Here is a 56,430-nt window from a genome sequence, read left to right as displayed (position 1 = left end):
CAGGGCTACGAGGCGCTGAGCGAGGTGACGAACGCCTTCATGGCCAAGGCCATGGCGGCGCCGGAACTTACCGGCCAGTTCACCACCTTCCAGATCAACGTGCCGCAGATCTTCGCCGACGTGGACCGCACCAAGGCGCGCCAGCTCGGCGTGCCGATCCAGGCGGTGTTCGAGACGCTGCAGGTCTATCTCGGCTCGCTCTACGTGAACGACTTCAACAAATTCGGCCGCACCTACTCGGTGCGCGTGCAGGCCGACGCCCCCTACCGGGCGCGCCAGGAGGACATCGGCAAGCTGAAGGTCCGCTCCAACAGCGGCGAGATGATCCCGCTCGCCGCGCTCTTGAAGGTCGAGGCGACGGCGGGACCGGAACGCGCCCAGCGCTACAACGGCTTCCTCACCGCCGACGTCAACGCCGCGCCCGCGCCGGGCTTCTCGTCGGGGCAGGCGCAGGACGCGGCCGCGCGCATCGCCGCCGAGGTGCTGCCGCCGGGCTTCGACTTCGAATGGACCGACCTGACCTATCAGGAAATCCTGGCGGGCAGCTCGGCGGGGCTCGTCTTCCCGCTGGCCCTGCTGCTCGTCTTCCTGGTGCTGGCCGCCCAGTACGAAAGCCTGACGCTGCCCATCGCGATCATCCTGATCGTGCCCATGGGCCTGCTGGCGGCGCTGTTCGGCGTCTGGCTGGGCGGGGGTGACAACAACATCTTCACCCAGATCGGCCTCGTGGTGCTGGTGGGCCTCTCCGCCAAGAACGCGATCCTGATCGTCGAATTCGCCCGCGAGCTGGAGTTCCTCGGCCGCAACCCGGTCGAGGCGGCGATCGAGGCGAGCCGGCTGCGCCTGCGGCCGATCCTGATGACGTCCTTCGCCTTCATCATGGGCGTGCTGCCGCTGGTGCTCTCCACCGGCGCCGGCGCCGAGATGCGGCACGCGATGGGCGTCGCGGTCTTTGCCGGCATGATCGGCGTCACCTTCTTCGGGCTGTTCCTGACGCCCGTCTTCTATGTGCTGCTGCGCCGCCTGACGGGCAACCGCCCGCTGCGCCAGCACGGCGAGGCCCTCCCCGCACCCGCAGCGGCGGAGTGAGCGACCGGCCGGGAAGCCGGAAATCCAGGCGTCGTCTGCCCCCTCGACGCCCGGACCACGGCTTCCCGGTCGACTTGCCCGATCAGCCCGGACCACCAGCCTCATCGACAACGCGCCTCATCGACAACGTGCTCCGGCGATGCCACATGCAGCGCAGGAGAAGGCGCGATGAAGCCGATCAAATCCGACTGGACGGACGTCGTGCTGATCTGCCGCAAGTGCGCGAGGAAGCTCGACGGTGGCTTCGGGCCGCATGGCGACCAGCCGCTGCCGAAGGCCCTGCGGGCGGAGATCGCCCGGCGCGAGGGCGGCAAGCCGATGAAGAAGCCGCGCCGCAAGGGCGCGCATGTCGCCGTGATCGAGGTGGACTGCCTTGACATCTGCCCCAAGGGCGCGGCCATGCTGGTGCCGGCAGGCCATCCCGGCCGCTGGCGCGCGGTGCCGCGCGGCGCCGATCTCGGCGCGCTGCTCGACGAGATCGCCCCCGAGCGCGGGGACGACTGATCAGGCCACCTTTTCCGCCGGCCGCACCGGATTGAGCGCCCACACCAGCACGGTCATGATGCTGACGCCGATGACGATGCCGACGAGGCGGTCGATCGGCGGCTCCAGCGTGGTGGGCGGCCCGGCGCTCACCAGCGTCACCAGATAGGCGATGGCCGACTGGGTGCCGATATAGGCCTGCGCCGACTTGCCGAGATGGATATGGGCGAAGGAGAACACGCCCAGAAACAGCATCGCCGCCCACCACCACGGATCGGTCGCATCGATGGCGATGACGAGCAGCCCCGCCGTGCCGCCGATGACGCAGCCGAAGATGCGCTGCGCGCCGCGATGACGTGTCGCCAGCGGATCGCTGTCGACGACGATCAGGCTGGAGATCAGCACCTGCGGCAGCTGCGGCAGGTCGAACAGCGCCCAGGTGACGACGATCACCAGCGCCCCGAGCGCCGCCACCATGGACTGGCGCTCGGCATTGATCCCGGTGGTGGCGCTCGGCTGGGCGACGAGACGGGCGTGCAACTCCCCCGCGCGGGGCCCGAGCGCCCAGCTCGCCAGCGTGCCGCACACCACGCCGATGACGATCTCGTAGCAGCGATAATGGGCGAAGTCGTAGAGCTGGCCCGGCTCCGTCATGGTGTAGAGCATGACGAGGGCGAAGGTCAGCGCGCCGTAGAACCAGACGTAGCCATAGGCGCTGCGCTGGCGGCCATAGGTTCCCACGGCGGCGGCGATGACGACGAAGGTGATCTGCAGGAAGGGCAGCCCCTCCACCCACTGGCCGATGTAGTAGCCGCCGAGGACGCCGACGAAGGTGCCGGCGATGCGCAGCACGCCCTTGGTGAACAGCGCGTCGCGATCGACATTCGCGATGATCATCACGCTGAGCGCCGCCCAGTAGGGCTGCTGAAGTCCCATCCAGAGCGCGATGAAGACCGCCGCGAGCACGCCGCAGGCGGTCGCGAAGGCCTGCCGGGTGACGTCCCGGTCGATCGCGTCCTGGCGGGCGGCCTCGTCCATCGCTCAGAACCAGATCAGCACGCGGGCATCGGCACCGTGGAACAGGCCGACGCCGGGCGGCCAGCCGTCGAGCGTGACCTCGACGGGGAAGCGCCGCGGCAGCCGCACCCAGTCGGTCGTCGGCTCGACATAGGGGATCACGCGCGGATTGTGCGGCGAGCGGGCGACGCCGGCGGCGATGCCGCTCACCCGCCCCCAGTGCAGCACCCACGGGTCGCTGCCGAGGGTGAGCAGCACGCGCTGGCCGAGCCGGATGCGGGCGAGATGGCGCTCGCCCATGTTCGCCACCACGCGGCGGCGGCGCTCGGTCACGAGGGCCAGCACCTCGCTGCCGGCGGAAAGATAGTCGCCGAGCCTTGTGGTGAAGGGCGCGATGCGGCCGGGCTCCGGCGCGGTCACGACGGTCTTGGAGAGATCGTACTGCGCCTTGGCGAGCGCCGCCTGAGCGGAGCCGATGGCGGCGGTGGCCACCGCCACGCGCTGGCTCGCCACGGCGAGCTGGGCCTGTGCCGCCAGCACATTGGCGCCGGCCGTGGCGACGTCGCGGGTCGCGACGTCCAGCGACGCTTCTGGCGAGTAGCCTTCGCCCGACAGGGTGCGCACCCGCGCGAGCTGAGACTGCGCGTTCGTCTGCACCGCCTGCGTGGCGGTGATGTTGGCCGTCGCCGCCCTCACCTCGTCCTGGGCGAGACCGAGATCCGCCTGCGCCTGGGTCAGCGTCGCCTGCGCCTCCTGCACCTTCAGCGCGAAGGGCGTGCGCTCGATCTCGAACAGCAGATCGCCGGCGGCGACCGGCTGGTTGTTCTGGACAGCGAGACGGGAGACCGGCCCCTCGATCTGCGAGGAGATGACGACGATGTCGCTCATCACATAGGCATCCGCCGTATAGGCGAGGAAGCGGACGCTGATCTCGTAAAGGGCGAACAGCGCCGCCACGACGCCGATGATGAGCGCCACCGGATGGCGCAGCAGACGGCTCAACATGGAAATGCGGAACTCCCACCCCCTCCGGCGCCTTTCCGGCGCGCGGCTGCCCCATATTCGCGGCTTTGCCGCCGGGGCTCAATGCTCCGGCGGGGGCGGCGATCAGCGCATATAGGTGCGGATGACGTCGACCAGTTCGGCGACGCCCTCCTCGCGCGCACCTTCCTCCGCCTTCGCGACGTGCTCGCGGATGTGATCCTCGATCAGTTCCGCGGTGAGCCCGTTGACCGCGCCGCGCACCGAGGCGACCTGGTTGAGGATGTCGGCACAGGGGACCTCGCTCTCGAGCGCGCGCTCGATCGCCTCCATCTGCCCCTTCAGCCGGCGGACACGGGCGATAAGCCGCGTCTTATTCCTGACGGTATGACTCATATCTCAAGCTATACCCGATCCGGGCGGCCATGCCACGGCGCCCCGCGACGATTAGCGCGCGGCCCGTGCACACGTATCGGCGAGCGGGCCTTGCTCCGGTCATGTTCGTCTTCACATTGGGCGGGGAAATTTCGGGGGCGGGCTTCTCCCGCCATGTGAGGATATGGAAGCATTCACCGCCGACGTGGCCGCCTTTCTGCACGCCCATGAGTATCTGGTCCCTCTCGTCATCGGGATCATCGCCTTCGGCGAGTCCCTGGTGCTCGTCGGCATCATCATTCCCGCCACCGCCCTGATGCTCGCCATTGGCGGGCTGGTCGGCACCGGCGTGGTGTCGCCCGTGCCGGTGATCGTCGGCGCCATCGTCGGCGCCGTGCTGGGCGATGTCGTCTCCTACTGGCTCGGCCGCTGGCTCGGCCCGCGTGTCGTGCATCGCCGCCCGCTGCTGGGCTATCGCGAGCAGGTGGCGCAGGCGCGGCTGTTCTTCCGCCGCTTCGGCTTCGCCTCGATATTCGTCGGCCGCTTCTTCGGCCCGGTGCGGGCCACCATGCCGCTGGTCGCCGGCATGATGCGGATGGACCAGCGCCGCTTCCAGTTCGCCAACGTCTCCTCGGCCATCGTCTGGGCGCCGGTCATGCTCGCCCCCGGCTGGCTTGCCGGCAAGAGCGCGGACCAGCTCGGCGCCACCGAGCAGGGAGACTGGCTGCTGCTGATGGTCGGGGTGACCCTGGTGATGCTGGTGCTGACGGTCGTCGCGCTCAAGATGATCAAGGCCCGGATCGCCAAGCGCCCGCGCAACCGCCGGCGCCAGCAGCGCGCGCCGGCAGCCTGACGGCGCCGGCATTTTCACTCTCCGCCTCACGGAGCCGCTGGCTGGGTGAGGGCCGACGGCGCGGCCTGCGCCGACAGACCCGCCCAGCCGTGCCAGCCCACATAGAGGCCAACCACGATCAGCAGCACGCCCGAGACATAGGGTGCCCGGCGGGCCACGCGACCGAACCAGGGCAACCGTGACGAGGCGTGCCGGACGCCGAGCGCGGCGGCGACGCCGACCGCCACGAGGGTGACGGCGAGGCCGACCGAGAAGCCCAGCACCAGGGTGAAGCCGAGGGCGAACTCCCGCAGCTGCAGGCAGAGCAGCAGCACGGTGATCGCCGCCGGGCATGGAATGAGCCCGCCGGTAAGCCCGAACAGCGCGATCTGCCAGCTCGTCACCGAACGGCCGGTGAAGCGACGGCGGATGTCATCGGCATGCGCCAGCTCGTGCGCGTCCTGATAGCCTTCGACCTCCAGAACGATCTCGCGCATCCGCTCGCCGTCGCTGTCGTCATCGGCGTGATGATGATGATGATCGTGATCGTGATCGTCATCATGATCATGATCGTGGTGGTGATGATTGTGGTCATGTTCCGCCACCGCCAGCCGCGTGTCCTCGCGGGTGCGCCAGATCATCCAGACCGCCATCGCCACGATGATCGCGGCCGAGGCGAGCTGGAGATACGGCTCGAAGGTCTCCGGCGCGACGCCCTGCCAGAGATAGACGCCGCCGAGGGCGATCGCCCACACGACCAGCGTGTGCGAGACCGTGGCCGCGAGGCCAAGCAGCACGGCCTGCCACACCGTTCCCCGTATGGCGATGATGAAGGCGGCCATCAGCGTCTTGGAATGGCCCGGCTCCAACCCGTGCAGCGCGCCGAGAAGGATCGCGCTGGGAATGAAAAGCCAGCCATGGGCGGCGCCCTGCTGGAGAAGCTCGGCGAAGGCGGGCATGGGAGCCTCGATCTGTCTGGACCGGCGCGAGAAATCGTCGGGAGCGCCGCCCCTGCCTGTCGGCGGGACGAACGGCGGGCGTCCACGCAAACGGGAAGCTAGCCCTCCGCTCCGCCAAACACAATAGAATAGGGGGCATACCTATATGTCGTGAAAGCCATACGACGGGCGCGGCCGGCGCCGATGCACGGGCGCGGCATAATTCTGGAACTTTCCTGCGCGATGCTGGCGCTCGCTCCGCCGCTTAACCACATCGGCGGGGAAAGATCGGCGCGACGCGCCCGTTGCGGTAGATTGCAGCGCGGCGGGCGCCCCGAACCGGGCAGAACGATCGGCGCGACGATGTCGGCGTCGGGCAGGAGTGAGAGATGACGGACAAGCGCGAACCCTCGCTGGAGTCACCCAAGCCACACCCGAACAACGGGGATTCCGCCGCCACCACAACGACGCCGCCGAACCGCAGCAAGGGTCCGCCGAGCGACCCCGAGGCTTTCCGGCGCTGGCTCGGCATCGAGCAGCTCAAGGTCGACATGCGCCGGCTCGAACTGGAGACCAAGAAGGCGGAGGCCCCGCCGCCGCGTACCGGCCATCCGGCCCTGCCGGTGCTGTACGGCCTGATCCTGGTCGCGCTACTGGCGCTGGCGGCCTTCCTCACCTCGCAGGTGATCACCCTGCGCGAGGAGATCGGCGCGCTGCGCACCGCCCAGACCGAGATCGCCGCCCGTCTCACCGCGGCTCCGGCGGCAACGCCGCCTTCCGCCGGCGCAGCAGATGCCGCTCCGGCCGAAGCACCGGCATCGCCGCCGCCGGTACCCCCTACCCCTATGAACACACCATCCGACGCAGCGCCCGGAGACGGCGCCGCCGCGCCATCAGCACCGGCCTCGCCCACGGCGGAGGCCGAGCCGGCGACACCCGCCCTGCCGGGCGCCGGCTATACGGTGCGCATCTTCGCGCCGGTGAACAGCGTGCCGAAGGCGAAGATCGACAATTTCACCAGCCCGCTGAAGGCCGCCGGGTTCGATGTCGTGGTGTCGGATACGGGCGTCGTGCAGACGACCAACAACACGCTGTCCTACCACTCCACCACGCAGGACATGGCGAACCAGGTGGCCGGCATCATCCAGAGGAAGCGGCCCGGGCTCGACATGGAGCTGCGCGCCTCGCCGTCCATCCCGCCCAATGCGCGGCAGGTCCTCATCCTCAACCTGACCGAGGACGCGCTGAACTGAGCGCGCCTCAGGCGGCGGCGCGCGGCCCGCGCGCCTGCCGGCCAGCCTCGCGGATGGCGGCGATGTTGCCGCGATAGCCTTCCACGCCGCCCTTGAACACGGCGGAGCCGGCCACCAGCACATTCGCGCCGGCCGCGGCGCAGAGGGCGGCGGTCTCCGGCGTGACGCCGCCATCGACCTCGAGATGGATCGGCCGCTCGCCGATCATCGCGCGCAGACGATAGATCTTCGGCAGCACGTCAGAGATGAAGGCCTGACCCCCAAAGCCGGGATTGACGGTCATGGCGAGGATCAGGTCCACCTTGTCCAGGACATAGGCGAGAGCGCTCTCATGCGTGGCCGGATTCAGCGCCACGCCGGCCTTCTTGCCGAGCGAGCGTATGTGCTGGAGGCAACGGTCGAGATGGTGCGTCGCCTCCGCCTGCACGGTGATGATGTCCGCACCGGCCTTGGCGAAGGCCTCGATATAGGGCTCCACCGGCTCGATCATCAGATGCACGTCGAACGGCTTGTCGGTATGCGGACGCATCGCCTTGATGACATCCGGACCGAAGGTGATGTTGGGCACGAAATGCCCGTCCATCACATCGAGATGGATCCAGTCGGCGCCGGCGCTCGCGACATCGCGCACCTCCTCGCCGAAGCGCGAGAAGTCCGACGCCAGCATGGAAGGGGCGATGAGGGGCATGGGGTTCTCCTGACGTATGGACCTGGCGCGACGTCACCCCCGCGCCAGGCCCGGCCATGACGTTCAGTTGGATGGATGGAGCGGCGGGTAGCTGTCGATGCCGCCGGAGAATACCCGGCTGGCGAGGACGTCCTCGGCGGTGAGCGTCACCAGATCGTCGGCCGTCACCGGCCGCTCGGCGTTGAACAGGCGGTTGGCCTGCCGCAGCCGGGCACGGTCGAGCGCGTTGCGGATCGAGCGGCCATTGGCGAAATGCGGCTGCAGCATGCGCAGGTCGATATAGCGCCGGAAGGCTTCCTGCGCGCCCGCATCCATGCGGTAGTTCATCGTTTCCAGAATGCGCCCGCCGATGGCGTCGAGCTCGCCGGCCGAATAGTCGGGGAAGTCGACATGATGGGCGACACGCGAGCGGAAGCCGGGATTGGCGGTGAAGAAACGCTCCATCCGGTCGGCATAGCCGGCGAGGATGACGACGAGATCGTCGCGCTGGTTCTCCATCACCTGCAGCAGGATCTCGATCGCCTCCTGCCCGTAGTCGCGCTCGTTCTCCGGGCGATAGAGGTAATAGGCCTCGTCGATGAACAGCACGCCGCCCATCGCCTTCTTGAGGATTTCCTTCGTCTTCGGCGCGGTGTGACCGATGTACTGGCCGACCAGATCGTCGCGCGTCACGGTGACGAGGTGGCCTTTGCGGACATAGCCGAGCCGGTGGAGGATCTCCGCCATGCGCAGCGCCACCGTCGTCTTGCCGGTGCCGGGATTGCCGGTGAAGCTCATGTGCAGCGTCGGGCTCACGGCTTCGAGGCCGAAGCGCTTGCGGGCGCTGTCGACGAGCAGGAGCGCGCCGATCTCGCGCAGGCGCTGCTTCACCGGCACCAGGCCGACGAGTTCGCGGTCGAGCTGGTCGAACACCTCGGCAAGGCCGCTGGACGAAAACTCGGCACGCAGGTCGATGGCGCCCGGCACGGGGGCCTTCGCGTCCGGGACAATGTTCGGATCGTCGATCACGGCATCCATGATCCGCTCTCCGCCGCGTCGGGCCGGCTCTCGCCGGGAAAGAGAAAAGGGGGACCGGTTCCGGGCGCGGCATTCCGGAACCGGTCCCTCGCGGTCGGGGAGGAAACCGGGCGACCGCGATAACCGTCGGGGGAGTTAGGGAGACCGACGGATCAGTAGCGCGCGCCCTCCGGGCGGTTGGCCGCATAGGCGCGCGTCGTGTAGCGGATGGACCGGCCGTCGACTTCCTGGCGCTCCAGCGCGAAGCCGGGCTCCTCCTCGGGGCGGTCGGTGATGAAGGACAGGCGCAGCGATTCCCACGTGTGGGTGGAATCGAAGGCGCTGACGCGGATGTAATGCCGGCCCTTGTAGGTCTTGCGGCACTCGTTCAGCTCGAACATGACGCCGGCGGCGTCGCGCACGTCGAACATCGGCTGGCCCCACAGCTCCCAATAGGTGTTGCGCGGGTGGGGGTCGTCGGTGAACTCGATGTTCACCGCCCAGCCATTGTCGATGCAGTACTGGACCTGCTTGCCGATCTGCTCGTCGGTCAGGTCGGGCAGGAAGGAGAAGGCTCCCTGGGTCAGGCGCATGGTCTTGTCTCGCTCTGTTAGCTGTGACGGGCTCCGCCTTCCGCCGTCATCGCCGGGCTTGGCCCGGGGATCCACGCCTGTGACCTCCGGCAAGCGGGAAGTCGTGGATAGCCGGGCCAAGCCCGGCCATGACGTCGTGAGGCGGCACAGATCAATCACTCCGCCGCGGTGGCCTGCGGCACGAAGTCGGGCGTGTCGGTGGAGGAGTAGTTGAAGGTCACGTCCTTCCACGTCTCCAGCGCCTGCTTGAGCGGCAGGCAGTGCCTGGCCGCCGCCTTGAGGATTTCCGGCCCCTCGCCGAGCAGGTCGCGGCCCTCGTTGCGGGCGAGGATCATCGCCTCCAGCGCCACGCGGTTGGCGGTCGCGCCGGCCTGGATGCCCATCGGGTGGCCGATGGTGCCGCCGCCGAACTGCAGCACGACGTCCTCGCCGAGCAGGTCGATGAGCTGGTGCATCTGGCCGGCATGGATGCCGCCGGAGGCGACCGGCATCAGCTTGCGGGTCGAGGCCCAGGGCTGGTCGAAGAAGATGCCGTGGGCGAGGTTCTGCGGCACGAAGTCCTCACGGCAGAGGTCGTAGTAGCCCTTGGTGGTGTGGGGGTCGCCCTCCAGCTTGCCGACGACCGTGCCCGCGTGGATGTGGTCGACGCCCGCGAGGCGCATCCACTTGGTGATGACGCGGAACGACACGCCGTGCGACTTCTGCCGCGTATAGGTGGAGTGGCCGGCGCGGTGCAGGTGCAGGATCATGTCGTTGCGCCGCGCCCACTTCGCCATGGACTGGATCGCGGTGTAGCCGATCACCAGGTCGATCATGATGATGCTGGAGCCGAGGCTCTTGGCGAAATCGGCGCGCTCGTACATGTCCTCCATGGTGGCGGCGGTCACGTTGAGATAGGTGCCCTTGATCTCGCCGGTCGAGGCCTGCGCCTTGTTGACCGCCTCCATGCAGTAGAGGAAGCGCTCACGCCAGTGCATGAAGGGCTGCGAGTTGATGTTCTCGTCGTCCTTGGTGAAGTCGAGGCCGCCCTTGAGCGCCTCGTAGACCACGCGGCCATAGTTGCGGCCGGACAGGCCGAGCTTGGGCTTCACCGTCGCGCCGAGCAGCGGGCGGCCGAACTTGTCGAGGCGCTCGCGCTCCACGACGATGCCGGTGGCCGGGCCGTCGAAGGTCTTCACATAGGCGACCGGCAGGCGCATGTCCTCGAGGCGCAGCGCCTTGAGCGGCTTGAAGCCGAACACGTTGCCGATGATCGACGCCGACAGGTTGGCGATCGAGCCCGGCTCGAACAGGTCGAGATCATAGGCGATGTAGGCGAACCACGAGCCCGGCGAATTCGGCACCGGATCGACGCGGTAGCACTTGGCCCGGTACTTGTCGCAGGCGGTCAGGCGGTCCGTCCACACCACGGTCCAGGTGGCGGTGGAGCTTTCGCCGGCCACCGCCGCCGAAGCCTCGATCTCGTCGACGCCGTCCTGCGGGGTGATGCGGAACACGGCGATGACGTCCGTGTCCTTCGGCTCGTAATCGGGCTGCCAGTAGCCCATCTTGCGGTATTCCATCACGCCGGCGCTGTAGCGGCTGCGCTTCTCCTCGGCGGGCTTGGTCTTGTCGATCGCGTTCATCGATCTTCTCCTGTGCGTTCCCGTCGGCGCGGCGCCGAAAGCGCGCGCCCCCTGGTCTGGTTGAGGTCATCCCCGCGAGGGGGGAGATTCATTCCGCCGCGGCGCGTGCGCCGCCGATCACCGGATCGAGCGCCCCGCTGGCGTAGCGCTTGGCCATGGCGGCAAGCGGCAGCACCTTGATCTTCGAGGCGTGGCCCGCCGTGCCGAACTGCTCGAAGCGCTCGCGGCAGAGGTCGCGCATCGCGTCCATGGCGGGCTTGAGGAATTTGCGGGGGTCGAACTCCGACCGGTTCGCCTGTCCGACCTTGCGGAACTGCGCGGTCATGGCGAGGCGGCAGTCGGTGTCGATGTTGACCTTGCGCACGCCATGCCTGATGCCGCGTACGATCTCCTCCACCGGCACGCCCCAGGTCTGGGGCATCTCGCCGCCGGACGCGTTGAACAGATCCTGCAGCGCCTGCGGCACCGAGGAGGAGCCGTGCATGACGAGGTGGACGCTGGGCAGCCGGCGGTGGATCTCCTCGATCACGTGCATGGCGAGGATGTCGCCGTCGGGCTTGCGCGAGAACTTGTAGGCGCCGTGCGAGGTGCCCATGGCGATGGCGAGCGCGTCGACCTTTGTGCGGGCGACGAAATCCACCGCCTGATCGGGATCGGTGAGCAACTGGTCATGGCTCAGCACGCCTTCCGCGCCGTGGCCGTCCTCCTGCTCACCCGCCCCGCTCTCGAGCGAGCCGAGCACGCCGAGCTCGCCCTCGACCGAGGCACCGACCCAGTGGGCCGCATCGACCACGCGCCGGGTGATGGCAACGTTGTAGTCGTAGTCCGCCGGGGTCTTGGCGTCCTCCTTCAGCGAGCCATCCATCATGACGGAGGTGAAGCCGTGCTGGATGGCGGACAGGCAGGTCGCCTCGTTGTTCCCGTGGTCCTGGTGCATGCAGATCGGGATCGACGGGTACATCTCGACGAGGGCGTCGATCATGCGCGAGAGCATGATGTCGCCGGCATAGGAGCGGGCGCCGCGGCTCGCCTGCATGATGACGGGCGCGTCGACGGCCTGCGCCGCCTCCATGATCGCGATGCCCTGCTCCATGTTGTTGATGTTGAAGGCGGGCACGCCGTAGCCGTGCTCGGCGGCGTGGTCGAGAAGCTGACGAAGGGTGATGCGGGCCATTGGCGTTTCCCCCGGTTCAGGCGCAGGTCAGAAGGTCGCAGGTCGCGTCGACCACCGCCTCCGGCGTGATGTTGAAATGCTGGTAGAGATCGCCCGCCGGAGCGGAGGCGCCGAAGCCCTCCATGCCGACGAAGCGGCCGCGCTCGCCGATCCAGCGGTCCCAGCCGAGCCGGCCGGCCGCCTCGATGCCGACGCGCGGGGCAGTGCCCAGCACCGCGCGGCGATAGTCGGCGCTCTGGCGCTCGAACAGCTCCCAGCAGGGCAGCGAAACGACGGCGGCGTCGACCTCGCGCTCGGCGAGCAGGTCCGCCGCCTTGAAGGCGAGCTCGACCTCCGAGCCGGTGGCGATGAGAGTCACATCGCGCCGGCGCCTGGGCTTGCGGACGACATAGCCGCCATAGCCGGTGAGGTTTTCCTCGCTGTGCGTGGTGCGGAAGGTCGGCAGGTTCTGGCGCGAGAGCGCCAGCACCGAGGGGGTGCCTTCGGCATGCAGGGCGAGCTGCCAGGCTTCCAGCGTCTCCACCGCGTCGGCGGGACGGAACACGTAGAGGTTCGGCGTCGCCCGCAGCATGGCCAGATGCTCGACCGGCTGATGCGTCGGCCCGTCCTCGCCGAGGCCGATGGAGTCGTGCGTCAGCACATAGACGACGCGCTGGCCCATCAGCGCCGAGAGCCGCATGGCCCCCTTCGCGTAATCGGAGAAGACGAGGAACGTCCCGCCATAGGGAATGGAGCCGCGATGCAGCGCGAGGCCGTTCATCACCGCCGCCATGGCGTGCTCGCGGATGCCGTAGTGCAGGTAGCGGCCGCCATACGCACCCGGCGCCACCGGCACGAGGCCCTTGGTGTAGGTGAGGTTCGAGTGGGTGAGGTCGGCCGAGCCGCCAACCGTGAGGTCGGTCGCCGCGTTGATGACGCCGAGCGCCATCTCCGACGCCTTGCGCGTCGCCACCTTCGGCGCGCTCTCGGACAGCTCACGCTTATAGGCGGCGAGCTTCTCGTCGAAATCGGCCGGCAGCTCGCCTTCCATCGCCGCCTCGAAGGCGGCGCGCTGGCCGGAGGCGGCAAGCCGCTTCTCCCATGCCTCGCGGGCATGGCGGCCGCGCTCGGCGATGCCGGCCCAGGCGGTACGCACGCCCTCCGGCACCTCGAAGGGCGGATGGTTCCAGCCGAGCCTGGCGCGGGCACCCTCGATCTCAGCGGCTCCCAGCGGCGCGCCGTGCACCGCCTCGGTACCCGCCTTGGTGGGCGCGCCGAAGCCGATGGTGGTGCGGCAGGCGATCAGCGTCGGCCGCTCGGTGGAGCGCGCCTCGGCGATGGCGTCGACCAGCGCGTGATGGGCGTGGCCGTCGACCCGCATCACGTCCCAGCCGGCGGCCTTGAAACGGGCGAGCTGGTCGGTCGAGGTCGAGAGCGTGGTGCGTCCGTCGATGGAGATGCCGTTGTCGTCCCACAGCACGATCAGCTTGCCGAGCTTCAGGTGCCCGGCGAGGTCGATGGCCTCGTGGGAGATGCCCTCCATCAGGCAGCCGTCGCCGGCGATGACGTAGGTGTGGTGATCGACCAGTTCGTCGCCGAAGCGGGCGTTGAGCATGCGCTCGGCGAGCGCCATACCCACGGCCGTGGCGAGCCCCTGCCCGAGCGGGCCGGTGGTGGTCTCCACCCCCAGCGTATGGCCGTGCTCGGGATGGCCGGCAGTGATCGCGCCGAGCTGGCGGAATCGCTTGAGCTGGTCGACGCCCATGTCGGCATAGCCGAGCAGATGGTTGATGCCATAGAGCAGCATCGAGCCGTGGCCGGCGGAGAGGATGAAGCGGTCGCGGTCCGGCCAGTCGGGCCGGCCCGGATCGAGCGTCACGAAGCGGGCGAACAGGGCGGTGGCGACATCCGCCATGCCCATCGGCATGCCGGGATGGCCGGACTTGGCCTGCTCCACCGCGTCCATGGCAAGTGCGCGCAGGGCGTTGGCCATGTCGTCGTGGGGGATGTCGGCGGGGTCCTGGTGCGGACGCAGCGCCGTGGTGTTGCTGGTCAACATGCTGTCCTCCCGGCTCATGCGGCGCGCCGCTTCTTCTCGACGATGTTCAGGATCATCGGGGTGAGGATGAGCTGCATCGCGATGTCGAGCTTGCCGCCCGGGATCACGATGGAATTGGCGCGGCTCATCCACGAGCCCTGGATCATCGAGAGCAGGTAGGGGAAATCGATCCCGCGCGGGCTCTTGAAGCGGATGACGACGATCGACTCGTCCGCCGTGGGGATCCAGCGGGCGACGAAGGGGTTCGAGGTGTCGACCGTCGGGACGCGCTGGAAGTTGATGTCGGTGTGGGTGAACTGCGGGCAGATGTAGTTCACGTAGTCCGGCATGCGACGCAGGATCGTGTCGGTGACGGCCTCGGTCGAGTAGCCGCGATGCGAGCGGTCGCGATGGATCTTCTGGATCCACTCGAGGTTGATGACTGGCACGACGCCGATCTTCAGGTCGGCATAGCGGGCGACGTCGATGTTGCCGCTCACCACCGCACCGTGCAGCCCCTCGTAGAAGAGCAGGTCGGTCGGCGTCGGGATCGGCTCCCACTGCGTGAAGGTGCCGGGCGCGCCGCCATACTCTGCGGCCTCCTTGTCGTCATGCACATAGTGGCGGAACTTGCCGGTGCCGGTCTGCGAATAGGAACGGAAGGTCTCCTCCAGTTCCTCGAACAGGTTCGAATCCGGGCCGAAATGGCTGTAGTGGTGGTTGCCGCGTGCGGCCTCCTCGGCCATGACGCGCTTCATCTCGGCGCGGTCGTAGCGGTGATAGGCATCGCCCTCGATATAGGCGGCGGAAACCTCCTCGCGGCGGAAGATCTGCTCGAAGATGCGCCGCACCGAGGTGGTGCCCGCGCCCGACGAACCGGTGACGGAAATGATGGGATGGTGGATCGACATCGCCCTCTCCCTCACGCGCGCAGAAGGCCGCGCCGGCCGAAGAGCGGGGAGCGCTCGGGCATGGCGGTAGCATCGATGTGGTAGCGGGCGATGCGTTCGACCTCGCCGCGCGAGCCGAAGACCAGCGGCACGCGCTGGTGCAGATGGGCGGGGCGCAGTTCGAGGATCGGCCGCTGGCCGTCGGTCGCGGCGCCCTGCGCCTGCTCCATCAGGAAGGCGACCGGATTCGCCTCGTAGACCAGCCGCAGGCGGCCCTGCGTGTAGCCCCGGCGGGCGTCGCCCGGATAGAGATAGACGCCGCCACGCACCAGGATGCGGAAGACGTCCGCCACCATGGAGGCGACCCAGCGGGTGTTGAAATCCTTGCCGCGCGGCCCGTCGACGCCCGCCTGGCAATCCTCGACATAGCAGCGGATCGCCGTATCCCAGTGGCGCAGGTTGGAGCCGTTGACGGCGTATTCGGCGGTCTCGGGAGCGACCACCGCCCGCTCCTCGACGAGCAGGAAATCGCCGCTCGCCCGGTCGAGGATGAAGATCTGCGTGCCGGCGCCGACGGTGAGCACCAGCGCGAGCTGGGGGCCGTAGATCAGGAAGCCGGCGGCGAGCTGCGCCGAGCCCGGCTGCAGCAGCGATTCCGCGCCGACGAAGGGTAGGATCGAGAAGATCGTACCGACCGTCATGTTGCTGTCGATGTTGGACGAGCCGTCGAGCGGATCGACCGCGACGGCCAACGTGCCGGCCGGGTCGAGCGCGACCGGCTCGTCCGCCTCTTCCGAGCCGAGAAGGGTGACGGGCGCGGCGATCAGCGCCTCGCGGACCAGATCGTCGGCGATGACGTCGAGTTCCTTCTGGCTGTCGCCGTCCGCGTGATGGCCGCGGACCTCGGCGAGCGCGCCGGCCAGCGGCCCGGCGGCCAGAAGCTCGGAAATCTTGATACCGGCACCGGCAAGCGCGAGCACGGTGCTCGCGACGTCGCGGCGCACGTCATCGGCTTGCGACCACCTGGACAGGTGGTCCTGCAAAGTCGGGCGTGTCATGGCGTTTCCCCAGTTAGGTCGTGGGCTTGTGCCCATTGGCGTGTCGTTTCCGTAAGACCTTCGAGCGGGGAACCCGAAGCGGCGGACGCCTCTTGTTGATGGCAGACTGCACGAATTGCGGGCGTAAGGAAATTCGAATATTCTTTCCTGAGAATTCAGTTTAGCTGAAATGTAATGCCATATGCGTAATGCCACGCTGAAGCAGCTGCGCGCCGTCGCCGCCATCGTCGAAACCGGCAGCGTCACCGCTGCCGCGAAAAAGCTGAACGTCACGCCGCCGGCGGTGACGATGCAGGTGCAATTGCTCGAACAGCATCTCGGCCTGCCGCTGCTCGACCGCGCCGGGGACCGCTTCCAGCCCAGCGCCGCGGGGCGGGAAGTGCTTTCCGCCGCCGCCCGCATCGAACAGGCGCTGGCCGATTGCGGCGCCGCCCTCGACGCCATGAAGGGCCTGCGCTCCGGCCGCGTCTCGGTGGGCCTCGTCTCCACCGCGAAGTACTTCGTGCCGGCCGCGCTCGGCGCCTTCACCCGCGCCCATCCCGGCATCGACGTGGTGCTGACGGTGGGCAACCGCGAGGCGATCATCGCCGGGCTGCGCGGCGACACGATCGACGTCGCCATCATGGGGCGGCCGCCGCTCGACATGGAGGTCGACAAGACGCTGATCGGCGATCATCCGCATGTGCTGATCGCCCCGGCCGACCACCCGCTGCTCGGCCGGCGCATCCCGGCCGCGGCGCTGGCGGGAGCGACCTTCATGTCGCGCGAGCCGGGCTCGGGCACGCGCGGATTGATGGAACGGTTCTTTCAGCAGTCCGGCATCGATCCGCGGATCGGCATGGAGATCGATTCGAACGAGACCATCAAGCAGGCGGTGATGGCGGGGCTCGGCCTCGCCTTCATCTCCGCCCACACCATCGCGGCGGAAGTCGCGGACGGGCGGCTCGCCGTGCTCGATGTCGAGGGGCTGCCGGAAGTGCGGCAATGGTTCGTGGTGAAGCGCACCGCCAAGCGCCTGACGCCTCCGGCGGCGGCGCTCACCGAGTTCCTGTCGCGGCGCGGGCCGGAATTCTTGCCGGACACGCTGCATTTGCCGGGCGTGGCGCGGGCGATGGCTCCCGCCGACGACCGGCCGGACTGAGCGCGCCGGGCGCGATCAGTCCGAACACAGGTCGGCGGCGCGCGTCAGTCGCGCTTGCCGGTGAGCCAGGAGAGCAGCGGGTTGAGCGGCTTGGACGACCCCGGCATGGCCTCGACCACCACCAGTTCCTCCACATCGCCCTTCTTGAAGGCGGCAAGGAAGGCGTCGTAGTCGCGCACAGAGACGCAGCCATTGGAATCGCCGCGCTCTCCCAGCAGATAGGGGTGCAGGAGGAAGCCGTTGCGCCCATACATGGGCTGGTCGCCGACCGGCGTCATGCGCACCGCCTCGGTGCCATGGAACAGCGCCTCGCGCATGCGCAGCTTGTAGCGGTTCGGCGGGGTCGGGCCGAGCATCTTCACGCGGACGTGGCGGATGTCGTCGAACTTGTCGCCATAGCCCGAATGCGCCTCGAGCTTCTTGCCGTTCGGCAGATAGAGCTTCTTGGCGCGGATATCGTAGACGGCGAACTTGTCGCCCGAGGTGGGATAGCGCAGCCCGTCCTTGGGGGCGGCTTGCTCGGTCGCCGGGGGCGCGGCCGGCGCGGCGGCGGGCGCCTCCTCCGGCGTGACGTCCTCTTCCATGGGCGGCGGCAGCGAGGCGACCTCGGTCGGCGCGGCCGGCTTCCTCGGCGGAAGCGGCGCGAGGGTCAGCGTGTCCTCGGGCTCGTCGCCCGCCATGACGCGGCCGGCGAAGAGCGGGTTCGCCATGGGCAGCGGCACAGCGCTCACCGTCTCGACCGTCGGTTCGGAGGTCGGCGCCGGCACCGGAATGGCGGCCACGGTGGCCGGCCGGATCGGCATGACCGCCGGGTTGAACAGCCAGCTGGCCGGCTGCGCGATCTGACCGGCGGGCCGAAAATTGCGGACGTCGTTCACGCTCATCGCGAACGGAGCCGAGGGCTCGTCCACCACGGCGCTCGCCACCTCGGGCGCCGCCGGAGCAAGCCGCAGCGCAGGATCGACCCGTGCCGCATCGGCCGGGGTCGGAACGGAGGCGTTCGACACCCAAGCCACGGCAACCGCCACGCCGACGAAGCTGGCTGAGCCGATGAGGAACGATCCAATAAGCCGCATTAGGCGTCTCTGCACAGGTGACGGGCGGGCACGGCAAGGCGGCGCGATGAAGCGCCGTGCGTCAGTCTTCGGTTGCGATCAGGAACCCCAACGCCCAAGCCATAATCCGCCGATGGCCCCCAAGCCAGATCGGTTAGTATTACAGCTTACGTAATATTTCATTAATGCCAACCGGACAACCCGAGCCCGGCGCGTGCGGCGCATATTCGCACACAAAGCCATGCGCGGAGAGCTCCGCCCGCGAAATTCGCGGCCTTTGTCGTGGCACCCCGTTATTTTTAGAATAGATTTAAACAAGAGTCGCCACGACGCCGGGCGGCCGATTCGGGTTCATTGTCAGGTTCGTTCGTGGCGGCCTCTCCTTCTTCCACCCATCCTGAAGCAGACCGGCTGCGCGCCGCGTGGACGGCCCTGCGCCGCGCGATGTTGCCGGCGCTCGTGCTGGTTCTGACGATCAGCGCAGCCGCGTGGTTCGCCGGCCAGCACGATATCGCCGATGCGCTCTGGATCGCCGCCACCGGCGCCGTGCTCGCCGTCCTCTCGGTCGAGATCATCGGCAGTCTGCGGCGGGGCGAGTTCGGCCTCGACCTGATCGCGGCACTGGCCATGGCCGGCGCGCTGGCCTTCGGCGAAAACCTCGCCGGCGCCATCGTCGCCCTGATGTTCACCGGCGGCGAGGCGTTGGAAGCCTATGCCCAGCGCCGGGCGGCACGCGAGATGACCGCCCTGCTCGGCCGCCTGCCGCGCACCGCCACCCGCTACGAGGACGGGCGGCTGTGCGAGGTGCCGCTGGACGACCTCGCGCCCGGCGACCGCCTTCTCGTGCGCCGGGGCGAGGTGGTGCCGGTGGACGGTACGGTCGATAGCCCCTCCGCCGCGCTCGACCAGTCCGCGCTGACCGGCGAGCCGCTGCCGGTGCGGCGGGCCCATGGCGAGCCCGTGCTCAGCGGCTCGACCAATGCCGGCGACGCCTTCGACCTCGTCGCCACCCATGCGGCGGCGGACAGCACCTATGCCGGCATCGTCCGGCTGGTCACGGCCGCGCAGCAGTCCAAAGCGCCGATGGCGCGGCTCGCCGACCGCTTCGCGCTCGGCTTCCTCGCGCTGACGCTGCTCATCGCCAGCGCCGCATGGGCGTTCAGCGGCGAGGCGGTGCGCGCGCTCGCCGTGCTGGTGATCGCCACCCCCTGCCCGCTCATCCTCGCCGTGCCGGTCGCCATCATCTCCGGCATCTCGCGCTGCGCCGGCAGGGGCGTGCTGGTGAAGGACGGCGGCGCGCTGGAGGGGCTCGCCAAGGTGCGCACCGTCCTGCTCGACAAGACCGGCACGCTGACCGGCGGACGCCCCCGTCTCGTCGCCGTGCGCACCCGCGACGGGCTGACGCCGGACGAATTGCTGCGCCTCGCCGCTTCGCTCGACCAGGGCTCGGCCCATGTGGTCGCCGAGGCGCTGGTGGCCGCCGCGCAGGAGAAAGGCCTCGCGCTCGAACCGCCGGAGGAGGTGCGCGAGGATCCCGGCGCCGGCATTGTCGGCCGGGTGGGCGGACGGCGCATCGCGCTCGGCGGATGGGATTTCGTCGCCCGGCAAACCGGCACCGGGTCGTTCGACGCCGAGATCGCCGACTGGACGCAGCGGCCCGGGACGGTGGCGGTCGCCGTCACCGTGGACGGCGATCTGGCGGGAGCGCTGATGCTCGCCGACGAGGTGCGCGGCGAGGCCGGCGGCGTGCTGCGCCAGCTCCGGCGGCTCGGTGTCTCCCGTATTCTGCTCGCCACCGGCGACGAGACCCGGCGGGCCAATGCCATCGCCCAAGGCCTCGGCTTCGACGCGGTCGTCAGCGAGATGATGCCGCAGGACAAGACCCGCGCCGTCGTCGCCGAGCACGCCAACGGCCCGGTGATGATGGTCGGCGACGGGGTGAACGACGCGCCCGCCCTTGCCGCCGCTGATATCGGCGTGGCCATGGGCGCGCGCGGCTCGGCGGCGTCCTCCGAGGCGGCGAACGTCGTCATCCTCGTCGACCGGCTGGACCGGCTGACCGATGCCATGCGCATCGCCCGGCGTTCGCGCGCCATCGCCCTGCAGAGCGTCTATGCCGGCATCGGCCTGTCGGTGCTCGGCATGATCGCCGCTGCCTTCGGCTGGCTGGCGCCGGTCGAGGGCGCGCTGCTGCAGGAACTGATCGACGTGGCCGTGATCCTCAACGCGCTGCGCGCCATCGCCGACCCGCCGCAGGACGCCGCGGGCTAGCAGCGGGGGTGCCCGTTGCCGAAGCGCCCGGAGAGGCGTCGTGGCTCCCTAGCGCGGTGGGGACCGCTCACCCATATGAGCGACGCGGGCCCCAGGGACACGTCCCACCGGCCTGCCCAGGAGATCCTCATGAAGAAGACTGACCCCCGCCTCTGGATGTGGTCGGAAGCCATCGACATGCTGAACCGCGCGGAGCGCATGCACCGGCAGATGTTCCAGCCGGCGCAGCGCGCCGAGACGACGGCGCGCCATCGCGTGCCGTGCTGGGAGCCGCCGGTCGACATGCTGGAGACCGAGCGCGAGCTGCTCGTGCTCGCCGCGCTGCCCGGCGTCGACCCCGACCGCATAAACGTCGCGATCCATGGCGGCACGCTCACCATCGCCGGCGAGCGCATGCTGCCGCCGGAACTGCACCGCGCGACCATCCACCGGATGGAGCTGCCGCAGGGCCGCTTCGAGCGCCAGCTCGCCCTGCCGCCCGGCCGCTACGAGGTGGCGCATCCGCGCGTGGTGAATGGCTGCCTCGCCATCGTGCTGCGCAAGGTTTGAGGAAGGGGGACAGAAACCATGACACACCCCGATTTCGACAGATATGCCCCGTTGCGCATGGCGGATGCCGGCGCGAGCGGCGGTGCTTCGGGCGGCGCGTCCGCTGCCTCCAACGGCAACGTGCCGGATGATCAGCTGATCATCCTGCCGGTGCGCAGCTTCGTGCTGTTTCCCGGCGTCGTCATGCCGGTCGCCATCGCGCGTCCGGCCTCGATCGCCGCGGCCCAGCAGGCGGTGCGCGAGGGTCGGCCGGTCGGCATCCTCATGCAGCGCGACAGCAGTGTGGAGGAGCCGAACCCGACCGACCTGCACCGGATGGGCGTGATCGCCAACATCCTGCGCTACGTCACCGCGCCGGACGGCACGCACCACCTCGTCTGCCAGGGCGAGCAGCGCTTCCGCGTGAACGAGTTCGTGCGCGAGAAGCCCTTCATCACCGCCCGCGTGACCCGGATCGAGGAGAGCGATGATCTCTCGTCCGATATCGAGGCGCGCTTCGTTCACCTGCAGAACCAGGCGAACGAGGTGATGGAGCTGCTGCCGCAGGTGCCGGCCGAGCTGGTCGCCGCCGTGCGCGGCGCCAACTCGCCCGCGGGGCTCACCGACCTCGTGTCCGCCTATGTCGACATCGCGCCGGACGAGAAGCAGGAGCTTCTCGAGACGGTCGATATCGCCGCGCGGATGAACAAGGTCTCGCGGCTGCTGGCACACCGCATCGAGGTGCTGCGCCTGTCGCAGGAGATCAGCAAGCAGACCAAGGCGTCGCTGGACGAGCGCCAGCGCGAGGTGCTGCTGCGCGAGCAGATGGCGGCGATCCAGAAGCAGCTCGGCGAGGACGACGGCAACAGCGCGGAGATCGCCGAGCTGGAGAAGGCGATCGCCGACGCCGGCATGCCCGAGGATGTGGAGCAGATGGCTCGCAAGGAGCTGGGCCGGCTGCGCCGCATGCAGGACGCCAGCGCCGAATACGGCATGATCCGCACCTATCTGGACTGGCTGATCGCGCTGCCGTGGAAGCTGCCGGAGGAGAAGGCGATCGACATCGCCGAGGCGCGCCGGATTCTCGACGAGGACCATTTCGGCCTCGACAAGATCAAGCGCCGCATCGTCGAGTACCTCGCCGTGCGCAAGCTCGCGCCGAACGGCAAGGCGCCGATCCTGTGCTTCGCCGGCCCGCCCGGCGTCGGCAAGACCTCGCTCGGCCAGTCCATCGCCCGCGCCATGGGCCGCAAGTTCGTGCGCGTGTCGCTCGGCGGCGTCCATGACGAGGCGGAGATCCGCGGCCACCGGCGCACCTATGTCGGCGCGCTGCCCGGCAACATCATCCAGGGCATCCGCAAGGCGGGCACCCGCGACTGCGTGATGATGCTGGACGAGATCGACAAGATGGGCTCCGGCATCCAGGGCGACCCGTCGGCGGCGATGCTGGAGGTGCTCGACCCCGAGCAGAACGGGACGTTCCGGGACAATTATCTCGGCGTGACGTTCGACCTGTCGCGCGTGGTGTTCATCGCCACCGCGAACATGCTCGACACCATACCGGGCCCGCTGCGCGACCGCATGGAGATCATCTCGCTGTCCGGCTACACGGATTCCGAGAAGCTCCAGATCGCCAAGCGCTACCTGGTCCGCCGCCAGATGGAGGCGAACGGCGTCAGGCCGGAGCAGGTCGAGGTCGAGGACGAGGCGCTGAGCGCCATCATCCGCGCCTATACCCGCGAGGCGGGCGTGCGCAATCTCGAACGCGAGATCGGGCGCGCCATCCGCCACGTCGCGGTCGGCATCGCCGACGGCAGCGTCGCCCATGCGCGCATCGCCGTCGACACGCTGCCGGAACTGCTCGGCCCGCCGATCTTCGAGGACGAGGTCGCCTTGCGCGTCTCGGTGCCGGGCGTCGCCACGGGCCTTGCCTGGACGCCGGTCGGCGGCGACATCCTCTTCATCGAGGCGACCAAGGTGCCCGGCCGTGGCGGGCTGATCCTCACCGGGCAGCTCGGCGACGTGATGAAAGAGAGCGCGCAGGCGGCGATGAGCCTCGTCAAGAGCCGCGCCGCCGAGTTCGGCATCGATCCGGCGGTGTTTGCGTCCAACGACGTGCATGTGCACGTTCCGGCGGGTGCGACGCCCAAGGACGGGCCGAGCGCGGGCGTCGCCATGTTCACCGCCCTGGTCTCGCTGCTCAGCGGGCGCACGGTGCGCAAGGACACGGCGATGACCGGCGAGATCTCGCTGCGCGGCCTGGTGCTGCCCGTCGGCGGCATCAAGGAGAAGGTGGTCGCGGCGGCACGGGCGGGCCTCACCCGCGTGATGCTGCCGGCACGCAACCGGCGCGACTATGAGGACATTCCTCAGGACGCGCGGGACCGGCTGGAATTCGTCTGGCTGGAACGGGTGGACGAGGCCATCGCCAATGCGCTGGAGCCGGCCGCCGACGCCGACGAGCCCCTGCTGCCGTTGAAGGCGGCGAGCTGATCCGCACCTCACGGCCGTCCCGGAGCACTTCCGGGGCGGCCTCTCCCTTTTCGATCTCCACCATTACCAAAGGCACTGACGCAAGGGCATGTCCTGCGGCAGCGGGGATGACGCGGCGCCGATTACCGGCTAGAGCATGATGGTGGTCGGGTGGAATCGTCCGGTCGCGGAGGAAATGCTCCAGTCTGTTGAATCGAGAGCACTTTCCTGTCGTCCGGGCGCTGACCCGGACGCGGAGGGCCCTCGGGCGATGGGTCCATCGAGCCGGCATCATGCTCAGTTTCTGGTTGACCTACTGGCCGCACATCACGCTCGTCGCCAGCACGGCCATCGGCATCGTCGCGGCGATCCACGCCGCGATGACCAAGGACGACGTGCGTGCCGCCATCGGTTGGGTCGGCGTCATCCTGCTCTCGCCCTTCGTGGGCGCCTTCCTCTATCTCGTCGCCGGCATCAACCGCATCCGCCAGACCGCCGCAGGCCGGCGGCGCGCCAGCCAGGACCGGCGGCGCCACCATGAGCGCCCGCCCATCGCCGTCGCGCTCTCTCCCAGCCTCTCGGCGATGAAGCGGCTCGGCGACCGCGTGGCTGCGTTCCCCCTGACCAGCGGCAACGCCGTCGAACTGCTCGACAGCGGCGATGCCGCCTACCCCGCCATGCTCGCCGCCATTCGCGGGGCGAAGCGGCATGTGGCGCTTTCCAGCTACATCTTCGACAATGACCCCGTCGGGGCCGAATTCGCCGACGCGCTGATCGAGGCGCACCGGCGCGGCGTCGCCGTGCGCGTGCTGATCGACGCCATCGGCGCGCGCTATTCGCGCCCCTCCATCGTCGGGCGGCTGGTGGAAGGCGGGGTCACGGTCGACCTGTTCATGGGCAACCTCATCGGCCTGCGCCTGCCCTATGCCAATCTGCGCAGCCACCGGAAGATGCTGATCGTCGATGGAACGCTCGGCTTCACCGGCGGCATGAACATCCGCGCGCAGTTCACCAGCCGCTACGGCGGCGACGATCCCGCGCGCGACACGCATTTCCGCGTCGAGGGGCCGGCGGTGGAACAACTGCTCACCGTGTTCAGCCAGGACTGGTCCTTCACCACCGACGAATTCCTCGACGGCCCGGCCTGGGAGGAAGCGCCGGCCAGCGAGCCGCGCGGGTCGGTGGCGGTACGGGTCGTGCCCTCCGGCCCCGACCGCAACCTCGCCAGCGCGCACAACATGATCATGGGCGCGCTCGCCATGGCGCAGAGCCGGGTGCGCATCTGCTCACCCTATTTCCTGCCCGACCAGCAGCTCATCGGCGCCCTCGGCGTGGCCGGCCGGCGGGGCATCGACATCGACGTCGTCATCCCCTCGGCCAACAACCTGAAGCTCGTCGACTACGCCATGACCGCCCAGCTCGACCAGGTGCTGGAAGGCGACTGCGCGGTGTGGCGGGCGGGCGGCATGTTCGACCATTCCAAGCTGATGGCGGTGGATGGGTGCTGGGCCTATGTCGGCTCGTCCAATCTCGATCCGCGCAGCCTGCGGCTCAACTTCGAGCTGGACCTCGAACTCTACGATCCCGCCATCGCCGGCGCGATCGAGGCGCGCATCGGGGCGATGATGGATGCGGGCAAGCCCGAGACGCTGGAGACGCTCGCCGCGCGCCCCTTCCTGAAGCGCCTGCGGAACCGCGCCATCTGGCTGGCCTCGCCCTATCTGTGAACGGCCGGGCCGCGAGGTTCCGCAGAACCGGACCTCCTCGACGACCATACCCGCGTCAACGCCGTCATGGCCGGGCTCGGTTCGGTCATCCACGTCCTCGGTATCCATGCGCCCGGCCCACATCGTGGATCCCCGGGTCAAGCCCGGGGATGACCTCGCGCAGGCGCGCCATGGACCGGGACGGGCTTACCCGGCACAAAAACAAAAGCCAGCCCCGTTACCGGGACTGGCTTGAAGGAGACGGAAGGTCCGTCTCAGGAGGTTCGGGCAACGGGGCAAAGCGCACCAGCGCCCCACCCCGCCGCGCAATTCCTCACGCCGCAGCGGCGGACTTGGCGGGGACTTCCGAGATCGTCTTCAGGACCTGGGAAGCGATCTGGTAGGGGTCGCCCTGGGAATTCGGGCGGCGATCCTCGAGATAGCCCTTGTAGTCGTTGCGGATGAACGAGTGCGGGACGCGGATGGAAGCGCCGCGGTCGGCCACGCCGTAGGAGAACTTGTTCCACGGCGCCGTCTCGTGCTTGCCGGTCAGACGCATGTGGTTGTCCGGACCGTAGACGGCGATGTGGTCGTCGAGGTTCTTGGCGAAAGCCGCCATCAGGGCCTCGAAGTAATCCTTGCCGCCCACTTCACGCATGAACTTCGTGGAGAAGTTGCAGTGCATGCCCGAACCGTTCCAGTCGGTGTCGCCGAGCGGCTTGCAGTGGAACTCGATGTCCACGCCATACTTCTCGGTCAGGCGGAGCAGCAGGTAGCGGGCCATCCACACTTCGTCGGCGGCCTTCTTGGAGCCCTTGCCGAAGATCTGGAATTCCCACTGGCCCTTCGCGACTTCCGCATTGATGCCTTCGTGGTTGATCCCGGCCTCGAGGCAGAGCTCGAGGTGCTCTTCGACGATCTCGCGGGCGACGTCGCCGACGTTCTTGAAGCCGACGCCGGTGTAGTACGGGCCCTGCGGAGCCGGATAGCCATGCTCGGGGAAGCCGAGCGGACGGCCGTCCTTGTAGAAGAAGTATTCCTGCTCGAAGCCGAACCAGGCGCCTTCGTCATCCAGGATGGTCGCACGGGCGTTGGACGGGTGCGGGGTGACGCCGTCCGGCATCATCACTTCGCACATCACCAGGGCGCCGTTCTTGCGGGCCGGGTCGGGATAGACCGCGACGGGCTTCAGCACGCAGTCGGAGCTGCGGCCCTCGGCCTGCTCCGTGGACGAACCGTCGAACCCCCAGAGCGGCAGCTCTTCGAGCGAGGGGAAGTGGTCGAATTCCTTGATCTGCGTCTTGCCGCGCAGGTTCGGGGTCGGCTTGTAACCGTCGAGCCAAATGTACTCGAGTTTGTACTTCGTCATTGCGTGTCTCTCATAGCTAATGACCCGGTGCAGCACCCCAGGTCGCTTTGCCGGCCGCGCGAGAAGGATCGACCGCCAACGGCTGACGTTCTTAGAAGCATTAACCGTGCCAAGTGGGGAGAGACCGCGTGCGCACAGGGACTTTCCCGGGGCGGGAGGCACGCGACGGGCCGGATCAGCCGATCGAGCAGCGGTATGATTCGCCTGAATCCAGCGGGAGTTGACGCCCCGCCCCGCGATCGGTGTTGCCGCTGCGCCGCACCCGGACACGCAACCGGAAGGGCGGAAGCCGCGTTATCCCGCAGACCCTTAGGGCCGGCTTTGGCGGTGCACAATTTCTACGCTCATTGTGAACGTAAAATAAGCATATTGCGTAAACGCCATGCAAAAGGTGTTATATAGATCCAAAGCGCTGACGCGGGAACGCGCAGCGGGAAAGGAGAAACGTGCAATGAGTACCCACATCCAGCGCGAAAGCGCCCAGATCGTTCAGTTCCCGACCGGTGGTCGTGCCGGTCTCGCTGCCCGTCGCGCCGAACAGCGTGCTTCCGAGGACCTCAAGGTATCGCCCCGTGTGAATTTCGGGAGCTGGTACCACGAAGAGGCCATCCAGGAAGACACCGGCCGCAAGAACTGACGTCATCGGCGGACGATGACGATGTTTCGCGCACAGTGCCTTCGATATACCTCCGCAAGAGGGCCGCGACCGACCGTCCGGCCCTCTTGTCATATCCGGCGGATGGCGAGCGCCCGCTAGCCGAAGATCGACCAGCCGAGCCGCTGGGTCAGCGCTTCCAGCGCGATGCGGCCGAGATGGGAATTGCCGCTGGCGTCGAGCCCCGGCGACCAGACCGCGATCGAGGCCTTGCCCGGCGCGATGGCCAGGATGCCACCCCCTACCCCGCTCTTTCCCGGCAGACCGACGCGATAGGCGAACTCGCCCGAGCCGTCATAATGGCCGCAGGTCAGCATGATGGCGTTGATGCGCCGCGCCCGCTCCGGCGACACCACCGAGAACCCCGTCGCCGGATTGCGCCCGCCATGGGCCAGGAAGCGCCCGGCCATGGCAAGCTGGCGGCAGCTCATGGCGATGGCGCAGTGGTGGAAATAGACGCCGAGCGTGAAGTCGACCGGATTCTCCAGCACCTCGAACGACTTCATGTAGTTCGCCAGCGCCCGGTTGCGGAAGCCGGTGCGCTGTTCGGAGGCGGCGACCGCCTCGTCGATGCCGATGCCGCCATCCTCGGCGAGGAAGTGCATGAAGCGCAGGATCTCGCCCAGCGCCTCGCGCGGCTGGTGGCCGGAGAGGATGACGTCGGTGACGGCGATGGCGCCGGCATTGATGAAGGGGTTGCGCGGAATGCCGTGCTCCGCCTCCAGCTGCACGATGGAGTTGAACGGGCTGCCCGACGGTTCGCGCCCCACCCGCCGCCACAGCCGGTCGCCGATCTTGCCGAGCGCCAAAGTGAGGGTGAACACCTTCGAGATGCTCTGGATGGAGAAGGGCACGTCGGCATCGCCGCCGACGGCCACCTGCCCGTCGCCGCTGACCACGGCGATGCCGAAGGCGTTCGGATCGACGCCGGCCAGCTCGGGAATATAGCTCGCCACCTCGCCGCGATCCGGGCGGGCGCGCATCTCTTCGGCGATTTCGCGGACGATGAGGTCGAGATCGGGCACGGTGTTCTGTCACCTTCGGCTGGCCGCCGGCAAGGCCGGCACGCTGCGGGATAGCGCAGACGCCCCGTGCAATGCCAGTGCCGTTCGCCGTCTGGCGCCACCGATGCCCGCGAGGCGGGGACGCATGCCCCCGCCTCGCGGCGGCCTCAGAACGGGCTGTCGGGGAAGTAGTACTGCGCCGCGTTGTCCGGCGTGATCAGCGTCGAGCCGATGATGAAACGCCCATAGACCGGCGTGTTGGAGACGAAGCGCAGCGCCGTGATCTCCAGCGCGGTGGAGATCAGCGCCGGCGGATAGGTGACGTCGACCGGCAGCTGCGGGTCCTTGTCCATGATCCGCTTCACGATCTCCTTCATGCCAGCGCCGCCGACGACCCACATCTCCTTCTGGCGGCTGGCCTGCGCGATGGCCTCCAGCACGCCGATGGCCATGTCGTCGTCGGCCGCCCACACCGCGTCGATCTGCTTGTGCTTGGACAGGTAGTCCTGCATCACCGAGAAAGCCTTGTCCCGGTTCCAGTTGCCGTGCTGCATGTCGAGGATCTCGATCCCCGATCCGTCGACGGCCGCCTTGAAGGCGTCGACGCGCTCATTGTCGAGCGTGGTGGGGATGCCCCGCAGGACCACGATCTTGGCGCCGGGCTTGAGGTTCGCCTTGAAGTACTCGCCCGCTACCCGGCCGAAGGCAGTGTTGTCGCCGGCGACATAGAGATCCTCGATCCCCGCCTGGGCGAGGCCGCGGTCGACCACCGTCACCCACTTGCCCGCGTCCTTCACCGCCTTGACGGGGCTCGTCAGCGGCTCGGATTCGAAGGGCAGCACCACCAGCGCGTCGATGTTGCGGGTCGCCATCATGTCCTCGATGTCGTTCACCTGCTTGCCGACCGCCCCGGCGGTGGCGAGCACGAAGTCGAGGTTGGGATAGGTCGCCTTGAGCCGCTTGATGGTCTCCTGCGCGTGCCAGTTCAGCCCGCCCATGAAGCCGTGCGTGGCGGAGGGGATCGAGACGCCGATCACCGCCTTCTTGTCCTGCGCCATCGCCGGCGTGGCGAGGCCGGCGGCCGCGACCGCCGCTGCGGTCGAGACGAGGAAAGTCCTGCGTTCCATTGTTGTTTCCTCCCGTTTCTCCGCTCTCAGGCGGATGATGATTTCCCGCGCTGGAGAACCACCGCGAGCACGATGATGACGCCCTGTATCGCGCCGTTGAGATAGGGCGAGACGAGGTCGGCAAGGTTCAGGATGTTGTCGATCAGGCTGAGGATCAGCACGCCCACCACCGTGCCCCAGACGCGGCCATGGCCGCCCTTGAGCGCGGTGCCGCCGATGATGACGGCGGCGATGGCCTCCAGCTCCCACAGCATGCCGGTCGAGCCCGAGGCGGAGCCGAGGCGCGGCACGTACATGATGGTGGCGAGACCGACGAGCAGGCCGAGCAGCACGTAGGTCATCAGCCGCACCCCCTCGACCCCGACGGCCGAGTAGCGCGCCACCTTGTCGTTGGAGCCGATGGCCTCGCAATAGCGGCCGAAGCGCGTATGGCGCATGGCGACCTGCCCGGCGACGGCGACGGCCGCGAAGACGAGGATCGGCCAGGCGACACCGAACAGCCCGGAGTAGTAGACCGGCCGGTAGAGCTGGCGCACCGCGAAGTCGAGGCTGATCGTTCCGCCATCGGCCAGCCACGTCACCAGCGAGCGGAAGATGCCCATGGTGCCGAGCGTGACGATGAACGGCTCGATGCCGGCGCGTGTGACCAGCAGCCCGTTGGCCAGCCCCGCCAGCAGCCCCACCGCCAGCGCGATGGCCATGCCGACCAGGATCAACGGCACGCCGACGCCCATCGACGGCAGCAGCGCGTTCATGGCGAGGATCATCACCCCGGCGATGAAGGCGGCCATCGAGCCCACCGACAGGTCGAGCCCGCCGGAGGTGATGACGAAGGTCATGCCCACCGCGATCATGCCGATGAAGGCCGAACGGGCCAGCACGTTGGTGATGTTGCCGGCGGAAAGGAAATTGTCGTTCAGCACGGCGCCGAGGATCACCAGCAGGATCAGCGCCAGCAGCGGGCCGAGGGCCGAGAGGGCCGGCAGGCGCGAGGCGCCGGCGGGGCGGGAAAGGGCGGTGTCAGACATCGGCGCGTTCCTCGCTTGTGCCCATCACCAGCCGGACCACATCGGTCTCGCTGATGCGCTCGCCCGCCAGCTCGCCGGCGATCGCACCCTGCCGCATGACCAGCACGCGGTCGGACAGGCCGAGAATCTCGGGCATGTCCGACGAAATCACGATGACGCTCCGCCCCTCGCGGGCGAGGCGGTCGATGAAGGCATAGATCTGGCTTCGCGTACCCACGTCGATGCCGCGCGTGGGCTCGTCGATGATGACGATCTCCGGGTCCGACAGCAGCGTCTTGGCGAGCAGCAGCTTCTGCTGGTTGCCGCCCGACAGGTTGCCCACCGCCATGTCGCGGCGGGGCGCGCGAATATCGAAATCGCCGATCGCCCGGGTGAGCGCGGCCTCTTCCCGCGCGGCGGAGATGAAGGGGCTGCCGAAGCGCGGCAGGGTGGAAAGGGTCAGGTTCTCGCGCAGGTTCTTGTCGAGCAGCAGGCCGCGCTCCTTCCGGTCCTCGGTGAGATAGGCCATGCCCTGTGCTGCCGCCTCCCGCACCGAGGCGATGCGCACCGGCGCGCCGTTGCGCCGGATCTCGCCGCTCGCCGCGCGCAGGCCCACCAGCCCCTCGGCAAGCTCCGTGCGACCGGAGCCGACGAGCCCGGAAATGCCGAGCACCTCGCCCCGTCGCAGGGTGAAGGAGACGCCGTGCACCAGCGGCGGCACGGAAAAGCTGCGCACCTCCAGCGCCAGCTCGCCGGCCTCGTGCCGGCGCGCGGGATAGATGTCCTCGAGATCGCGCCCCACCATGGCGGTGGCCATGCCGTCCTCGGTCAGCTCCCCACGCATCGCCCGGCGCACGACGGCGCCGTCGCGCAGCACGGTGACGCGGTCGGCGAGGCGCGTGACTTCCTCCAGCCGGTGCGAGGTGTAGAGCAGCGCCACGCCCTGGGCGCGCAGCCGGTCGATCTGGCGGAAGAGCACCTCGACCTCGCGATGCGTCAGCACCGCCGAGGGCTCGTCCATGATGAGCACGCGGGCGTTGCGCGATAGAGCCTTGGCGATCTCCACCATCTGCCGGTCCGACACCGGCAGGTCGCGGATGCGCGCATCCGGGTCGATGCGGCTGTCGAGCTCGTCCAGCAGCTTGCGCGTGCCCTCGCGCATGGCGCGATGATCGAGGAAGACGCGGCCCAGCTCGCGCCCGAGCCACACATTCTCGGTGACCGTCAGGTCGGGGGCGAGATTGAACTCCTGATGGATCACCACGACGCCTGCCGCCTCGGCCTGCGCACCGCTGGCATAGGGCGCGGGGCGGCCGTCGAGCCGCACCTCGCCCGAGGACGGCGCGAGGAAGCCGCCGAGAATCTTCATGATCGTCGACTTGCCGGCGCCGTTCTCGCCGATCAGCGCATGCACCTCGCCGGGGCGGAGCGCGAAGTCGACCCCGTGCAGGACCTCGATCGGGCCGAAGCTCTTGCGGACGTCGACCAGCTCCAGCACCGGCCCCGGGGAGGCGTTCACCGGGGAAGTATCCGCCGCGCTCATAGCGTCACCCAGGAGGCGTTGCGTTGCGAGGACCGCACGCAGGCCTCGACGAAACGCATGCCGGCGAGCCCGTCCGCCAGCGTCGGATAGACCATGCCTTCGGGGGGCGCCTCACCCGTCTGGCGGGCGCGGATGGCGCGGGCCGCCTCGGCGTAGATGTTGGCGAAGGCTTCGAGATAGCCCTCGGGATGGCCGGGCGGAATGCGCGAGACCCGCGCCGCTTCCGGCCCGGCGCCGGCACCGCTACGGGTGATGAGGCGCCTGGGTTCGCCGAAGGGCGTGAACCACAGGCGGTTCGGGTCTTCCTGCGCCCATTCCAGCCCGCCCTTCTCGCCGTAGAGGCGCAGGCGCAGCCCGTTCTCGTTGCCCGGCGCCACCTGGCTCGCCCAGAGCATGCCGCGCGCGCCGCCGGCGAAGCGCAACAGCACATGGGCGTTGTCGTCGAGCGCGCGTCCCGGCACGAAGCTGGAAAGGTCCGCCGCCAGCGCTTCCGGCGTCAGGCCGGAGACGAAGCAGGCGAGGTTGTAGGCGTGGGTGCCGATGTCCCCCGTCGCACCACCCGCGCCGGAACGCGCCGGGTCGGTGCGCCATTCCGCCTGCTTGGAGCCGTGCTTCTCCGCCGCCTCGGTCAGCCATTCCTGCGCATATTCCACCTGCACCAGCCGGAGTGCACCGAGATCGCCGGCGGCAACCATGGCGCGGGCCTGCCGCACCATCGGATAGCCGGTATAGTTGTGGGTGAGGATGAACAGCGCGTCGGACCGCCCGGCGACCTTCGCGAGCTTTCGCGCTTCCGCCAGGGTGGCGGTCAGCGGCTTGTCGCAGATCACGTGGATGCCGCGCTTGAGGAACGTAATCGCCGGTTCGGCATGCATGTGGTTCGGAGTGACGATGGCCACCGCCTCGATGCCGTCCCTGCGCCGCGCCTCGGCCCGCGCCATGGCGGCGAAGTCGTCATAGCTGCGCGCGATCCCCAGCGCCTGCGCCGAGGCACGCGCCTTCTCCGGCGTCGAGGACAGGGCGCCAGCGACAAGCTGGAACTCGCCGTCCAGCCGCGCGGCGATGCGGTGCACGGCGCCGATGAAGGCGCCGCTGCCGCCGCCGACCATGCCCAGCCGGATCGGAGCGTGGAGCATCGGGGTGTTCATCGGTCCAGCCCCAGCAGGCGGCGATTGGCGACGCGGTCGGTGCCGGCGGCGGCGAAATCGTCGAAGGCCTTCTCGGTGACGCGAATGATGTGGCTCTTCACGAAGGCCGCCCCCTCGCGCGCGCCGTCCTCGGGATGCTTCAGGCAGCACTCCCACTCCACCACCGCCCAGCCCTCGAAATCCATCGCGGCGAATTTCGAGAAGATGGCGCCGAAATCGACCTGTCCGTCGCCGGGGCTGCGGAAACGTCCGGCACGGCCGAGCCACGGCTGGTAGCCGCCATAGACGCCCTTGCGCCCGGTCGGATTGAACTCGGCATCCTTGACGTGGAACATGCCGATGCGCTCGGCATAGATGTCGAGGTGATCGAGATAATCGAGCTGCTGCAGCACGTAGTGCGAGGGATCGTAGAGCATCTTCGCGCGCGGATGGTGCCCCACGCGATCGAGGAACATCTCGAAGCTGTCGCCGTCGTGCAGGTCCTCGCCCGGATGGATCTCGAAGCAGATGTCGACGCCGCATTCCTCCGCATGGTCGAGGATCGGCCGCCAGCGGCGCGCCAACTCGTCGAAGGCTTCCTCGACCAGCCCCGGCGGACGCTGCGGCCACGGGTAGACATAGGGCCAGGCCAGCGCGCCCGAGAAACTCGCCATGGCGGTGAGGCCGAGATTATGGGAGGCGATGAGCGCCTTCTTCACCTGCTCGACCGCCCACTCCTGCCGCGCCGCCGGCTTGCCGTGGACGGCGGCCGGCGCGAAGGCGTCGAACATCGCGTCATAGGCGGGATGCACCGCCACGAGTTGGCCCTGCAGATGGGTCGACAGCTCCGTCACCACGACGCCGTTGTCGGAGCCCTCCCCCGCCCATTGCGCGCACCAGTCGCGCGAGCCGGCGGCCGCGTCGAGGTCGAGGATGCGCGCGTCGTTGGTGGGCACCTGGACGCCGACATAGCCGCAGCCGGACGCCCAGCGCGTGATGGCTTTCCAGCTGTCGAACGGCGCGGCGGCGCCGATGAACTGGGCCAGAAACAGGCCCGGCCCCTTGATCGTCCGCATCTTTCCTCCCGATGCGCCCTGCCGGTAACCGGCCGGGCGTCGTTCTTTTTGTAATCGGTTGCATTCAGCGTAGCGGAGTTATGAAATCGGTTGCAAGAGGGGTGACGCCGACAATCCCGGCGGATTGCCAGCCGCCCCACCGCCCGTCTATGGAGGGGCAATGGAGCACCAGAGACCGAAAATCGTGGATGTAGCGCGCCTTGCCGGCGTTTCCACCGCCACGGTCAGCCGCGTCCTCTCCAATCCGCAGGTGGTCAGCGCGGAAACGCGGCGGCTGGTGGAGGAGGCGATCCGGCAGACCGGCTATCGGCTCAATCTGGCGGCGCGCAATCTGCGCCACCGGCGGACCGGCGGGGTCGTCGCGCTGGTGCCCAACCTGTCCAACCCGTTTTTCTCGCAGATCCTCGCCGGCATCGCCTCGGTGCTGGCGCCGGCTGGCTACAATCTGCTGGTGGCCGATACCCGCGCCGAGGGGGGCGAATCGCTTCTCGCCTATGCCGAGCCGAGCCGGGCCGACGGGCTGATCGTGCTCGACGGCTCGCTGCCGGCGGAAGGGCTGTCCCGCCGCGTGCCGGTGGTGCTCGCCTGCGAGTGGATTCCCGGCCTCGCCGCGCCACGGGTGAAGATCGACAACCGGCAGGGAGCGGTCATGGCGGTCGAACACCTCATCGAACTCGGCCATACGCGGATCGCCCATGTCGCCGGCCCGCCCGGCAATGTGCTGAGCGAGGCCCGGCTGGCCGGCACCGAGCAGGCGCTCGCCGCGCACGGCCTGCCGGCACCGCGCGTCTTCCCCGGCGATTTCACGCTGGAATCGGGCCGCCGCGCCGGCGCCGAATGGCTCGCCGTGCCGCGGGCAGAGCGCCCGACCGCCGTCTTCCTCGCCAGCGATGCCATGGCCTGCGGTTTCATCGGCGAAGTCCAGCACCATGGCATAACGGTGCCGCGCGACGTCTCGGTCATGGGTTTCGACGACATCGAACTGGTCGCGCACATGACGCCGCCGCTCTCGACCATCCGCCAGCCGCGCGAGGCCATCGGCCGGCACGCCGCCCAGCGCCTGCTCGACCGCATCGCCGGCGACGACCGGGCCGACGACACAGTGCTTCCGGTGGAACTGGTGCGGCGCGGCAGCACCGGGATCGTGGCGGAAACGCCAGTCTAAGCCCTGAGAGCACGCCCTTTTCGGTGTCGTCTCAGGCCAGCCCCCTCGCCACCATCTCCACGCCCAGCAACAGCAGGCAGAACAGGAAGCCGCGACGGAACGCCGTCGGGCTGATCCACCCGCGAACGACCTGCCCCGCCCCCATGCCGGCAAGCGCCGGGACGATGGCCAGCGCCGACAGCGCCAGATTGTCGAACTGGAAGACGCCGCGCACTCCCAGCCCCGCCGCCAGCGCGACGGTCGACACGGTGAACGACAGGCCCAGCGCCTGCACCAGATCGTCCTTGCCGAGTCCCAGCGCCTGCAGATAGGGCACGGCGGGAATGACGAACACGCCGGTGCCGCCGGACACCATGCCGGTCACCACGCCGATGACCGGCGACAGCCATGGCTCCAGGCGCTGGGCCACGCTGAGCTGGCGGGCCAGCAGCGTGTAGCCGGAATAAAGCACGAGCGCGCCGCCGAGCGCCGCCGTGGTCAGGCGGGTGTCGCCGCTGGCGAGCCAGGAAGTGCCGAGGACCGTCCCGGCCGCGATCGCCAGCATCATCGGCCAGAGCCGGCGCAGCAGCGGGCCGAAACTCGGGCCGGCCAGGAGCTGCCAGATATTGGCGACGAGGGACGGCACGATGAGCAGGCTCGCGGCGGTGAGCGGCGATATCAGCGCGCCGAGCACGCCCATGGCGACGGTCGGCAGGCCCATGCCGGTGACGCCCTTGACGAAGCCGGCGGCGAAGAAGGTCGCCGCGACGGCGGCGAGAAGCGGGGGCGGAAGCTCGAACATGCCTTCCGCTTAGGCCATCCACCCGCCCCGGCAATGCGGATGTTCCGCAGCCAGACTTCGGCTTTCCCGAAGGCTGGTGACGGGGTATCGTTGGCGGCATGCGCTTCGATCTCGGCGATCTCCGCTTGTTCCTCGCCGTGGTGGATGCGGGCAGCATCACCCGCGGGGCGGCTGAAGCCGGCCTCTCCCTGCCGGCCGCGAGCGAGCGGCTGCGCGACATGGAGGCGGCCGGCGACGTCGTGCTGCTGGAGCGCAGCCGGCGCGGCGTGAGACCCACCGAGGCCGGCGAGGCGCTTGCCCACCATGCGCGCACCATCCTGCGGCAGATCGCGCAGATGCGCGGCGAACTCGGCGCCTATGCCCGGGGGCTTCGCGCCACCGTTCGCCTGCTGGCGAACACCGCGGCCATCACCGAATTCCTGCCGGAGCGGCTGGGACCCTGGATGGCTGCGCATCCGCAGGTCGACATCGAGCTGAAGGAGCGGCAGAGCCTCGATATCGCCCGGAGCGTCACGGCGGGCTTCGCCGAGATCGGCATCCTGTCGGACGCCGTGGATGCCGGCAGCCTGCATCTTTGCCCCTTCGCCATTGACCGGCTGGTCGCGGTCGTTCCGCGCGGCCACAGCCTCGCGGCGAAGGACCGGCTCCAGTTCGCGGAGCTGCTGGGCGAACCGTTCATCGGCCTCGCGGAGGGCGCCCTGCAGGACAATCTCGACGCACGGGCGGCGAATATCGGCGGCCGGCTGAAGATGCGCGTGAAGATGCGCACCTTCGAGGGCATCTGCCGGATGGCGGGAGACGGCGCCGGCATCGGCGTCATCCCGGCGACGGCGGCGCGGCGCTGCCGGCGGTCGTCGCCGATCACCGCCATTCCCCTCGCCGACCGTTGGGCCACGCGGCGGCTTTCGGCCTGCATCCGCAACGAGCCGGAACTGACGCCTTCCGCGCGCAGCCTCTTCGAGCATCTGGCGCAACCCGCCGGGAGGAAGCGCCGATAGCCGCTATCCTCGGCAAGCTCGCTCCCTGATGGCATCGCACCATTCTGCCGGGCTATGATAATGTCTATATCTATCCTGTGACGACATCGCGGGTGACGCGATCCTGCCGCCGGCGGGCGAGACAAGGGCATTCGGCGTGACCGCTACCGTGCACATCCCGGCTGCTACCGACCCCGTCCCGACGCTGCACCAGCGCATCCGCGCCGATCTCGAAGCCAAGATCCTCTCCGGGGAATGGCCGCCGGGGCATCGCATTCCCTTCGAGCACGAGCTGATGGTGCAGTATGGCTGCGCGCGGATGACCGTGAACAAGGTCATCGCCGGGCTCGTCGCGGCCGGGCTGGTGGAACGGCGGCGCCGGGCCGGTTCCTTCGTCGCGCAGCCGCGCCTGCACTCGGCCATGCTGCACATTCCCGACATTCCCAGCGAGATCGCGGCCCGGGGCGAGAGCTACAGCTACACGCTGCTGCGCCGCCGCTGCCGGCCCGCGACCGCCAAGGACCCGGCGGACCTTCAGGCGCAGGGGCAGCCGCGCGAGGTTCTGGACCTCTCCTGCCTGCATCTGGCCAATGGACGGCCGCTGGCGCTGGAGGACCGCCTCATCAGCCTGAGCAGCGTTCCCGAGGCGGCCGAGACCGATTTCGCCGCGACCCCGCCCGGCTCATGGCTGCTCCGGCATGTGCCATGGACGGAAGCCGAGCACCGGATCTGCGCGGTGGGCGCCAGTGCGCGGGCGGCGGAGGCGCTGCGGGTGCCGAAGGGCACGGCGTGCCTCAGCCTGGAGCGGCGGACCTGGCGCGGCGGCGAGACCGTCACCGTGGTGCGCCAGCTCTTCCGCGGCGACGCCTACGATCTCGTCGCCCGCTTCTCGCCGCAGGGATAGTCCCGAAGCGGCTCCCGGAAATGAAAACCCCGGACCGGCGGCAGCCGATCCGGGGTTTCTCAAAGGTCGGCGCGAAGATCGCGCCGGGCGTCAGAAGCTCGCTTCCGTCACCTGATCCGGCGTTTCCATCTCGGTGCCGAACCACTTCTTCTGCAGGGCCGCGAGGCGACCGTCATGCTTCATCTTGATGATGATGGCGTCGACCGCGTCCATGAGCGACTTGGAATCCTCGGCCTTGGTGCCGATGAAGCCGAAATAGACCGGCTTGCCGAAGGGCGGCTGCACCACCTCGAACACGTCGGGCTTGGTCTTGGCGAGGTAGGCGATGTTCGGCAGCGAGTTCGCCACCGCGACGATGCGCCCGGCGCCCAGATCCGCATAGGACTGGCTGAAGTCGACGTATTCCTGGATCGCCGAGGGCGGCGGGTTCAGCGTCTTGGCGAAATCCTGCAGCTGCGCGAGCTGGGCGGTCGCCTTGGCGCTGCCGACCTTCTTGCCGGCGATGTCTTCCGGCTTGGTGATGGACGTGTCGCCCTTCTTCTTCAGGATCGCGACCGTCGCATTGGCGATCGGCGAGGAGAAGCGGTAGCGCTCCATGCGCGCCTTGGTGATGGTGGCCGGACCGGCCACCATGTCGAACTTGCCAGCCTCAAGGCCCGGCAGCACGCTCGGCCAGGGCAGGTCGAGGAAGGTGACCTTCACGCCGAGTTCCTTGCCGATCTCGGCGAAGATCTCCTTGTTCATGCCGGCCTGCTTGCCGTCCTCGACGAAGTCGAACGGCGCGAACTGAAGCTCGGTGCCGACGGTGAGCTCGCCCTTGGCCTTCGCCTTGGCCAGCACGTCTTCGGCGCGCGCCAGGCCCGCGAAGGCCATGGACGCCACCACGCCGAGCGCCGCGAAGCGCGCGGCGCGGATCACGGCGGAGCTCCGCCGGCTAAGCTGGATCATCTGTCTCTCCTGTTCCCGTGGAAGCTATGGGTGGCTCCCGCGCCACCGGCTTTCCTTATGAATAAAAGTATAGACATAAGCCTTTTCGCGCCGCAACACGCGACCGGCCGTCTTTCGTCAGGACGCCGGCGCCGCGTCGGAGCCCTGCCAGAACACGTTACGCTCGAAGTAGTTCTGCAGGAACTGGCGCAGCCGGGGGTTCTCCTCGTGGCGGAACACCTGCTGCGGCGAGCCGGAGGCGGCGATCACCCCGTGATCGATGAACACCACCGTGTCGGCCACCTGCGCGGCGAAGCCCATCTCGTGGGTCACCACCGCCATGGTCATGCCCTCGCCAGCGAGATCGCGCATCACCTGCAGCACCTCGCCGACCAGTTCGGGGTCGAGCGCCGAGGTCGGCTCGTCGAACAGCATGATGTGCGGCTCCATGGCGAGCGCGCGGGCGATGCCGACGCGCTGCTGCTGGCCGCCGGAAAGCTGGCTCGGATAGGCCTCGGCGCGATGGCTCAGCCCGACCTTCTCCAGCATGCGGCGGGCGCGCTTCTCCGCATCCTCGCGGGCAATGCCGCGCGCCAGCTTCAGGGGCGCGGCGACGTTCTCCAGCGCCGTCATGTGCGGCCACAGGTTGAACTGCTGGAACACGAAGCCGACATTGCGCCGCACCCGCGCGACCTCGGCATCGGAGACCCGGCGGCGCTTGCCGTTCTCCAGCGAGAAGCCGAGCAGTTCGCCCTCGATGTAGATCTCGCCCTCGCTGTATTCCTCCAGAAAGGCGATGCAGCGCAGCAGCGTCGACTTGCCCGAGCCGGACGGCCCGATGATGCAGGTCACCTCGGACTTCGCGATGGCGAGGTCGATGCCCTTCAGCACCTCGACGTCGCCGAAGCGCTTCCACACGCCGCGCACGTCGATGATCGGTCGCTCGGCCATGTCCGTCCTTTCCGGTTCAGCCCTGCGTGCGCAGCATGAAGCGGCCAACCCGCTTCTCCAGCCGCCGCGCCGCCGCCGTGACGATTTCGAGGAATGCCCAGTAGACGAGCGCCAGGAACAGCAGCGTCTCGGCGAAGGCGAAGGTGGTCGAGCCGATGGACTGCACGACCGAGGTCAGCTCGTTCACCGTGATGACCGACAGCACCGCCGTCTCCTTCGACAGCAGCACCGTCATGTTGGCGAGCGCGGGCAGGATGATCACCAGCATCTGCGGCAGTTGCACGTGCCGCACGATATCGAGCCGGCCGATGCCCATCATCCGCGCCGCCTCGATCTGGCCCGGCGGCACGGACAGGAAGCCGGCCCGGAAAATCTCCGAGAAATAGGCGCCGCCATAGAGTGCCAGCCCCGCGACGCCGGCGACGAGCGGCGTCAGGTCGAGGCCGAAGAACGGGCCGCCGTAATAGATCACGAAGAGCTGGATCAGGAACGGCGTGCCCCGCATCACCGCGACATAGAGGGTCAGCGGCGCCGCCACCCAGCGGTTGGTGAAGAGCTGGATGACCGCCACCGCGAGGCCGATGACGAGACCGATGGCGGTGCCGGCGATCCAGATGAGGATGGTCAGCACCATCCCGTCGAAGATCTCGCGCCAGTTGTCGGTGAGAATGGCGGGATTGAAGGTCATGGGACATTTCCCTCGCCGCCACTCCGCCCGTCATCCCCGAGCTTGGCCCGGGGATCCACGACTTTCCTCTGCACCGGCGGAACCGAAGGCGTGGATGGCCGGTCCAAGCCCGGCCATGACGACGTTTCCAGCCACACCACTGCGTTGCCCACCATGCCTATAAAGCTCATCGCGCCTTCTCCATCCGGAAGCGGCTCTCGGCGAACTCGCCGGCCAGCGTGATGGCGCCGTTGATCACGAAATAGATCGCTCCGGCGGTCAGATAGATTTCCAGCGGCTGGAAGGTCGAGGTGGCGATGTTCTGGGCGAGGCGGGTGAGTTCCAGCACGCCGACCACCGAGATCAGCGAGGAGGCCTTCACCATCATCGTCGTCTCGTTGACCAACGAGGGCAGCGTGAAGCGCACGGCCAGCGGCACCTCGATGCGGGTGAGGATCTGCGCCCGGCTGAGGCCGACCATGCGCGCCGCTTCGATCAGCCCCGGCGGGATGCCGAGGAAACCGCCGCGCAGGATTTCGGCGATGTAGGCGCCGGTGCACAGCGCCAGCGTGCCCACCGCCGCGACGGAGGACGGCACGTTCACCCCGATCAGCGGCAGGCAGTAATAGGAGATGAGCAGTTGCACCAGCAGCGGCACGCCGCGGAAGAAGCTCACATAGAAGGCAGAGACGGCGCGGCCGAGGCGCGAGGCGGAAAGCCCCGCCGCGCACATCAGCGTGCCGATGCAGAAGCCGATGGCCACCGAGGTGAGCGAGTAGATCACCGTCCAGACCGAGGCTTGGAGCAGCATCGGCAACGATTTGACGATGATTTCCGTATTGAACATCAAGGCTCCAGCCGCATACGCGCCTTGTTCCGCGAAGGCCGACCATCCCGAGCGCGGCCTGTCGCCTCCCGATAAGACGACCCCGTACCCGGAAGCAAGATGCCCGCCAGTTGAGGCGCCTCAGGCTCCCGTGGCGCTCGCCGCCATGCCGCGCTGGCGGCGGGCCAGCGCGTAGCGGTTCTCCGGCACGGGCACGCCGAGATTGGCACGCAGCGTCGTGCCTTCATATTCATCACGGAACAGCCCGCGGCGGCGCAGCTCGGGCACCACCAGCTCGACGAAATCCTCCAGCGCGGAAGGCAGCGTCGGGAACATGAGGATGAACCCGTCCGCCGCGCGGCCCTGGAACCATTCCTCCATGAAATCGGCCACCACCTGCGGCGTGCCGGTGATGCCGTTGCCGGTGTGCTTCTCGCTGAACAGATGGATCAGCTCGCCGACCGTATGGCCCTTCATCACGAAGTCGGTGAGTTCGTCGAACAGCGCCTTGGAGCCCTTCGGCGCCGCCGGCAGGCGGTCCTTCGGGAAGGGCGCGTCGAGCGGCACGCCGGAGAGGTCCGCTTCCAGGAATTCGGCCAGCATCGCCCGGCCGACATCCGGATGCAGCTTGCCGGCGAGGAACTCGACCTTCTCCCGCGCCTCTGCCTCGGTGCGCCCGACATTCAGGACCACGCCCGGCATCACCTTCAGATCGTCCGGCGCGCGGCCGAACTTCGCCATCCGGTCCTTCAGCGTGGCGTAGAAGGCCTGGCTGCGCTCGAAATTGGAGGCGAGCGAGAACACCAGCTCCGCCGTTTCCGCCGCCAGCTCGATGCCGGCCTCCGAGCCGCCGGCCTGCGCGATCACCGGCCGGCCCTGCGGCGTCGCGGCGATGTTGAGCGGACCGCGCACCTGGAAGTGCTTGCCCTTGTGGTTGAGCGTGTGGAGCTTGTCCTTGTCGTAATAGACGCCGCTGGCCCGATCGAGCAGCAGGGCATCCTGCTCGAAGCTGTCCCACAGCCCGAACACGACGTCGACGAACTCCTTGCCGCGCTCGTAGCGCAGCGCGTGCGGGTCGAGGCCCTCGCGGTTGAAGTTGTAGCCGGTCTCGTCATGGTCGGAGGTGACGACGTTCCAGCACGCCCGCCCGCCGCTCAGATGATCGACGGAGGCGAAGATGCGGGCGAGGTTGAACGGCTCGTAATAGGAGGTCGAGGCCGTCGCCACGAGACCAAGACGCGAGGTCGAGACGGCGAGCGCGGAGATCAGCGACAGCGGCTCGAAACGGTTCATCTTGGTCGGCAGGCGGCACAGCGCCTCGGGATCGCCGATGGCGGCGGCGGGCGAATCCGCCATGAACATGAAGTCGAACTTCGCGGCCTCCGAGAGCTGCGCCACCTTGAGCAGGTGGCGGAAATCATTGGCTCCGTGGACGTCACTGCCCGGGTGCAGCCAGCCGGCCGGGTTGTACCCGAAGGTGTAGACGAAGGTTCCGAGCTTCAACTTGTCCGAGCGCTTCATGCCGGTCATCTCCTGCATGGCGCCATCTTATTTGTATAGACCTACTTGTCGAGGTCGCCTGCGGCCTCCCACAGCTCGACAAGGTAGAATTCCCCTGTTCCTTGGGTTTCGAGACGCGCCGGCTCACGCAGCAGCACGGCGTCGCCGGCCTTGAGACGGGCACCCTCGACGGCGAGCCCGGAGGTGCGCGCCAGCAGCAGGAGCGCCCCTTCCGCCGGCGTCAGCGTCGTCGGTGCGTCGATGCGTTGCCAGCGCAGGCGATGCGCGTAGCGCCCGCGCCGCGTCATCACGTTGAGGTCGACGACCGGGCCGCTGAGTAGGCGCGCCCGGGTCGGCGCATCACCGGGAAAGGAAGCCGGCACGCCGTCCTTGAGGACCGTCTGCGGCGCCCTGCCCTCCACCTCCAGAACGAGCCCCTCCCCCTCCAGCACCGCGAGCGTGCGCTCGATGCCGGGAAAGGCCGAGAAGGCCCCGTCCTCGACGACGCTCGCCATGCTGACGCGCCAGTCGAACGTGTCGAGCCCGGCGCCCGCCGGCGAGACGGCGATCTCCGTGGTGGAGCCGGCGCCGTTCTTCCACGGCATCACCTTGTGGTCGGCGGCGCACAGGATCTTCATGGGCGGCCCCTCTCAGCCGAGAATGCCCGGCAGGTCGAGCTGGTGCTCCCTCGCGCACTCGATGGCGATCTCGTAGCCGGCATCGGCATGGCGCATCACGCCGGTCGCCGGGTCGTTCCACAGAACCCGGGCGATGCGGGCATCCGCATCCGCCGTGCCGTCGCAGCAGATCACCATGCCCGCATGCTGCGAGAAGCCCATGCCGACGCCGCCGCCATGATGCAGCGACACCCAGGTCGCGCCCGAGGCGGTGTTGAGCAGCGCGTTGAGCAGCGGCCAGTCGGACACGGCGTCGGAGCCGTCCTGCATCGCCTCGGTCTCGCGGTTCGGAGAAGCGACCGAGCCCGAGTCCAGATGGTCGCGGCCGATGACGATGGGGGCCTTCAGCTCGCCCTTGCGCACCATCTCGTTGAAGGCGAGCCCCAGCCGGTGGCGATCACCCAGGCCAACCCAGCAGATGCGCGCCGGCAGGCCCTGGAACTTGATGCGCTCGGCCGCCATGTCGAGCCAGTTGTGCAGGTGCGGATTGTCGGGGATCAGCTCCTTCACCTTGGCGTCGGTCTTGGCGATGTCTTCCGGATCACCCGACAGCGCCGCCCAGCGGAACGGACCGATGCCGCGGCAGAACAGCGGACGGATATAGGCCGGCACGAAGCCGGGGAAGTCGAAGGCGTTGGTCACGCCTTCCTCCAGCGCCATCTGGCGGATGTTGTTGCCGTAGTCGACGGTCGGGATGCCGGCGTGGAAGAAGTCGAGCATCGCCTTCACATGCACCGCCATCGAGGCCTTGGCGGCCTTGGCGACACCGGCCGGATCGGAGAGCTTGCGGTCCTCCCACTGCTGCAGCGTCCAGCCGATCGGCAGGTAGCCGTTCACCGGGTCATGAGCGGAGGTCTGGTCGGTCACCATGTCCGGCTTCACGCCGCGCCGTACCAGCTCCGGCAGCACCTCGGCGGTGTTGCCGAGCAGACCCACGGAGAGCGGCTTGCCCACCTCGCAGGACTCCTGGATCAGGCGCAGCGCCTCGTCGAGATTGTCGGTGGAAGTGTCGAGATAGCCGGTGCGCAGGCGGAAATCGATGGAGGACGGCCGGCACTCGACCGCAAGGCAGCTCGCGCCCGCCATGGTGGCGGCGAGCGGCTGCGCGCCGCCCATGCCGCCGAGGCCGCCGGTGAGGATCCACTTGCCCTTCAGCGAACCGCCGAAATGCTGGCGGCCCATCTCCACGAAGGTCTCGTAGGTGCCCTGCACGATGCCCTGGGCGCCGATATAGATCCAGGAGCCGGCCGTCATCTGGCCGTACATCATGAGCCCCTTTTTATCGAGCTCGTTGAAGTGCTCCCAGGTCGCCCAGCGCGGCACGAGGTTGGAATTGGCGATCAGCACCCGCGGCGCGTCCTTGTGGGTACGGAACACGCCGACCGGCTTGCCCGACTGCACCAGCAGCGTCTGGTCGGCCTCCAGCGTCTTCAGCGCGGCGACGATCTTGTCGAAGCACTCCCAGTTGCGCGCCGCGCGGCCGATGCCACCATAGACCACCAGCTCGCCCGGCTTCTCCGCGACATCGGGGTCGAGGTTGTTCATCAGCATGCGCAGCGGCGCCTCGGTGAGCCAGCTCTTGGCCGAAAGCTCGGTGCCGTGGGCGGCGCGGATGACGCGGGTGTTGTCGATACGAACCGGTTGGCGGGTCATGGGTGTCTCCCTCAGGCGCGCGAGCGTGCAAAGGCGATGCACGCCTCGAAGATGCGGACGAGCGCCGCGCGGCAGGGCGCGGCATGATCGGGGTCGTAGGCGGCGGGCCAGTTCTCCGGGCCGACGGGCCCGAGCGGCTCGAGCATGTAGGTGCGGCAGGCGAGCTCCATCTGCACCGCATGCACGCCCGCCTCGGGCCGGCCGTAATGGCGGGTGATCCAGCCGCCCTTGAAGCGCGCGTTGCTCACACGGCTGAAGTCGGTCGCGTCGCAGATCGACTCGATCGCCGCCTGCAACTCGGGGGCGCAGGTGGTCCCGGAATTGGTGCCCACATTGAAATTCGGCAGCGTGCCCTCGAACAGGCGCGGGACCACGGAGCGGATCGAGTGGCAGTCATAGACCACGATCGTGCCGTGAACGGCGCGGGCATGCTCGATCTCGGCCTCGAGGGCCGCGTGGTAGGGGTCGAAATAGGCGGCGCGGCGGGCGGCGACGTCCGGTCCGCGGCCCTCCTTGTACAGCGGCTCGCCGTCGAAGGTGGTGGTCGGGCAGAGTTCGGTCGTCGCCTGTCCCGGATAGAGCGAGACGCCGGAGGGGTCGCGGTTCACGTCGATGGCGGTGCGCGAGATCGCGGTGCGCACGACGCTCGCGCCCATGCGCGCCGCGAAGTCGTACAGCGTCTCGATCCACCAGTCGCAGTCCTTGCGGGCCAGCCAGGGCGAGAGGAGATCGGCGGCGATGTCGTCGGGAATCTCGGTACCGGTGTGCGGCAGCGAGACCACGAGCGGCGCGGTGCCGCGATGGACGGAGATGAAGGAGGGGTGGGTCACGCCGCTCACTCCCCGCTGATCGACGGCAGCAGCTCCGCCGCCAGCGCGGCGACGGCGCCGGAGCGGACGAGGCCGTTCGCCGCTTCCATGTCGGTGGCGAAGTAGCGGTCCTCGTCGAGCGAGGGCACCTCGATGCGCAGCGCGGCGCGCACCTTCTCCAGCACCGGGCTGGAAGCCAGCGGAGCGTGGAAATCGCAGCCCTGCGCCGCGGCGAGCAATTCGATTCCGACGACGGCCTCCGCGTTCTCCACCATCCCCTTCAGCCGGCGCGCGCCATGCGCGGCCATGGAGACGTGGTCTTCCTGATTGGCGGAGGTCGGAATGGAATCGACGCTCGCGGGATAGGCCTTCTGCTTGTTCTCCGAGACCAGCGCCGCCGCCGTCACCTGCGGGATCATGAAGCCGGAGTTGAGGCCCGGCCTCGGGGTGAGGAAGGCCGGCATGCCCGACAGCGCCGGATCGACCAGCATGGCGATGCGCCGCTCGCTCAGCGAGCCGATCTCGCACACCGCCAGCGCGATCATGTCGGCGGCGAAGGCCACCGGCTCGGCGTGGAAGTTGCCGCCGGAGAGCGCTTCACCGCCCTCGGCGAAGATCAGCGGGTTGTCGGAGACGCCGTTGGCCTCGGTCTCCAGCGTGCTCGCGGCCTGCCGCAGCACGTCCAGCGCCGCGCCCATCACCTGCGGCTGGCAGCGCAGGCAATAGGGATCCTGCACGCGCTCGTCGCCGACGAGATGCGAGGCGCGGATGGCCGAGCCCTCCATCAGCCGGCGCAGCGCCTCGGCGGTCTCGATCTGGCCGCGATGCTTGCGCAGGACATGGATGCGCGGATCGAAGGGCGCATCGGAACCACGCGCCGCGTCGGTCGAGAGCGCGCCGGTCACGAGGGCGGAGCGGAACAGGTTCTCCGCCTCGAACAGGCCGGCGAGCGCGTTGGCGGTCGAAAACTGCGTGCCGTTGAGCAGCGCCAGCCCTTCCTTCGGACCCAGCTCGACCGGGGCGAGGCCCGCCTCGGCAAGGGCCGCCGCCGCGGGCTTGCGCACGCCGTCGACGAAGATCTCGCCGACGCCGATCATGGTCGCCGTCATGTGCGAGAGCGGCGCGAGGTCGCCGGAGGCGCCGACCGAGCCCTGGCAGGGCACGACCGGCGTCAGCCCCTTCACCAGCATCGCCTCCAGCAGGGCGAGCGTGTCCGGCTGGATGCCGGAAGCGCCCTGGGCGAGGCTGGCGAGCTTGAGCGCCATCATCAGCCGGGCGACCGGCACCGGCATCGGCTCGCCGACGCCCGCGGCGTGCGAGAGCACGATGTTGCGCTGGAGTCGGGCGAGATCGGCATCGCCGATGCGCACCGTCGCGAGCTTGCCGAAGCCGGTATTGATGCCATAGACCGGCTCGCCCTTCGCGAGGATGTCGGCCACCGCCTTCGCCGAGCGCTCCACCGCCGGCAGGCAGGACGGATCGAGCCGCGCCCGCGCGCCGCGATAGACGGTCCGCCACTGGCCGAGCGAGACCTCGCCCGGCTTGAGGATGATCTCGGTCATGCGCCTCTCCAGATACGGGCGTGAAGCGGGTTGAACCCCATGCGATAGACCAGCTCCGCCGGCCGCTCGATGTCCCAGATCGCGAGGTCGCAGTTCTTGCCGGCCTCCAGCGTGCCGATCTCGCCGAGCCGTCCCAGTGCCCGCGCCGCCTCGCGCGTTACGCCGGCGAGGCATTCCTCCACCGTCATGCGGAACAGCGTCGCGCCCATGTTCATGGTCAGCAGCAGGGAAGTGAGCGGCGAGGTGCCGGGATTGCAGTCGGTGGCAAGCGCCATATGCGTGCCGTGCCGGCGGAATAGCTCGACGGGCGGGACCTTGGTCTCGCGGATGAAATAGAACGCGCCCGGCAGCAGCACCGCGACGGTGCCGGCCTGCGCCATGGCGCGCGCGCCTTCCTCGTCGGTGTGTTCGAGATGATCGGCCGACAGCGCGCCGAAACCGGCCGCCAGCTTCGCCCCATGCAGGTTGGAGAGCTGGTCGGCGTGCAGCTTCACCGGCAGGCCGAGTTCCCGCGCCGCCGTGAACAGCCGTGCCACCTCCTCGGGCGAGAAGGCGATGCCCTCGCAGAAGGCGTCCACCGCGTCGGCGAGCTTCTCCGCCGCGATGCGCGGCAGCAGCGCGATCATCCGGTCGATATAGGCCGCCTTGTCGCCCTTGGCCTCCGGCGGCAGCGCATGGGCGCCGAGGAAGGTGGTGGCCACCGATACCGGACGCGCGGCCCCGACCGCGCGCGCGGCGCGCAGGCTCTTCAGCTCCGCCTCCTCCGAGAGGCCGTAGCCCGACTTGATCTCGACCGTGGTCACGCCCTCGGCGATGAGCGCGTCGAGGCGGCGCACGGCGGAGGCGACGAGGTCGCCTTCGCCCGCTTCGCGCGTCGCCTTCATGGTGGAGACGATGCCGCCGCCCGCCCGGGCGATCTCCTCATAGGAGGCGCCGGCAAGGCGCAGCTCGAACTCGTGCGCGCGGTCGCCGCCGAAGACGAGATGCGTGTGGCAGTCGACGAGGCCCGGCGTGATCCAGCGCCCCTCGCAATCGATCGTCTCGTCCGCCGCGAAGGCCGGCGCCTCGTCCGCCGCGCCGGCATAGACGATGCGTCCGTCCTTTGCCGCGACGACACCCTGCTCGACGATTCCGAGACCCTCGCGCCCCACGGCCAGTGTCGCCAGCCGCGCCCCTCGCCATAATCGGTCGCAGCGCATCAACCTCTCCTCGGAACGGATGACAGGGGGTGAATTAATGTCTATACATAATAGCACATCTCGCCGCCTGTCCATAGTCTTCGGAGCGACGCCGCCATGACCCGCCTCTGGTTCGAATCCGCTTATCTGGCAACTGGTTGGGCCTCCGATGTCAGCGTCGGCATCGAAGATGGCGCCATCGTCTCGCTCACTCATGACACGGCGCCGACAGCGGATGCCGAGCGCCACGCGGTCGGCCTGCCGGGCCTGCCGAACCTGCACAGCCACGCCTTCCAGCGCGCCTTCGCCGGCAACACGGAGGTGCGCGGTCCCACAGGCGACAGTTTCTGGACCTGGCGCGAGGCTATGTACCGGGCGGTCGACCGCATGGACCCGGAGGACGTGGAGGCCATCGCCGCCCTGGCCTATGTCGAGATGCTGGAGGCCGGCTTCACCCGCGTCGGCGAGTTCCACTACCTGCACCACGGCCGCGACGGCACGCCCTACGCCGACATCGGCGAACTCTCGGCCCGCATCGCCGCGGCCGCCGGAGCGACCGGCATCGCGCTGACGCTGCTGCCGGTCTTCTATGCCCATGGCGGCTTCGGCGCGCAGGTGCCCAACCACGGCCAGCGGCGCTTCATCAACGACGTCGAGAGCTTCGGCCGGCTGATGGAGTCGGCGCGGCGCGCTCTGGCCTCCCTGCCCGACGCCGTGCTCGGCCTCGCCCCGCACAGCCTGCGCGCCGCGACCACCGGGGAGATTGCCGCCATCCTGCCGCTCACGGCTGGACCGATCCACATCCATGTCGCCGAACAGGTGAAGGAGGTCGAGGACTGCCTCGCCTGGAGCGGCCGCCGGCCGGTGGAGTATCTGCTGGACGAGGCGCCCGTCGACGGGCGCTGGTGCCTCATCCACGCGACGCATATGACGCCGGACGAGACCCGCCGCATGGCGAAGAGCGGGGCCGTCGCCGGGCTCTGCCCGATCACCGAGGCCAATCTCGGCGACGGCATCTTCCCTGCCCCCGCCTTCGTCGAGGCGGGCGGCGCCTATGGCGTCGGCTCGGACTCCAACGTGCGGATCGACGCCGCCGAGGAGCTGCGCCTGCTGGAATATTCCCAGCGCCTCGCCCACCGCGCCCGCAACGTGCTGGCGATGAGCGAAGGCCGCTCGACCGGCGCCGCCCTGTTCGCCGCCGCCTTCAAGGGCGGAGCGCAGGCACTCGATGGCGGTCCCGGCCTCGCCGTGGGCGCCCCGGCCGACATCGTCAGCCTTGATGCCCGCCATCCCTCGCTGGAAGGCCGGCAGCGGGCGGCGGCGCTGGACGGCTGGATCTTCGCGACGGCGCAGAACGGCATCGATTGCGTCTGGCGGCGCGGCGTCAAGCTGGTCGAAGCCGGCCGCCACCGCGACCGCGAGGCCATCCGGCAGCGCTTCCGCGCCGCGCTCGCCCGCATCGCGAGCTGAGGAGGCGGGGAGCCCGGCCCCGATCGCGAGCCGGCCCGGCCGGGTGCTTTCCCTCCCGGCCGCCGCTCTCATCCGGTCAGCCCCTCAGCACCCGCCGCAGCCCGGCCATGCGGTCGATCACCACCATCGCGATGCCGGAGATCAGGATCAGCGAGCTCGCCAGCGCCGCGCCCACGGCGTCGTACTGGAACTTGATGTAGGTGAAGAGCTCGACCGGCAGCGGCGTCCAGCCCGGCGGGGCAAGGAAGACCGAGATCGGGAAGTCGTTCCACGAGAGCACAAAGCACAGCACGAAACTGGAGATGAGGCCGGTCTTCATCACCGGTAGGGTGATCGAGAGCATCGTGCGCACCGGGCCGGCGCCGACATTGCGGGCGGCCTCCTCCAGCGACGTGTCGAAGTTCTGCATGCTGGCGGTGAGGATGCGGGCCGCGAAGGGCAGCACGTGGATGGCATGGCCGATGACCAGCGCCGGAATGCCGCCGCCGAAGCCGAGCTGCACGAAATAGACGTAGAGCGCCAGGCTGAAGATGGTGGTCGGAATCAGCAGCGGCGACATGATCAGCAGGTTGATCAGCGCCTTGCCCTTGAAGTCGTAGCGCACCATCGCCAGCACCGCGAGCAGCGCCAGCGTGTTGGCGACGAGCGAGGCGACGATGCCAAGGATGAGGCTCACCCCCATCGCCCGCACGAAGGTCTCCGACGTCCAGGCGGCCTTGAACCAGTCGAGCGTGAAGCCCGATGGCGGCAGGATGAACTCGCGCGGGTTCACCGAGACGATCAACGTGATGATGATGGGGAAGAAGAGGAACGCCATCGCCGCATAGGTGAACAGGCGCAGGGCGGCGGTGCCGATATCGGGGGAGCGCATGACGGGCGTCCTCATCTCTTCGCTTCGAGACGGTTGAGGATGAGCTTCCCGAAGAGGAAGGACATGCCGAGGAGAATGGTCGCGTTGGCGGCGATCATGATCACCGAGAGGCTGGAGGCGAAGGGCAGGTCGTTGTTGAGCAGGGCCTCGCGGTAGATCACGAGGCCGATCATCTGCGTGTCGGTCGCTCCGACCATCAGCGGCACGGCGAAGGCGGAGAAGTTCAGCGTGAAGACGATCACCAGCCCGGCATAGAGCCCGGGCATGGTGAGCGGGAAGGTGATGCTCCAGAAGGCCCGCCAGCGGCTCGCCCCGACATTGCGCGCCGCCTCCACGAAGGAGGGGTTGATGCGCTCGATGCTGTCGAGCAGCGACAGCACGATATAGGGCATGCCGATGTAGACGAGCAGGATGACGACGCCCTTCAGGTCCCACATGTAGCGCACCGGCTCGTCATAGACGCGCAGCGCGATCATGAGGGAATTCAGCAGGCCGCCACCGCGGAAGATGACGATCCAGCCATAGACCAGCGTCACGAGACCGATCAGCAGCGGCGAGAGCACCATGGTCATCAGCACGTTGCGCTGCACGCCGCGCGTACCGGCGATGTAGAGCGCCACCGGGTAGCCGAGGAGCACAGAGATCGCCGTCGTGAGGATCGCCACACGGATCGAGAACCAGAGCGTGTTGACGAGGTACCAGCCGGAACCGAGGAATCGCGTGTAGTTCTCGAAGGTGAAGGCCGACACCATGTAGGCGCCGTCCACCGTGTGGTTGAAGCTGGTGCGCACCACCCACATCAGGGGAAGGATGACAAAGATCGTCAGCGCGAGAGCGGCCGGCGCCAGCAGCAGGGCGGCGTTGCGTGCCTTCATGACGCCGGCGCCCCCTTGCGGTCGATCAGCCGGAAATGATCCGGCTCGATGCTCAGCCACACGGTCTCGCCGATCTGCGCCGAGCCATGGATGTCGTGGGCCTCGACGAAGAGCGCCTCGCCGCCGGGAAGCGCCACGGTGTAGCGCAGGGTCGGGCCGTAATATTCGATGAAATCGACCCGCGCCGCGAGCATGTTCGCCCCCTCCCGGCGCTCGGCGAGGATGCGTACCCGCTCGGGCCGCAGCAGCACGCGCACCGCGCTGCCGGGAGCGGCGGATATGCGGTTGCCGACGCGCAGCGTCAGCGTCTCGCCCACCTTCACCGTGGCCACGCCTTCGCCGATGTCGCTGACGATGCCGTCGAAGAAATTCGTGGTGCCGACGAAATCGGCGACGAATTCCGACTGCGGGTCCTCATAGACCTCCAGCGGCCGGGCCACGCGAACGATCTCGCCGCCACTCATGATCACCACCCGGTCCGACATGGACAGGGCTTCCTCCTGATCGTGGGTGACGTAGAGGGTGGTCATGTTCAGCCGCTGCTGCAGCTTCTTCAGCTCCCGGCGCATCGCCACGCGCAGGGCGCGATCGAGATTGCTCAGCGGCTCGTCCATCAACAGCAGTTGCGGCTCCAGCGCCAGCGCCCGGGCAAGCGCCACGCGCTGCTGCTGGCCGCCGGAAAGCTGGCGCGGCAGGCGCCCCTCGAAGCCGGAAAGCCCGGTGACGGCGAGCGATTCCTCCACCTTGTTGCGGATGAAAGCCTTGTCGCGCTTGCGCAGCTTCAGCCCGAAGGCGACGTTCTCCGCCACCGTCATATGCGGCCACAGCGCGTAGTTCTGGAAGACGAAGCCGACCTCGCGCTTCTCCGGCGGCAGATAGGTGACGTCGCGGCCGTTGATGCGGATGTGCCCGTCCGAGGCCATCACGAAGCCGGCGATCATGCGCAGCGTGGTGGTCTTGCCGCAGCCGCTGGGGCCGAGCAGCGAGACGAACTCGCCATGACGGACATCGAACGACACGTCGTTCACGGCCGATACGTGGCCATATCGCTTGCAGACCCCCTCGACCTGAATGGCTTTGCCGGTGGAATCGTTCATCGTCAGAGGGTCTCCGGGGAAGTCGGGCCTGGGGCGCGGCACGCGGCGCGACGCTCGTCGCGGCGGGGCGGTGCCGGCCCTTCCCACAAAAGCATCATGGACGGACCGCGGCGGGAAGCCGGCCGATGCCGGTCTCCCGCCGCCATTCCTCGCGTCACTTGGTGGTCAGCTTGCTCAGCTCTTCCTGCCACTTCGCCTTGTTGGCGGTGATCTTGTCCTGATCGGGGAGGAAGAGGCGCTTGAACTGCTCGTTCTGCACCAGCAGGTTCTTGTAGGCGAAGTCCTCGGGGATCTTCGCGTTCTGCACGGTGGGTGCGTAGAGGTTGCGGGTGGCGAAGGCCTGCTGCACCTCGGGGCTGAGAATGTAGTTCACGAAGGCGAAGGCCATCGCCGGGTCCTTGGCGGTCTTCGGCACGTTCACGCTGCTGATCAGCGGAAAGGTACCCTCCTCCGGCCGGACGAAGGCGATGTTCGTGGCGCCCTTGTCGAGCAGGTCCTTCATGCGGCCGGTCGCGAGAATGCCGATCCAGGCATCCTCGGTCTGGAAGAGCGAAACCATCTGGCTCTCGACATCGAGCGCGCCGATCAGATTGCCGCTGTTGAACAGCTCCGCCATCTTCTTCAGCCCGGGCTCGATATTCTCGATGCTGCCGCCGTTCTTGTTGGCTTCCAGCACCGTCAGGCTGAGCGTGGGGATGTGCTGCATGCCGTAGATGACGACATGGTTCTTGTATTCCGGCTTCCAGAGCTCGTCCCAGCTCGTCGGTGGGGTCTTCACCTTGTCGGAATTGTAGGCGAGCACGTAGTCGCCGACATTGGCGAAGATCGTGTAGGGCGAATAAACGGCATTGGGATAGAGATTGGCCATGTTCGGGATCTTGCTCTTGTCGAGCTCGAGCCACAGGCCTTCCTTCTCCCCGGCGATCGAATTGAGCAGGGTGTTGGTCGTCACGTCGACCTGCCCCAGACGGGACTTGATCAGGTGATCGGGGCTGGAGCCGACCACCCATTCGATCTTGCACTTGTGGGCTTCCTCGAAGCCCTTGGCGACCGCCTCGTAGGTTTTCTGGTAGTTACCGCCCCATGTGGTGACGCGGAGCGTGCAGTCTTCCGCCCGCACCGGTGCGGCGAAGGCGAGGAGCGCTCCGGCAAGGAGCAACGCTGGCACTGACGTTTTCATATCCGTTCCCCTTTGGATGTCTCTCTGGACGTTTCTTCCCTCGACGATCGCGTCTCCCTTCTCGTGGGGAGACTGCCTGCCAATTCCGGCCGCCAGCCTGTCGTGCCGCCCTTCCGTCGGGACGGTTCAGCCCTTCGCCTTGCGGCGATTGCGCAGGTCGGTCAGCGAATAGCGGGAGTGGATGGCCTCCTGATCGACGGTGAGCTCGATCAGCGCCGGCCGTCCGGCAGCGAGCGCGCGCTCGAAGGCCGGAGCGAACTCCTCGGTGGTGGTCACGCGCTCGGCATGGGCGCCATAGGCCTTGGCCAGCGCGTAGAAATCGGGATTGACCAGCTGGGTGCCGTTGACCCGCCCCTCGAGGCGGTTTTCCTCATGGATGCGGATGGTGCCGTACATGTTGTTGTTGAACAGGACGACGATCACGTTCGCGCCGTACTGCACGGCGGTGATCAGCTCCTCTGAGCTCATCTGGAAGCATCCGTCGCCGACGAAATCGACCACCACGCGCTCGGGATGGACAAGCTTGGCCGAGATCGCCGCCGGCAGGCTGTAGCCCATCGAGCCGCTGATCGGCCCGAGCTGGGTGTGCAGCCGGTAATGGGCAAAGTAGCGCTGGCTCCACGTTGCATAGGCGCCGACGCCATTGGTGACGATGGCGTCCTCCGGCAGACGCTCGCGCAGCCATTTCATCACCTGCGGCAGGTCGATCGAGCCGGGGCACGGGCCGGGACGGGTCTCGGCCTCGAAGGTCTCGCGCAGCTTCGCCGTCCAGCCGTCGCGGGCGGCATGCGCGACCGGCGCATGGGCGGCGAGCGCCCGGCAGAAGGCGCCGTTGTCGGCGAGCAAGGCGAGATCGACCTGGAAGACGCGGTTCAGCTCGGCGAAATTATTGGTGACATGCACGAATTTCTGTTTCGGCACCGGGATGCTGAAAAGCGTGAAGCCCTCCATGTAGCCGGCGCCGATCGTGTTAACGTCGCTGAGCGCGTCGTTGCACATGATGACGAAGTCGGCGTCCCTGATGTGGGCGAGCAGCGCCGGGTTGGAGCCGATGCCGATCTCGCCGACATAGCAGGGCAGCCGGTGGTCGATGATGTCGCGCCGGCGGAAGGTGGTAACGACGGGCACGTTGCTCGCCGCCGCGAAGGCCTGGATGTCGCCGCGCGCCGCTTCCGTCCAGCCGGAGCCGCCGACGATGAGCAACGGACGCTCGGCCTGCGCCAGCAGGGAGAAGATGGTCTCGACATCCTCCGCCGCGGGCGTGCCGGCGTGGGCGGGCACGGAGCGCTTGCCGGAGGGCACGCTCGCCTCCTCCTCCAGCACGTCCTCGGGCACGACGAGCACGACCGGGCCCATGCGGCCGGTCATCGCCGTCTGATAGGCGCGCTGGACGAATTCCGGGATGCGGGCGGCATCGTCGATCTGCGCCACCCATTTCGCCGTCGGGGCGAACATGGTGCGGAAGTCGTAGGACATGAACGCCTCGCGCTCCATCAGAGCGCGCTTCACCTGGCCGACGATGAGGATCATCGGCGAGGAATCCTGATAGGCGGTGTGGACGCCGTTCACAGCATTGGTGGCACCCGGGCTGCGGGTGACGAAGGCGACGCCCGGCCGGCCGGTGAGCTTGCCGTAGGCCTCCGCCATCTGCGCGGCACCGTTCTCGTGGCGGCAGCCGACGGCGCGGATGCCGGGATGGCGCACCGCCAGCGCGTCGAGCGCACACAGGAAGCTCTCCCCCGGCACGTGATAGACGATATCCGTGCCGTTGAGGGCCAGTTCGTCGGCGAGAATCTCACTGCCCTTGCGCTTCACAGCCTGTCCTTCTCGATAGGTACGCCTGGCGGGACCGGGCGGCCGCAGCGGCCACCCGGCCGGTCGTTCAGCCGATGACGAAGGGATTGGCGATCTCTTCGGCGGTGGAGAGCCAGACCGCCTTGGTCTGCAGATATTCGCGGATGCCCTCGACGCCGTTCTCGCGGCCAATGCCACTCTTCTTGTAGCCGCCGAACGGGGTTGTGTAGGACACGTCGCGATAGGTGTTCACCCACACGCTGCCAGCCTCCAGCAGCTCGGACATGCGTAGCGCCCGCCGCATATTGGCGGTCCAGAGGCCAGCGGCGAGGCCGAACTCGGTGTCGTTGGCGATGGCGACCGCCTCCTCCATCTCGTCGAAGACGATGGTGGAGAGCACCGGGCCGAACACCTCCTCGCGGGCGATCCGCATGTCGTTGTTCACGCCGGTGAAGATGGTCGGCTCGACGAAGAAG

Annotated in this window: 51 protein-coding genes (2 of these 51 cut by a window edge); 14 read left to right on the top strand and 37 right to left on the bottom strand. The window is 68.5% G+C overall.

The window, feature by feature from the left end:
• On the top strand, window positions 1-1,089 hold the end of the coding sequence (locus tag FO470_RS16010) for an efflux RND transporter permease subunit (RefSeq protein ID WP_144343966.1). The gene continues 2,091 nt to the left of window position 1, outside the view; the window shows 1,089 of its 3,180 coding nt (coding positions 2,092-3,180); the start codon falls outside the window, past its left edge; the stop codon is at window positions 1,087-1,089.
• Window positions 1,090-1,257: 168 nt separating this feature from the next.
• Window positions 1,258-1,593 carry a (2Fe-2S) ferredoxin domain-containing protein gene (locus FO470_RS16005; RefSeq protein ID WP_144343965.1) on the top strand — a complete coding sequence of 112 codons (336 nt, stop codon included), beginning with the start codon at window positions 1,258-1,260 and terminating at the stop codon, window positions 1,591-1,593.
• Here the strand turns inward: FO470_RS16005 and FO470_RS16000 are convergent, their stop codons facing one another.
• From FO470_RS16000 to FO470_RS15990, 3 genes are all read right to left on the bottom strand, one after another.
• On the bottom strand, window positions 1,594-2,610 hold the full coding sequence (locus FO470_RS16000) for an FUSC family protein (RefSeq protein WP_144343964.1): 1,017 nt from the start codon (window positions 2,608-2,610) through the stop codon (window positions 1,594-1,596).
• A gap of 3 nt (window positions 2,611-2,613) precedes the next feature.
• Window positions 2,614-3,594 (bottom strand): HlyD family secretion protein, encoded by a 981-nt coding sequence (locus tag FO470_RS15995; protein WP_144343963.1) that lies wholly within the window; start codon window positions 3,592-3,594, stop codon window positions 2,614-2,616.
• Between the two features lie 102 nt (window positions 3,595-3,696).
• The gene (locus FO470_RS15990) at window positions 3,697-3,966 is read right to left on the bottom strand and encodes a metal/formaldehyde-sensitive transcriptional repressor (protein ID WP_144343962.1); all 270 of its coding nucleotides are present in this window, start codon (window positions 3,964-3,966) and stop codon (window positions 3,697-3,699) included.
• Window positions 3,967-4,129: 163 nt separating this feature from the next.
• Between FO470_RS15990 and FO470_RS15985 the strand changes: the two genes are divergently transcribed.
• The gene (locus FO470_RS15985) at window positions 4,130-4,798 is read left to right on the top strand and encodes a DedA family protein (RefSeq protein ID WP_144343961.1); all 669 of its coding nucleotides are present in this window, start codon (window positions 4,130-4,132) and stop codon (window positions 4,796-4,798) included.
• 26 nt (window positions 4,799-4,824) lie between these two features.
• Here the strand turns inward: FO470_RS15985 and FO470_RS15980 are convergent, their stop codons facing one another.
• Window positions 4,825-5,736 (bottom strand): nickel/cobalt efflux transporter, encoded by a 912-nt coding sequence (locus FO470_RS15980; protein ID WP_144343960.1) that lies wholly within the window; start codon window positions 5,734-5,736, stop codon window positions 4,825-4,827.
• A gap of 368 nt (window positions 5,737-6,104) precedes the next feature.
• On the opposite strand from FO470_RS15980, the gene FO470_RS15975 reads away from it, so the two are divergent.
• Window positions 6,105-6,968, top strand: coding sequence for a hypothetical protein (locus FO470_RS15975; RefSeq protein WP_144343959.1), 864 nt, complete (start codon window positions 6,105-6,107; stop codon window positions 6,966-6,968).
• Between the two features lie 7 nt (window positions 6,969-6,975).
• Here the strand turns inward: FO470_RS15975 and rpe are convergent, their stop codons facing one another.
• The 8 genes from rpe to FO470_RS15935 all read right to left on the bottom strand — a co-directional run bounded on the left by rpe (window position 6,976) and on the right by FO470_RS15935 (window position 16,009).
• Complete coding sequence (rpe, locus tag FO470_RS15970) at window positions 6,976-7,656, bottom strand: ribulose-phosphate 3-epimerase (RefSeq protein WP_144343958.1); 681 nt, start codon at window positions 7,654-7,656, stop codon at window positions 6,976-6,978.
• A gap of 63 nt (window positions 7,657-7,719) precedes the next feature.
• Window positions 7,720-8,673 (bottom strand): CbbX protein, encoded by a 954-nt coding sequence (gene cbbX, locus FO470_RS15965; protein ID WP_144343957.1) that lies wholly within the window; start codon window positions 8,671-8,673, stop codon window positions 7,720-7,722.
• Window positions 8,674-8,825: 152 nt separating this feature from the next.
• Window positions 8,826-9,245: a ribulose bisphosphate carboxylase small subunit gene (locus FO470_RS15960; RefSeq protein WP_144343956.1), complete on the bottom strand. Its 420-nt coding sequence runs from the start codon at window positions 9,243-9,245 to the stop codon at window positions 8,826-8,828.
• Between the two features lie 155 nt (window positions 9,246-9,400).
• Window positions 9,401-10,870: a form I ribulose bisphosphate carboxylase large subunit gene (locus tag FO470_RS15955; RefSeq protein WP_144343955.1), complete on the bottom strand. Its 1,470-nt coding sequence runs from the start codon at window positions 10,868-10,870 to the stop codon at window positions 9,401-9,403.
• Between the two features lie 88 nt (window positions 10,871-10,958).
• Window positions 10,959-12,044, bottom strand: a complete 1,086-nt coding sequence (gene fba, locus FO470_RS15950; protein WP_144343954.1) for a class II fructose-bisphosphate aldolase — start codon at window positions 12,042-12,044, stop codon at window positions 10,959-10,961.
• A 16-nt stretch (window positions 12,045-12,060) separates the two neighbouring features.
• Window positions 12,061-14,082 carry a transketolase gene (tkt, locus tag FO470_RS15945; protein WP_144343953.1) on the bottom strand — a complete coding sequence of 674 codons (2,022 nt, stop codon included), beginning with the start codon at window positions 14,080-14,082 and terminating at the stop codon, window positions 12,061-12,063.
• A 14-nt stretch (window positions 14,083-14,096) separates the two neighbouring features.
• Complete coding sequence (locus FO470_RS15940) at window positions 14,097-14,972, bottom strand: phosphoribulokinase (protein WP_144343952.1); 876 nt, start codon at window positions 14,970-14,972, stop codon at window positions 14,097-14,099.
• A gap of 11 nt (window positions 14,973-14,983) precedes the next feature.
• Window positions 14,984-16,009: a class 1 fructose-bisphosphatase gene (locus FO470_RS15935; protein ID WP_144343951.1), complete on the bottom strand. Its 1,026-nt coding sequence runs from the start codon at window positions 16,007-16,009 to the stop codon at window positions 14,984-14,986.
• 181 nt (window positions 16,010-16,190) lie between these two features.
• Between FO470_RS15935 and FO470_RS15930 the strand changes: the two genes are divergently transcribed.
• The gene (locus FO470_RS15930) at window positions 16,191-17,150 is read left to right on the top strand and encodes a LysR family transcriptional regulator (RefSeq protein ID WP_144343950.1); all 960 of its coding nucleotides are present in this window, start codon (window positions 16,191-16,193) and stop codon (window positions 17,148-17,150) included.
• Window positions 17,151-17,194: 44 nt separating this feature from the next.
• Here FO470_RS15930 and FO470_RS15925 read toward each other — a convergent pair whose 3' ends face one another.
• A complete protein-coding gene (locus FO470_RS15925) occupies window positions 17,195-18,226 on the bottom strand; it encodes a DUF2778 domain-containing protein (RefSeq protein ID WP_144343949.1) in 1,032 nt (343 codons plus the stop codon).
• A gap of 423 nt (window positions 18,227-18,649) precedes the next feature.
• Here FO470_RS15925 and FO470_RS15920 point away from each other — a divergent pair, with 423 nt between their 5' ends.
• The 4 genes from FO470_RS15920 (at window position 18,650) to FO470_RS15905 (ending at window position 25,203) form a co-directional block, all read left to right on the top strand.
• A complete protein-coding gene (locus tag FO470_RS15920) occupies window positions 18,650-20,476 on the top strand; it encodes a heavy metal translocating P-type ATPase (RefSeq protein WP_144344083.1) in 1,827 nt (608 codons plus the stop codon).
• Window positions 20,477-20,605: 129 nt separating this feature from the next.
• A complete protein-coding gene (locus tag FO470_RS15915) occupies window positions 20,606-21,025 on the top strand; it encodes an Hsp20/alpha crystallin family protein (protein ID WP_144343948.1) in 420 nt (139 codons plus the stop codon).
• Window positions 21,026-21,043: 18 nt separating this feature from the next.
• Window positions 21,044-23,497: an endopeptidase La gene (gene lon / locus FO470_RS15910; protein WP_144343947.1), complete on the top strand. Its 2,454-nt coding sequence runs from the start codon at window positions 21,044-21,046 to the stop codon at window positions 23,495-23,497.
• Window positions 23,498-23,769: 272 nt separating this feature from the next.
• On the top strand, window positions 23,770-25,203 hold the full coding sequence (locus FO470_RS15905; RefSeq protein WP_144343946.1) for a phospholipase D-like domain-containing protein: 1,434 nt from the start codon (window positions 23,770-23,772) through the stop codon (window positions 25,201-25,203).
• A 313-nt stretch (window positions 25,204-25,516) separates the two neighbouring features.
• Here FO470_RS15905 and FO470_RS15900 read toward each other — a convergent pair whose 3' ends face one another.
• Window positions 25,517-26,551 (bottom strand): glutamine synthetase beta-grasp domain-containing protein, encoded by a 1,035-nt coding sequence (locus FO470_RS15900; RefSeq protein WP_144343945.1) that lies wholly within the window; start codon window positions 26,549-26,551, stop codon window positions 25,517-25,519.
• A gap of 451 nt (window positions 26,552-27,002) precedes the next feature.
• Between FO470_RS15900 and FO470_RS15895 the strand changes: the two genes are divergently transcribed.
• The gene (locus FO470_RS15895; protein WP_144343944.1) at window positions 27,003-27,188 is read left to right on the top strand and encodes a DUF2735 domain-containing protein; all 186 of its coding nucleotides are present in this window, start codon (window positions 27,003-27,005) and stop codon (window positions 27,186-27,188) included.
• 116 nt (window positions 27,189-27,304) lie between these two features.
• On the opposite strand, the gene FO470_RS15890 is transcribed toward FO470_RS15895, so the two are convergent.
• The 6 genes from FO470_RS15890 to FO470_RS15865 all read right to left on the bottom strand — a co-directional run bounded on the left by FO470_RS15890 (window position 27,305) and on the right by FO470_RS15865 (window position 34,090).
• Window positions 27,305-28,189, bottom strand: coding sequence for a glutaminase (locus FO470_RS15890; RefSeq protein WP_418655062.1), 885 nt, complete (start codon window positions 28,187-28,189; stop codon window positions 27,305-27,307).
• Window positions 28,190-28,377: 188 nt separating this feature from the next.
• Window positions 28,378-29,337, bottom strand: a complete 960-nt coding sequence (locus FO470_RS15885) for an ABC transporter substrate-binding protein (protein ID WP_144343942.1) — start codon at window positions 29,335-29,337, stop codon at window positions 28,378-28,380.
• A 26-nt stretch (window positions 29,338-29,363) separates the two neighbouring features.
• Window positions 29,364-30,365: an ABC transporter permease gene (locus FO470_RS15880; RefSeq protein WP_144343941.1), complete on the bottom strand. Its 1,002-nt coding sequence runs from the start codon at window positions 30,363-30,365 to the stop codon at window positions 29,364-29,366.
• Entirely contained in the window at window positions 30,358-31,887 is a 1,530-nt protein-coding gene (locus FO470_RS15875) for a sugar ABC transporter ATP-binding protein (protein ID WP_144343940.1), read from the bottom strand. Before FO470_RS15875 ends, FO470_RS15880 begins: the two co-directional genes overlap by 8 nt.
• Window positions 31,884-33,023 (bottom strand): Gfo/Idh/MocA family protein, encoded by a 1,140-nt coding sequence (locus FO470_RS15870; protein WP_246659617.1) that lies wholly within the window; start codon window positions 33,021-33,023, stop codon window positions 31,884-31,886. The genes FO470_RS15875 and FO470_RS15870 overlap by 4 nt, the downstream gene beginning before the upstream one ends.
• Before the next feature lie 8 nt (window positions 33,024-33,031).
• The gene (locus FO470_RS15865) at window positions 33,032-34,090 is read right to left on the bottom strand and encodes a sugar phosphate isomerase/epimerase family protein (protein WP_144343939.1); all 1,059 of its coding nucleotides are present in this window, start codon (window positions 34,088-34,090) and stop codon (window positions 33,032-33,034) included.
• 184 nt (window positions 34,091-34,274) lie between these two features.
• On the opposite strand from FO470_RS15865, the gene FO470_RS15860 reads away from it, so the two are divergent.
• On the top strand, window positions 34,275-35,255 hold the full coding sequence (locus tag FO470_RS15860; protein ID WP_246659616.1) for a LacI family DNA-binding transcriptional regulator: 981 nt from the start codon (window positions 34,275-34,277) through the stop codon (window positions 35,253-35,255).
• A gap of 31 nt (window positions 35,256-35,286) precedes the next feature.
• On the opposite strand, the gene FO470_RS15855 is transcribed toward FO470_RS15860, so the two are convergent.
• On the bottom strand, window positions 35,287-36,036 hold the full coding sequence (locus FO470_RS15855; RefSeq protein WP_144343937.1) for a sulfite exporter TauE/SafE family protein: 750 nt from the start codon (window positions 36,034-36,036) through the stop codon (window positions 35,287-35,289).
• A gap of 98 nt (window positions 36,037-36,134) precedes the next feature.
• On the opposite strand from FO470_RS15855, the gene FO470_RS15850 reads away from it, so the two are divergent.
• Window positions 36,135-37,034 carry a LysR family transcriptional regulator gene (locus tag FO470_RS15850; RefSeq protein ID WP_144343936.1) on the top strand — a complete coding sequence of 300 codons (900 nt, stop codon included), beginning with the start codon at window positions 36,135-36,137 and terminating at the stop codon, window positions 37,032-37,034.
• Window positions 37,035-37,170: 136 nt separating this feature from the next.
• Complete coding sequence (hutC, locus tag FO470_RS15845) at window positions 37,171-37,917, top strand: histidine utilization repressor (RefSeq protein WP_246659615.1); 747 nt, start codon at window positions 37,171-37,173, stop codon at window positions 37,915-37,917.
• A 90-nt stretch (window positions 37,918-38,007) separates the two neighbouring features.
• Here hutC and FO470_RS15840 read toward each other — a convergent pair whose 3' ends face one another.
• The 10 genes from FO470_RS15840 to hutI form a co-directional block, all read right to left on the bottom strand.
• A complete protein-coding gene (locus FO470_RS15840) occupies window positions 38,008-38,865 on the bottom strand; it encodes a transporter substrate-binding domain-containing protein (RefSeq protein WP_186291992.1) in 858 nt (285 codons plus the stop codon).
• 117 nt (window positions 38,866-38,982) lie between these two features.
• On the bottom strand, window positions 38,983-39,795 hold the full coding sequence (locus FO470_RS15835) for an amino acid ABC transporter ATP-binding protein (protein ID WP_144343934.1): 813 nt from the start codon (window positions 39,793-39,795) through the stop codon (window positions 38,983-38,985).
• Between the two features lie 16 nt (window positions 39,796-39,811).
• Window positions 39,812-40,483, bottom strand: a complete 672-nt coding sequence (locus FO470_RS15830; protein WP_144343933.1) for an amino acid ABC transporter permease — start codon at window positions 40,481-40,483, stop codon at window positions 39,812-39,814.
• A gap of 166 nt (window positions 40,484-40,649) precedes the next feature.
• Entirely contained in the window at window positions 40,650-41,294 is a 645-nt protein-coding gene (locus FO470_RS15825; RefSeq protein WP_418655061.1) for an amino acid ABC transporter permease, read from the bottom strand.
• A 135-nt stretch (window positions 41,295-41,429) separates the two neighbouring features.
• Complete coding sequence (locus tag FO470_RS15820; protein ID WP_144344080.1) at window positions 41,430-42,809, bottom strand: LLM class flavin-dependent oxidoreductase; 1,380 nt, start codon at window positions 42,807-42,809, stop codon at window positions 41,430-41,432.
• A gap of 41 nt (window positions 42,810-42,850) precedes the next feature.
• Window positions 42,851-43,426: a HutD/Ves family protein gene (locus tag FO470_RS15815; RefSeq protein ID WP_144343931.1), complete on the bottom strand. Its 576-nt coding sequence runs from the start codon at window positions 43,424-43,426 to the stop codon at window positions 42,851-42,853.
• A 12-nt stretch (window positions 43,427-43,438) separates the two neighbouring features.
• A complete protein-coding gene (gene hutU / locus FO470_RS15810) occupies window positions 43,439-45,118 on the bottom strand; it encodes a urocanate hydratase (protein WP_144343930.1) in 1,680 nt (559 codons plus the stop codon).
• Between the two features lie 11 nt (window positions 45,119-45,129).
• A complete protein-coding gene (gene hutG / locus FO470_RS15805) occupies window positions 45,130-45,948 on the bottom strand; it encodes an N-formylglutamate deformylase (protein ID WP_144343929.1) in 819 nt (272 codons plus the stop codon).
• Window positions 45,949-45,953: 5 nt separating this feature from the next.
• Window positions 45,954-47,489, bottom strand: a complete 1,536-nt coding sequence (gene hutH / locus FO470_RS15800; protein ID WP_144343928.1) for a histidine ammonia-lyase — start codon at window positions 47,487-47,489, stop codon at window positions 45,954-45,956.
• Window positions 47,486-48,688 (bottom strand): imidazolonepropionase, encoded by a 1,203-nt coding sequence (gene hutI / locus FO470_RS15795; RefSeq protein ID WP_144343927.1) that lies wholly within the window; start codon window positions 48,686-48,688, stop codon window positions 47,486-47,488. The genes hutH and hutI overlap by 4 nt, the downstream gene beginning before the upstream one ends.
• A gap of 96 nt (window positions 48,689-48,784) precedes the next feature.
• Here hutI and FO470_RS15790 point away from each other — a divergent pair, with 96 nt between their 5' ends.
• On the top strand, window positions 48,785-50,137 hold the full coding sequence (locus FO470_RS15790) for a formimidoylglutamate deiminase (protein WP_144343926.1): 1,353 nt from the start codon (window positions 48,785-48,787) through the stop codon (window positions 50,135-50,137).
• A gap of 76 nt (window positions 50,138-50,213) precedes the next feature.
• On the opposite strand, the gene FO470_RS15785 is transcribed toward FO470_RS15790, so the two are convergent.
• The 6 genes from FO470_RS15785 to FO470_RS15760 all read right to left on the bottom strand — a co-directional run.
• Window positions 50,214-51,008: an ABC transporter permease gene (locus tag FO470_RS15785; protein ID WP_144343925.1), complete on the bottom strand. Its 795-nt coding sequence runs from the start codon at window positions 51,006-51,008 to the stop codon at window positions 50,214-50,216.
• An 11-nt stretch (window positions 51,009-51,019) separates the two neighbouring features.
• Window positions 51,020-51,883 carry an ABC transporter permease gene (locus FO470_RS15780; protein WP_144343924.1) on the bottom strand — a complete coding sequence of 288 codons (864 nt, stop codon included), beginning with the start codon at window positions 51,881-51,883 and terminating at the stop codon, window positions 51,020-51,022.
• Window positions 51,880-52,980: an ABC transporter ATP-binding protein gene (locus tag FO470_RS15775; RefSeq protein ID WP_144343923.1), complete on the bottom strand. Its 1,101-nt coding sequence runs from the start codon at window positions 52,978-52,980 to the stop codon at window positions 51,880-51,882. The genes FO470_RS15780 and FO470_RS15775 overlap by 4 nt, the downstream gene beginning before the upstream one ends.
• Before the next feature lie 154 nt (window positions 52,981-53,134).
• The gene (locus FO470_RS15770) at window positions 53,135-54,148 is read right to left on the bottom strand and encodes an ABC transporter substrate-binding protein (protein ID WP_246659614.1); all 1,014 of its coding nucleotides are present in this window, start codon (window positions 54,146-54,148) and stop codon (window positions 53,135-53,137) included.
• A gap of 138 nt (window positions 54,149-54,286) precedes the next feature.
• Complete coding sequence (locus tag FO470_RS15765) at window positions 54,287-55,975, bottom strand: thiamine pyrophosphate-binding protein (RefSeq protein ID WP_144343921.1); 1,689 nt, start codon at window positions 55,973-55,975, stop codon at window positions 54,287-54,289.
• Between the two features lie 67 nt (window positions 55,976-56,042).
• On the bottom strand, window positions 56,043-56,430 hold the end of the coding sequence (locus tag FO470_RS15760; protein ID WP_144343920.1) for an aldehyde dehydrogenase. The gene runs 1,109 nt beyond the window's last position; the window shows 388 of its 1,497 coding nt (coding positions 1,110-1,497); its start codon lies beyond the right edge, outside the window; the stop codon is at window positions 56,043-56,045.

This window comes from Ancylobacter moscoviensis, assembly GCF_007559435.1.
In the GTDB taxonomy this organism is placed as follows: domain Bacteria; phylum Pseudomonadota; class Alphaproteobacteria; order Rhizobiales; family Xanthobacteraceae; genus Ancylobacter; species Ancylobacter moscoviensis.
Note: the sequence above shows the minus strand (reverse complement) of the source record. Positions and strands in the feature narration are given on the sequence as shown.

What these genes read in the sequence shown, in the direction of transcription:
- FO470_RS15955 (WP_144343955.1), bottom strand. Translation starts at nt 10,870, where the DNA reads ATGAACGCGATCGACAAGACCAAGCCCGCCGAGGAGAAGCGCAGCCGC.
- FO470_RS15985 (WP_144343961.1), top strand. Translation starts at nt 4,130, where the DNA reads ATGGAAGCATTCACCGCCGACGTGGCCGCCTTTCTGCACGCCCATGAG.
- FO470_RS15890 (WP_418655062.1), bottom strand. Translation starts at nt 28,189, where the DNA reads ATGCGCGCCCGCCCGGATCGCGGCGAGGTGGCGAGCTATATTCCCGAG.
- FO470_RS15835 (WP_144343934.1), bottom strand. Translation starts at nt 39,795, where the DNA reads ATGGCCGAGCGACCGATCATCGACGTGCGCGGCGTGTGGAAGCGCTTC.
- hutU (WP_144343930.1), bottom strand. Translation starts at nt 45,118, where the DNA reads ATGACCCGCCAACCGGTTCGTATCGACAACACCCGCGTCATCCGCGCC.
- FO470_RS15780 (WP_144343924.1), bottom strand. Translation starts at nt 51,883, where the DNA reads ATGAAGGCACGCAACGCCGCCCTGCTGCTGGCGCCGGCCGCTCTCGCG.
- FO470_RS15940 (WP_144343952.1), bottom strand. Translation starts at nt 14,972, where the DNA reads ATGTCGATCCACCATCCCATCATTTCCGTCACCGGTTCGTCGGGCGCG.
- FO470_RS15775 (WP_144343923.1), bottom strand. Translation starts at nt 52,980, where the DNA reads ATGAACGATTCCACCGGCAAAGCCATTCAGGTCGAGGGGGTCTGCAAG.
- FO470_RS15895 (WP_144343944.1), top strand. Translation starts at nt 27,003, where the DNA reads ATGAGTACCCACATCCAGCGCGAAAGCGCCCAGATCGTTCAGTTCCCG.
- FO470_RS15875 (WP_144343940.1), bottom strand. Translation starts at nt 31,887, where the DNA reads ATGAGCGCGGCGGATACTTCCCCGGTGAACGCCTCCCCGGGGCCGGTG.
- FO470_RS16000 (WP_144343964.1), bottom strand. Translation starts at nt 2,610, where the DNA reads ATGGACGAGGCCGCCCGCCAGGACGCGATCGACCGGGACGTCACCCGG.
- FO470_RS15865 (WP_144343939.1), bottom strand. Translation starts at nt 34,090, where the DNA reads ATGCGGACGATCAAGGGGCCGGGCCTGTTTCTGGCCCAGTTCATCGGC.
- FO470_RS15815 (WP_144343931.1), bottom strand. Translation starts at nt 43,426, where the DNA reads ATGAAGATCCTGTGCGCCGCCGACCACAAGGTGATGCCGTGGAAGAAC.
- tkt (WP_144343953.1), bottom strand. Translation starts at nt 14,082, where the DNA reads ATGTTGACCAGCAACACCACGGCGCTGCGTCCGCACCAGGACCCCGCC.
- FO470_RS15915 (WP_144343948.1), top strand. Translation starts at nt 20,606, where the DNA reads ATGAAGAAGACTGACCCCCGCCTCTGGATGTGGTCGGAAGCCATCGAC.
- FO470_RS16005 (WP_144343965.1), top strand. Translation starts at nt 1,258, where the DNA reads ATGAAGCCGATCAAATCCGACTGGACGGACGTCGTGCTGATCTGCCGC.
- hutI (WP_144343927.1), bottom strand. Translation starts at nt 48,688, where the DNA reads ATGCGCTGCGACCGATTATGGCGAGGGGCGCGGCTGGCGACACTGGCC.
- FO470_RS15850 (WP_144343936.1), top strand. Translation starts at nt 36,135, where the DNA reads ATGCGCTTCGATCTCGGCGATCTCCGCTTGTTCCTCGCCGTGGTGGAT.
- cbbX (WP_144343957.1), bottom strand. Translation starts at nt 8,673, where the DNA reads ATGGATGCCGTGATCGACGATCCGAACATTGTCCCGGACGCGAAGGCC.
- FO470_RS15830 (WP_144343933.1), bottom strand. Translation starts at nt 40,483, where the DNA reads ATGACCTTCAATCCCGCCATTCTCACCGACAACTGGCGCGAGATCTTC.
- FO470_RS15790 (WP_144343926.1), top strand. Translation starts at nt 48,785, where the DNA reads ATGACCCGCCTCTGGTTCGAATCCGCTTATCTGGCAACTGGTTGGGCC.
- FO470_RS15870 (WP_246659617.1), bottom strand. Translation starts at nt 33,023, where the DNA reads ATGCTCCACGCTCCGATCCGGCTGGGCATGGTCGGCGGCGGCAGCGGC.
- FO470_RS15785 (WP_144343925.1), bottom strand. Translation starts at nt 51,008, where the DNA reads ATGCGCTCCCCCGATATCGGCACCGCCGCCCTGCGCCTGTTCACCTAT.
- hutH (WP_144343928.1), bottom strand. Translation starts at nt 47,489, where the DNA reads ATGACCGAGATCATCCTCAAGCCGGGCGAGGTCTCGCTCGGCCAGTGG.
- rpe (WP_144343958.1), bottom strand. Translation starts at nt 7,656, where the DNA reads ATGCCCCTCATCGCCCCTTCCATGCTGGCGTCGGACTTCTCGCGCTTC.
- FO470_RS15880 (WP_144343941.1), bottom strand. Translation starts at nt 30,365, where the DNA reads ATGTCTGACACCGCCCTTTCCCGCCCCGCCGGCGCCTCGCGCCTGCCG.
- FO470_RS15840 (WP_186291992.1), bottom strand. Translation starts at nt 38,865, where the DNA reads ATGATCCAGCTTAGCCGGCGGAGCTCCGCCGTGATCCGCGCCGCGCGC.
- FO470_RS15900 (WP_144343945.1), bottom strand. Translation starts at nt 26,551, where the DNA reads ATGACGAAGTACAAACTCGAGTACATTTGGCTCGACGGTTACAAGCCG.
- FO470_RS15930 (WP_144343950.1), top strand. Translation starts at nt 16,191, where the DNA reads ATGCGTAATGCCACGCTGAAGCAGCTGCGCGCCGTCGCCGCCATCGTC.
- FO470_RS15980 (WP_144343960.1), bottom strand. Translation starts at nt 5,736, where the DNA reads ATGCCCGCCTTCGCCGAGCTTCTCCAGCAGGGCGCCGCCCATGGCTGG.
- FO470_RS15990 (WP_144343962.1), bottom strand. Translation starts at nt 3,966, where the DNA reads ATGAGTCATACCGTCAGGAATAAGACGCGGCTTATCGCCCGTGTCCGC.
- FO470_RS15905 (WP_144343946.1), top strand. Translation starts at nt 23,770, where the DNA reads ATGCTCAGTTTCTGGTTGACCTACTGGCCGCACATCACGCTCGTCGCC.
- FO470_RS15820 (WP_144344080.1), bottom strand. Translation starts at nt 42,809, where the DNA reads ATGAAGCGCTCGGACAAGTTGAAGCTCGGAACCTTCGTCTACACCTTC.
- fba (WP_144343954.1), bottom strand. Translation starts at nt 12,044, where the DNA reads ATGGCCCGCATCACCCTTCGTCAGCTTCTCGACCACGCCGCCGAGCAC.
- FO470_RS15925 (WP_144343949.1), bottom strand. Translation starts at nt 18,226, where the DNA reads ATGCGGCTTATTGGATCGTTCCTCATCGGCTCAGCCAGCTTCGTCGGC.
- FO470_RS15995 (WP_144343963.1), bottom strand. Translation starts at nt 3,594, where the DNA reads ATGTTGAGCCGTCTGCTGCGCCATCCGGTGGCGCTCATCATCGGCGTC.
- FO470_RS15855 (WP_144343937.1), bottom strand. Translation starts at nt 36,036, where the DNA reads ATGTTCGAGCTTCCGCCCCCGCTTCTCGCCGCCGTCGCGGCGACCTTC.
- FO470_RS15935 (WP_144343951.1), bottom strand. Translation starts at nt 16,009, where the DNA reads ATGACACGCCCGACTTTGCAGGACCACCTGTCCAGGTGGTCGCAAGCC.
- lon (WP_144343947.1), top strand. Translation starts at nt 21,044, where the DNA reads ATGACACACCCCGATTTCGACAGATATGCCCCGTTGCGCATGGCGGAT.
- FO470_RS15960 (WP_144343956.1), bottom strand. Translation starts at nt 9,245, where the DNA reads ATGCGCCTGACCCAGGGAGCCTTCTCCTTCCTGCCCGACCTGACCGAC.
- FO470_RS15920 (WP_144344083.1), top strand. Translation starts at nt 18,650, where the DNA reads ATGTTGCCGGCGCTCGTGCTGGTTCTGACGATCAGCGCAGCCGCGTGG.
- FO470_RS15885 (WP_144343942.1), bottom strand. Translation starts at nt 29,337, where the DNA reads ATGGAACGCAGGACTTTCCTCGTCTCGACCGCAGCGGCGGTCGCGGCC.
- FO470_RS15975 (WP_144343959.1), top strand. Translation starts at nt 6,105, where the DNA reads ATGACGGACAAGCGCGAACCCTCGCTGGAGTCACCCAAGCCACACCCG.